This is a genomic window from Bradyrhizobium sp. 45 (genome assembly GCF_023073155.1).
GTDB lineage: Bacteria > Pseudomonadota > Alphaproteobacteria > Rhizobiales > Xanthobacteraceae > Bradyrhizobium > Bradyrhizobium canariense_D.
In genome coordinates this window covers 1,472,551-1,528,356 of the sequence record NZ_JADPIX010000122.1, presented here as the reverse complement: position 1 = coordinate 1,528,356, position 55,806 = coordinate 1,472,551, and the positions used below count along the sequence as shown (strand labels likewise).

Genomic DNA, 55,806 nt, shown 5'->3' with positions numbered 1-55,806 from the left:
AACGGTCGTTGCCGCAGCCCGTTGCGCGGACTGTATGGCCAAAGCGACGGCGCAGGCAAGGCTTGCGGCCGGCCGTTGCAAAGCGGCGTGTCGCGAGGATCAACGGCATCAGCGCGCGGCAAAACAGCCATGTTTTTGCGGGATTCTCGATCAGATCGGCATGGGGCCGATGCGCGAGAAGATGCTTTCGCGCAGCGTTGGGCATCGATCCAATTGGCGCATGGATCAATGCGCAATTCACATGGATGGCGCCAGAACGATGCCGCACCAGCTCTGGCAGACCTTCTGCCCCATTTTGCCGCAGCTCAACGTGATCCAGTGCACAGACAGACGCATGGCGGCCACCTAGAAAAGGTGACATCATCGCGCGCATTGCCGATGGAGGTGACACCATGCGCCGTCCAGTCTTTCGCAATTTGTTTCTTGCATCCGCTCTTCTCGCGCTCACGCAATTGACGATGCCGACGGGGGCCGCGGCCGAAGCGCGGCTCGCACTGGTGATCGGCCAATCGGCCTATCGCACCGTGCCGGAACTCCCCAACGCAGCCAACGACGCCAAGGGCATGACGGAGCTGCTCGGCAATGCCGGCTTCACCGTCACCACGGCATCCAATCTGGCGCAAAACGATATGCGTCAGGCGATCTCGGATTTCGCCGGCAAGGTCAGCGCCAGCGGCGCCGACACCGTCGCGCTGGTGTTCTATGCCGGCCACGGCCTCCAGATCGACGGCGAGAACTATCTCGTTCCCGTCGATCTCGACCCCAAGCGCGAAGCCGACATTCCGCTGCAGGGTGTGCGACTGAACGATTTGCTCAACACGCTCGGCGCACTGCCGACGCGGGCGCGCATCTTCATGCTCGATGCCTGCCGCAACAATCCCTTCCCTGCGCTCAGCGGCGCCGGACACGGGCTTGCGATCGTCGACACCAAGGCCGGCGCGCCGGGCTCCTTCATTTCCTATTCGACCTCGCCGGGCTCCGAAGCCGAGGATGGCTCCGGCATCGACAGCCCCTATACCACCGCGGCGCTGACCGTCGCCAAGCAGCCCAATCTGCCGATCGAGGAAGTGTTCAAGCGCATTCGCGTCGCCGTGGCGCAATCGACCGACGGACGCCAGATCCCCTGGGAAAGCTCGTCGCTGACGACTGACTTCAAGTTCTTCGGCGGCGACAGCAGCGGCAGTCAGACTGCGCTTCCTGGCGCATCCTCCATGGCACTTGCGAGCGGCACGCGCAGCCTCGAGGACTGGCGCAAGGATTTGCAGGGCAAGCCGGCCATGGTCGCCTATGAGATAGTGATCACCGACGACACCGTGCCGGCGTATCAGGCCTATATCGAGTTGTACGCTCAGGATACCCGTACGCCGCGGCTGCGCACGATTGTGGAGCGCCGGCGCCAGATGCTGGCGTGGGAGCGCGCCACCGCGATCAACACCCGCGCCTCGTTCGAGGCGTATCTGGCGAACTGGGACAACAGCGATCTGGCCGCGACCGCACGCCGGCTGCTGCTCCGCGTGCAGAACCGCAACTACGTCTTGCCTGCCGCGGTCGCGGCCGCTCCTGCCCCGGTCGCCGTCGCGATGGCCCCGACCTGCCCGTGCTCGACGCCCACACCACCGGCTTCGCCGATCAACCCGACGATCGCGCCTGTGATCAAGAAGCGCGTCGACGACACACCGCCGAAGCGCAAGGTGGTCGACACGCCGCCCAGGCCGCGCCGGCCGCCGCCTGATGAGGTGATCTACGAGCGCGCGCCGCCACCGGATCGCGGCCCGCCGCCAGAAGCCTTAGGTGTCGGAATAGGCATCGGAATTGGCATGGGCATGGGCGGTCGAGGCGGCAACTACGGCGGCCCGGGACACGGCGATGGCTACCGCAGCCGTTACTGAGACCGCTCGCGCGGCAGCCGGACGCGGACACGGGTGCCGCCACCGGGACGATCCTCAATGGCGACCGTGCCGCCGTTGCTTTCGACAACTTGCCTCACGATTGTGAGTCCCAATCCTGCGCCGCCGCTCTCGCGGCTGCGCGAGGTCTCCAGCCGGTAGAATGGATCGAATACGCGGGTGCGTTCGTCAACCGGGATTCCCGGCCCGCGGTCCTCGACCAGGAGTTCGATCACATCGGTCTCGGCGTACAACGAGATGTCCGCGGCGCCACCATAGAGGATCGCGTTGTTGACGAGATTGGCAACGACCCGAGCCATGCCCGCAGCCGAGCCGCGGATGAGGAGAGCCGGATCTTCGCAGGTGAGCGTCAGCGCTGCGCAGGCGCCCTTGCGCGCTTCGTACTCGGTCCGCGCGACGCGGGCAAGATCGACGGTTTCCGCCGACGGGCCTGCGAACGAGGCGCGGACAAAGGCGAGCGCATCATCCATCAGCGATTGCATGTCGTCGAGATCGACGGTTGCCTTGTCCCGCTGCACGCTTTCGGGCAGCAGCTCGAGACGTAGCCGCAGCCGCGTGACATAAGTGCGCAGATCATGGCTGATCGCGCCGAGCACGAGGGTGCGGCTGCGCAGCAGTTCGGCGATGTTCGCCTGCATGGCGTTGACGGCGCGGATCAGCGCCCGGACGTCGGGAGCACCCCGCTCGCTGACCGGCATGGTCTCCATGGCAGCGCCGAAGCGCTCGATGGCGACGGTCAACTCGGACAGCGGCCTGGTCTCGTGGCGGACCGCGAGCAAGGCCGCCAAAGCGACGACGAAGCCGAGAATTCCGGCCAGCAGGCCGACAGGAATGCCGAGCAGGCGAAGGCTGAGCTCACCTGCGGTCTCGATCACCAGATAGCCGCCGCCAGCAAGTTCAATGACAGCTTGCAGGCGCGAGGTGACGAGATCACGCAAGCGGGCCACCTGTTGGCCGTCCCTGACGTTGACGAAGGACAGTGCGACCAGCCGCTCCGCTGGCACACCGCTCAGCGCGCGCAACCGTTGCTCCGCGCTGCCCAGGAAACGGCCATGCAACGGGTTGGGCGGCACGTCCTGACGCACGACCGGCTTAAATCGCGCCGTCGTGGCCGCGCGCAGCACCAGGTCGCGATCGTCGCGCGGGACCCTGTCGATCGCCTCCGCCAAGGCGGCGACCTGCGCGAGCAAAGCGGCAAATCCGGACGGCTCGCCGCGGCCGCGCTGCTCCACCAAATAGATGGCGACCGACAGCAACTGCACGAGAATGATGGCGCCGACGACGATAAGGCCGAGGCGGGCGGCGATGTGAAGCCTGCTCATTCCGCACAGGCTCCGTGCTCAGAGCGGGCGAACGTCAGCACTGAAGAGATAGCCGCCATTGCGCACGGTCCTGATCGAGAACGCAGCCTTGGGATCCGCGGCGACGAGCTTGCGGCGCAGCCGGCTAACCGACACGTCAATGACGCGGTCGAACGGATCCGCGGTCCGGCCGCGTGTCCAGTCGAGCAACTGGTCGCGGGACAGCACCCGCTTGGGCCGTTCGAGGAAACATGCCAGCAGATCAAACTCCGCTGCCGTCAACTCGACGACACGGTTCTGGTCGTTGGTCAGGCTGCGCCCGTCGAGATCGGCCACCAGCCTGCCGAAAGCAATTCGCCGCGGCGGCGGCATCTGCAGCGGGCCGTCCACACGCCGCAAGACGGCCTTGATGCGCGCCAGCAATTCCCGAGGATTGAAAGGCTTCGGCAGATAATCGTCGGCGCCGAGCTCCAGGCCGATGATGCGGTCGACATCGTCGGCCTTGGCCGTCAGCATCAGGATCGGCGTGCGGCTCTTGCTGCGCAGGCGCTGGCAGATCGACAGTCCGTCCTCGCCCGGCAGCATGATGTCAAGCACGATGAGATCCGGGCATGCCTGCATCAGCGCCCGGTCCATCGCCGCGCCGTTCTCGACGCAAACCGGCGCATAGCCCTCCCGCGTCAGCAGGTCCGCCAAGAGCGCGCGGATCTCGCGGTCGTCCTCCACGATCATGATCGTCCGAGTGTCCATCGCGGCCTCTATCGAGCAGCCCGCTGGCAGGAATGTGGCGACCCCGTCACTCGTTACAAAACGTTACACTTCCGGCCTCGCCGGCAATATCACGGCAAAAGATCGAGGCGAGATTGGCCCCATGCGGCGACCGGTCTCGTTCCGGCGCGTCCTCACAAACAGGAGTATCCGATGAAACCCATTCTGGCTTCGCTATCACTCGCAACGGTGCTGGCCCTCACGGGAGCCTCCGGTGCAAACGCCTGGGTTCGCAGCGGCGGCGTCACGACTTGGCGAGGTACCTACTACGGCAGCGCCAGCGGCGGATGCGCCGGCGGAACCTGCTCGCGTTCGGCTTCGGTGACGGGACCTTATGGCGGCACGATCGCACGCAGCGGCAGCATCACGCGCGTCGCTCCGCATGCATTCGACTACACGCGCACCACGACGGGTCCGAACGGCAACAGCGTGACGCGCAGCGGCACGGTCGGGACTCATCCCTATTACGGATACCGGTACTGACCCTCGCGCCGCACGACCGTGAATTCCGGCCGGGGTCAGAACACTGGCCGCGGACTGCCTTCCTCCAACTTGCAAGCATGGATATCTCGAATGCGACGATTGACGATCTTGGCGTCGGCCGCGGCAGCCGCACTGGCCGCAGGTTCGACCGCGCTAGCCTTCACCCCCAGCCCTCACCCCGGCATGTCCGACGGCCTCACCGAAGTCAGCGGCGGCTGCGGACCCGGCTGGCACCTGACGGCCAACCGCCTGTGCCGGCGGACCATCGTGCCCTACGCCCATCCACCCTATGCCTATGCGGCGCCTCCCTATCCTGGGGCCTGTTGGTGGACCAGCACGCCATTCGGCGTGCGGAGGGTCTGCGCATGGTGAGACCTGTACAGCTACGGGAGCTGCGACGCGCGATCGCGGCCATCATCGCCGCGTTGGTCGCGATATCGTCCGCGGGCGCCGCGTCCGCCCAGCAACCGCGACAGGAGATACGCCAAGCGTGCACCGCGGACATGCGCGCGCTGTGCTCCGGCATCATGCCGGGAGGCGGCCGCGTCAAGCAGTGCATGATCGAGCATTTCAACCAGCTGTCGGATGGCTGCAAGAGCGCGCTGAAGCAGGCGCAGGCGTCGAAGCCATAGGGCGTGCCTCGCGGGAGTGCGCGTGGGGCTCGCAGACGCGATAAGTGCCGCGAGCCCTGCGGTGTCGCACGATATACAGGCGAGGCCGGCAACCCCATGTTTGCCGACGACCGGCAGCTGTGGTCTGGTCGACCAACGGAACACTTCGGGGATTCGCTGCTGATGGCGCAGGACGCTCACACCGCAACATCATGGCCGCTGTTTCGCTCACTCGCGTCCTATTCGCTGCCGGGCGATTTGATGGCCGGCCTGACGCTCGCGGCAATCGCGATCCCAGAGCAGATGGCCACGGCGCGGCTCGGCGGCTTCGCGCCGCAGATCGGCTTCTTCGCCTTCATGGCGGGATCGCTCGGCTTTGCGATGCTCGGCGGAAACCGCTTCCTGTCCTGCGGCGCCGATTCCACGATCACGCCGATCTTCGCCGGCGGGCTGGCGGCGCTGGCCGCCGCCGGCTCGCCTGAGTATCAGGGCCTCGCGATCGCGCTGGCACTGATGGTCGGCGCAATGATGCTGGCCGGCGGCGCCTTCCGCCTCGGCGGCATCGCCAATCTCTTGTCCGTGCCCGTCATGGTCGGTTTCCTCGCCGGCATCTCCGTCCACATCATCGTGTCGCAATTACCGGGCGTGCTGGGCCTGGACTCGCCGAACGGGCCGACGCTCGATCGCATCGGTGTGCTCGCAAGCGAGCTCGGCCGCACCAATCCCTTCACGCTATGCATCGGCTTCGGTGTGCTGGCCGTGGTCTTCGTCGCCGAGAAGATCAGCGCAAAAATTCCGGGCGCGCTGATCGGGCTCGTCGCCGCGACCCTGGCCACGATCGCGCTCGGCCTCGAGAGCAAGGGCGTCAATGTCGTAGGCCTCGTGCCGGGGACGCTGCCGCGGCCGACCTTCCCCGAGCTTGCACCGGAGCAATGGGTCCGCCTCGTGCCGCTCGCCTTTGTCATCACGGTCGTGGTGATGGTGCAGACCGCGGCGACGACGCGCTCATTCCCGTCCGATCCCGACAAGCCGGCCGATGTCGATCGCGATTTTCTCGGCGCGGGCGTAGGCTGCGTACTGTCGGGCCTGTTCGGCGCGTTTCCGGTCAACGCCAGCCCGCCGCGGACGGGCATTGTCGCCGAGACCGGCGGACAATCGCAGCTCGCGGGTCTCGCCGCCGCTGCGATCGTGCTGGCGCTGCTCGCGTTTGGAACGGGATTGCTGCAGCACGTTCCAGACGCAGCCCTCGGCGGCATCCTGCTGTTCGTCGCGCTGCGCATCATCCGCGTGAAGCAGATCGTCACGATCTATCGCCAATCCCCCAGCGAATTCCTGCTGATCGCCGCCACCGCCGCGCTGATCATCGTGCTGCCGATCCAGCAAGGCGCGTTCCTCGGCATCGTGCTGTCGCTGCTGCACGGCATCTGGAGCACGACGCGCGCGCGGCTGGTCGAGTTCGAGCGCGTGCCGGGCACCACGATCTGGTGGCCGGCACATCCGCACATCGCCGGCGAGCGCATCGCCGGCGTCGCCGTGCTCGGGCTGCAGGCGCCGCTGTCCTTCCTCAACGCGCCCGGCTTTCGCAGCGACGTGATCAAGGTGCTCGGCACGATGCCGCCACAGCTGCTGGTGCTGGAGGCGAGCGGCATGGTCGAGATCGACTTCACCGCCGCGCAGATCCTGCTGGACGTGTTCAGGGCGTGCAGCGAACAGGGCGTCACCGTCGCGCTGGCCCGGCTGGAATCAGTGCGCGCGCAGGACGCGTTCGAGCGGTTTAGATTGTTCGACGCCCTGCCGAGAGAGCGTGTCTTCCACAGCGTCGACGAGGCCGTGCGGAAGTTGGCGCGATAACTGGGCTCACTGCGCCAATGGCGGGTGATCGCGCTGGATCGTTTCGCGGATCCAGCTGGCATGGATCGCGCGAAACAGGATTTGCGCCGTCTTGAGGTCGTTCGCCTTCATGCAGAGATCGACGATGCGACGGACTGCGTCGTCGCGCATCAGTCCATCCGAGATCTTCATCGCGATTTCCATCGCGACTTTCGCCGCGCGCTCGTAGCGCTCGCTGTCGCGCTTGTCGCTGCGCGCGCTACCTGCCGCGCTCGCCGCAGCGGCGTCACAGATCGCACGGATGCGCTCGGCGGCCTCGATGTCGCCGAGCGGCCGTTCGATCGCTTCGTCCCAGACGTCCTGACGCGTCTTGCGCGCGAACCACTGCATTGCCTGCTCCGTGGTGAGGGAGCGAGCATAAACGGCGGCCACGCCGCGCGCTACGCCTCCGGTACGATCTTCCCGGGATTGAAGATGTTCTGCGGATCGAGCGCCTTTTTCAGCGCCCGCATCGCGTCGATCGCCTCGGGGCCGAGCTCCGCCTTGAGGTATTTCTGCTTGCCCTGACCGATGCCGTGCTCGCCGGTGCAGGTGCCGTCCATCGCCTGCGCGCGCTCGACCAGCCGATGCATGAACTCCTCGCCGCGCGCCATCTCGTCGGCATCGTTGGTGTCGCAGACCAGCGAGCAGTGGAAATTGCCGTCGCCGACATGGCCGACGATCGGCGACAACAGGTTGAGGCGCTTGAGATCTTCCTCGGTCTCGCCGACGCATTCGGCAAGCCGCGAGATCGGCACGCAGACGTCGGTCGCGACCACCCCGATGCTGTCGCCGGGCCGCAGCGCTTTCACCGACCAATAGGCGTCGTGCCGCGCCTGCCACAGCTTTGTGCGATCCTCCGGCTTGGTGGTCCAGGAGAAGTCGCCGCCGCCGCAATCCCTGGCGATCTCGCCGAAGGCCTTGGACTGTTCGGCGACCTCGATCTCGCTGCCGTGGAATTCCATCAGCAGCAGCGGCGTTTCGGGCAGGGTCAACTTCGAATAGGCGTTGCAGGCCCGCACCTGCGCGGCGTTGAGCAGCTCGATGCGCGCCACGGGAATGCCGGTCTGGATCGCCAGGATCACGGCCTGACACGCCCCGTGCACGGTCTCGAACGACACCGCTCCGGCCGCGATCGTATCGGGGATGCCGCGCAGGCGGATGGTCAGCTCCGAGATGATGCCGAGCGTGCCCTCGGCGCCGACGAACAGATGCGTCAGGTCGTAGCCGGCGGATGATTTCTTCGCACGCGTGCCGGTCGTGATGATCTCGCCGTCGCCGCGGACCACTTTCAGCGCCAGCACACTGTCGCGCATGGTGCCGTAGCGCACCGCATTGGTGCCGGAAGCGCGGGTCGAGGCCATGCCACCGAGGGAAGCGTCCGCGCCGGGGTCGATCGGGAAGAACAGGCCCTGGTCGCGCAGATGCTCGTTGAGCGCCTTGCGGGTCACCCCGGGCTGGATCACGCAGTCGAGGTCCTCGGCATGCACCGCGAGCACCTTGTTCATGTCGCGCAGGTCGATGCAAATTCCGCCGGCGGGTGCGTTGACCTGGCCCTCGAGCGAGGTGCCGGTGCCGAAGGCGATGACAGGCACGCCGTTTTTCGCGCAGATCCGCACCACGTCCTGGATGTCGGCAGTCTCCTGCGCCATCACCACGCCGTTCGGCGGCTGGTTCACGATCCATGTGGTGGTATGGCCGTGCTGCTCGCGGACGGCTTGCGAGGTGATGAGGCGGTTGCCGAACCGCGCGGCAAGTTGCTCCAGCGCGCTCGCGAGGGCTTTCGGCGCCGGCCGCGGCGGATTATTGGTGATGGTCGTACCCACGGACGTTCCTCCCGACGAGACGAACCGTGGCAAAGGACATCTCACCGGTCAAGTCAAGCGACCGGACGCATAGCTGGGGAAGGACACATGCCGGAGACTGCTGCCACAACGATCGAGGGCGTGCCGTTCCGCTCGTCAATCATGCAGATCGAGCCGCAATGGATCGACTACAACGGCCACCTCAACATGGCCTATTACAACGTGATGTTCGACCGCGCGATCGACCAGATGTGGCTGACGCTCGGGATCGGACCGGGCTACATGAAGGAGCGCGGCGGCTCGACCTTCACCGCCGAATGCCACGTGCGGTATTTGCGCGAAATCCACCTCGACGATCTCGTGCAGGTCTCGGTCTGGCTGCTGGAAGCCGACGACAAGCGGCTGCACACCTTCCAGGAGCTGCGGCACGCGACCGAAGGATGGCTGTCCGCCACATCGGAAAACATGTCGCTTCACATCGACATGGGCTCACGAAAGGTGGCGGCTTTTCCCCCAGACATCCGTGAGCGCATCGCAGCGGTGGTCAAGGCCCACAGCGCCGTCCCGCGGCCCGAGGGCATCGGCCGGAACGTGGCGATGCCCTCGAAGCGGTAAGCGCGCTAAACCCTGTTACGACCCCGTGCCAGTCCGACAACGGCCGAGACCAGGAACAACACGACTGCGATGAAGAAGATGATCTTGGCGATTTCGATCGACGCGCCGGCGAGGCCGCCAAAGCCCAGGATACCGGCGATCAGGGCGATAACCAGAAACGTAACTACCCAGCTAAGCATGATCCGAACCTCTGTTTCGATGTCTGTCTGCGATCGGCGCGGCTGACGCGCCTCACTTGCAGAACCAATCGCCAACTCGGAACAATGGTTCCGGGCCGCTGAAGCCGGAAATTCGCCTGACCGACAGGAACAAATTGGCTTTCGGCGCACGTGGAAAACCCCTGTCCGCGGCCCCATATAGGGACCAATCCCTGTTAAGAAGGCTCCCCTTTCACCACCCCGCGGTGCCAACGTGGGGCAAATGATTCGCATGACCGAGCCGAGCAAGATCACGTCCCAGAGCGTCCCCGACCACCAGCCCGCAGCCGGCGGCATCGCCGCGCGTGCGCGCGCCTCGGTAGGCCCGCAATACCTGTCCGGGCTCAATCCGGAGCAGCGCGAGGCTGTGGAGACGCTGGACGGGCCGGTTCTGGTGCTGGCCGGCGCCGGCACCGGCAAGACCCGCGTGCTGACCACGCGCATCGCCCACATCCTGAGCCAGGGCCGCGCCCGCCCATCCGAAATCCTGTCGGTGACCTTCACCAACAAGGCCGCGCGCGAAATGAAACATCGGCTCGGTCAGATGCTCGGCCATGCCGTCGAAGGCATGCCGTGGCTCGGCACCTTCCACTCCATCGGCGGGCGCATCCTGCGCACCCACGCCGAGCTGGCGCAGCTCAAGTCGAACTTCACCGTGCTCGACGTCGACGATCAGGTCCGACTGCTCAAGCAGCTTCTGCAAGCCGACAATATCGACGACAAGCGCTGGCCGGCGCGCATGCTGGCCGGGCTGATCGACGGCTGGAAGAACCGCGGCCTGACGCCGTCGCAGGTGCCGTCGGGCGAAGCCGCCGTGTTCGCCAACGGCAAGGGCGGCAAGCTCTATGCGAGCTACCAGGAGCGGCTGAAGATCCTGAACGCCGCCGATTTCGGCGATCTGCTGCTCGAGGACATCCGCATCTTCCGCGAGCACCCGGATATCCTGCGGCAGTACCAGCAGCGCTTCAAATTCATCCTGGTCGATGAGTATCAAGACACCAACGTCGCTCAATATCTGTGGCTGCGGCTGCTGTCCCAAGCGCCGACTTCTTTTGCCTCTCCCCGCGTGCGGGGAGAGGTCGGATCGCCCGGCAGCGCAATTGCGCGCCCGAGCGATCCGGGTGAGGGGGACTCTCAGCAAGCTGAGCTCGTGGAGGCAGCCCCTCATCCTGACCTTCTCAGCGTGAGCGAAGCTCGTCGCGACCCCGCAAGCGGGGAGAAGGAGCAGACGCGCCACGTCAAAAACATCTGCTGCGTCGGCGACGACGACCAGTCGATCTATGGCTGGCGCGGCGCGGAGGTCGACAACATCCTGCGCTTCGACCATGATTTCCCCGGCGCCAAGGTCATCCGCCTCGAGCGCAACTACCGCTCGACGGGCCACATCCTCGCCGCCGCCTCGCACCTGATCGCCCACAACGAGGGCCGGCTCGGCAAGACGCTGCGCACCGAGGACCAGGACGGCGAGAAGGTCACGGTAACAGGCTCTTGGGATTCGGAAGAGGAAGCCCGCGGCATCGGCGAGGAGATCGAGCAGATCCAGCGCCAGGGCGACAAGCTCAACGAGATCGCGATTCTGGTGCGCGCCTCCTACCAGATGCGCGAGTTCGAGGACCGCTTCGTCACGCTCGGCCTGCCCTATCGCGTCATCGGCGGCCCGCGCTTCTACGAGCGCGCCGAGATCCGCGATGCGCTGGCTTATCTCCGCGTCATCAATTCACCGGCCGACGATCTCGCCTTCGAGCGCATCGTCAACACGCCCAAGCGCGGCCTGGGCGATGCCACCGTGCAGATGCTGCACGATCACGCCCGCAAGCGCCGCATCCCGCTGTTCGAGGCGGCGCGCGCGGTGGTCGAGACCGATGAGCTGAAGCCGAAGGCGCGCGGCTCCTTGCGCGACGTCGTCGCCCAGTTCGACCGCTGGCGCGCCCAGCGCGAGGTCACCTCGCACACCGAGCTCGCCGAGATCGTGCTCGACGAGAGCGGCTACACCGAGATGTGGCAGAAGGACCGTTCGGCGGACGCCGCGGGTCGGCTCGAAAACCTCAAGGAGCTGGTGCGCTCGATGGAGGAGTTCGAGAACCTGCAAGGGTTTTTGGAGCACATCTCACTGGTGATGGACCGCGACAGCGGCGCCGACGAGGACGCGGTGTCGCTGATGACGCTGCATTCGGCCAAGGGGCTGGAATTCGACAACGTGTTCCTGCCCGGCTGGGAGGAAGGCCTGTTTCCGAGCCAGCGCACGTTGGACGAACAGGGCCGCGCCGGCCTCGAGGAAGAGCGCCGGCTCGGTCATGTCGGCCTGACCCGGGCCCGCCGCCGCGCCAAAATCTATTTTGCCACCAACCGCCGGATCCACGGCACCTGGTCGACCACGATCCCCTCGCGCTTTCTCGACGAACTGCCCGCGGCCAATGTCGAGATCACGGAATCCAAGGGCGGCTCGGCCTGGGGCGGCACCGGCGGCTACGGCGCCTCCCGCTTCGACGACATGGAAGCGTTCGGCTCCACCTATTCGACCCCGGGCTGGCAGCGCGCCCAGGCCAATCGCAATCGCGGCGGCGGTGGCGGCGGCAATGGCGGCCGCGGCAGTTTCGAGGAACAGGCCTCGTCGTTTTCGTCCCAGTCGTCCTCGCCCGATTTCGGCAGCTTCTCCTCGCGCCGCCGCGGGCCGCTGACGATCGAGGGCGAGCTGGTGGCCAAATCCACCGGCACGACCTCGGAATTCTCCCTCTCCGACCGCGTCTTCCACCAGAAATTCGGCTATGGCCGCGTCACCAAGATCGACGGCAACAAGCTCACCATCGCCTTCGACAAGGCGGGGGAGAAGAAGGTCGTGGACAGTTTTGTGCAGCGGGCGTGAGGCCTGCATGCCGCACTACATCGCCATCATCGAGGACGCCGGCCCGGACGAAGCCGTCGGCGTGTGGTTTCCGGACCTGCCCGGCTGCATTTCCGGCGGCGACGACGTCGATGAGGCCCTGGAGAATGCGCCCGAGGCACTCGCGTTCTATGCACAGGAACTGACCGCGGACGGCCGCCAGCTTCCCCCGCCGCGGACATTGGACGAGCTCAAGGCCGACCCTGATGTCGCCGACGAGCTCGGGAAGCACACGGTCGCCCTGATCGAATGGCCACCCCTCACTGAGGCCACGGAGTGAGGACTGTTCGCCGCACTGGTCGGACTCTCGACAGTTCAGGTCCGAACAGCCCTTGACCACCGTGAACTTCCCCGTATCAGATGCGGCCATGGTCCGGGGCTCCATCACACTGATCTTGCTGGCATTGGGTATGCCGTCGCTTGCGGCGGCGGAGACCATGAGCTTTGGCGATGCGATCGGGCTGCTGGCGAAAAGTTGCGGCGCGGAAATCGTCGCCAATTGCCGCGGCGTCAACCCGGATTCGACCCGCCTGAAGGAGTGCCTCTCGCGCAACCGCGACGTGCTCTCGCAGCAGTGCCAGAGCGATTATCTCGGTGCCTTCGACGCCATCCAGAAGCGCGTCGCAGCCCGTGTCACCGTGGCGAACGTCTGCCAGCGCGAGATCGTCAAGGTCTGCGGCGGCTCGACCAAGGAGACCAGCAAGGCGGTCCCCTGCCTGGTCTCGACGCCCAAGGGCATCAGCAACAATTGCCTGAAGGCCGTTGACGACGCGGGGTATCGGTGATGCCAGCGACGAGGCTTTCCACCGCCGGAATATGCATCGCGCTCGGCCTCGCTTTGCTCGCGGGCACAGCGGAAGCGCAGACGGCGCCGCCAACCCGCGACGACATCGTCGGCAAGCTCAACCATTTCGAACAAGCCGCCGAGATCGATCTCCCCGCGCTGAAGCTGCAGGTGATGGAGCGGGCCAAGGCCAGGATCAAGAACGATCCCGGTCCGGTGAACCGGCCGCTGATCGCGCCTGATCTGGTCAATCTGCCGACCTTCACTGCGCAGATCCAGTTCGACGCCGACACGCCGATCATCCAGCCGGCGTCCTACCAGACCGTCGGCCGCCTCGCCGATGCGCTGGTCCATGCCTCGCTGCTGCCCTACACGTTCCTGATCGTCGGCCATGTCGAATCCAACGCGAAGACGCGCGAGGCCAACGCGATCCTGAGCCAGCGCCGGGCGGACGCGATACGCGACGTGCTGGTGAACACGTTCAAGATCTCGACCAAGCGGCTGCATCCGATCGGCCTCGGCGAGGAGCAGTTTCTCGACCGGGCCAGGCCGACCTCAGCCGCCAACGCCCAGTTGCAAATCCTGACCTACGCCAAGGTACCGGAGGAAGCGCCTGCGCATCCGGCTGCGACACCTGCGCCTGCAGCGAAAAAGCCCGCCAAGAAGCGCTGAGCGGACGCGCCACGGCGTCTGACGCAACCCTTTGAAGTCACGTTTCTTTTGTGACCTGTCTCACAGCGCAACAGCGCGGTTTCGCGCGACAATTACGCCGGTTTGTGCACCGCCCTATCAGGTGCTATAGGCTTTTTTCGCCCTGCCCGACCCCATGCTGCACGAGACCGAGATGGCCAGTTATTTTCAACGTCAGCTGGCCGACTACGTCGAATATCATCGCGATCCCTGGAACTGCGCGATGCACGTGGTCGGCATCCTCCTGCTCTTCACCGGCGCCGTGCTGCCGCTGACGCTGGTCCATTTCCCGGTGTTCGGGATCGAGGTCAGCCTGGCCATGGTTCTTGCCCTGCCGGTGCTGGCCTACTGGCTGATGCTGGACGCCGGGATCGGGCTCGGCATCCTCGCCTCGATGATCGTGCTGCTTTCGGTCGCAACCGCGATTGGCAATCAGGTCTCGATCGTCATGATGTGGTCGATTTTTGTGGTGCTGATCGGGCTCGGCGTCGCGTCGCAAATCGTCGGTCACAAGGTTTTCGAGGAGCGGCAGCCGTCGATGGTCGACCACCCCACGCATTTTCTGCTTGGACCGATGTTTGTCATGGCAAAATTATTCATTGCATTGGGCTTCCGTCGCGACCTTGCCGCGATTCTGGCGCCTGCTCCGACCAATTCCCTTTCAACCCGATAGTTCTAGACGCGAAACAGCAAACCTACTGCATGGCTCTCGTACTGGTTACCGGTGGCAGCGGCTTCATCGGACATCATCTTGTAGAAGCGCTCCGCGCCCGTGGGCAGCGGGTGCGTGTTCTCGACGTCCGTGCGCCTGCCGCGCCGTATGCCGACGTTGAATATGCCCAAGGCTCGGTGCTCGACGGTGCCGCGGTCGATGCCGCGATTGCTGGGGTCGATCAGGTCTATCACCTCGCGGGCCTGCCCGGCATGTGGGTCGCCGACAAGCAGGCCTTTCACGACGTCAATTGCCGCGGCACCGAGATCGTGCTCGCGGCCGCGATGAAGCGCGGGGTCTCGCGCTTTCTGCACTGCTCGACGGAATCGATCCTATTCCCCTATTCCGACCTCAACGGTGTTCCCGCCGAAGAGGCGCTGCAGCCGGCCGATGCGATGCCGGGCGCCTACACGCGGTCGAAATCGCTGGCCGAGCATTGCGCCGCGAAGGCCGCAGCTGAAGGTTTTCCGCTGGTGATCGGCACCCCGACCATGCCGATCGGTGCTGCCGACCACAATCTGACGCCGCCGACTGCGATGCTGTGGTACTTCCTGCAGAAGAAAGTGCAGCCGCATCTCGACTTCCCGGTCAATCTCGTCGACGTTCGCGACGTTGCCATGGGCCTCGTGCTGACCATGGAACGCGGGCGTAACGGCCAGCGCTACATCCTCGGCGGCGACTGCGTCAGGCTCGGCCAGATTCTGCGGATGATGTCCGCGATGAGCGGCCGCCGGCAATTCCCGGTCGTCGTTCCCGGCAAGATGGCCGAGCTGTCCGGCATCATGCTTGAATATCTCTCTGACCGCATCACGCGCAGGCCGCCCAACGGCACCGCCGAGGGCGTGCGCATTGCGCTCGCCGCGAGCGACCTCTCGATCAGCAAGGCGCGCACCGAACTCGGCTACGCGCCGCGCCCGATCGAGCCGGTCCTGCGCGAAACCATCACCCATCTTCTCGCCCGCGGCGGCGCGCTTGCCTCCGGCGCCATCGAGCATCACGCGCTCTCCTCGCGCGCCAGCTGAGCTGCCGCCCAACCCAAAGAACCTTTCCGCATGTCCTTCGATTTCAGCAAGCTTCTCTCTGTCGCCTGGGGTGGTTGGACCACGACTTGGCCGACGCAACTGCTCGCCCTGATCTGGCTCGCCTGGCTCGCAAGCTGGGTCGGCGCCTCGTTCTGGCAGGGCCGCACCCAGAAGCAGGTAATGACGCTGGAGTCCGGCCGCTATCGCATCCCGATCCTGGTCGGCGGCATCCTGTTCACGCCATGGACCGCGGAAGTGCTCGGCGAGAAGCCGCTCTGGGTGTTCAGCAATACAGCTGTCTACGTGGTGGCGCTGATCGTGCTGGCCGGGATCTCCTTCACCTGGTGGGGACGGCTGCATCTCGGACAATTCTGGTCCAACACCATCACCCACAAGCAAGACCACCGCGTCATCGACACCGGCCCGTACGGCATCGTACGCCATCCGATCTACACCGGCCTGATCCTCGGCATGCTGGTGACGGGCATCGCGGTCGGCACGGTGACCGCGATGCTCGGCGCGATCCTGATCTCGCTCGGCATGTGGCAGAAGGGCCGGATGGAAGAAGTGTTCCTGTCCAAGGAGCTCGGCGAAGACGCCTACGGCGCCTATTGCCGCCGCGTGCCGATGATCATCCCGTTCCTGTCGCCGCGCTGAGAGCGGCGGACGCGCCCCACATTCGCTGTCGTCCCGGCCTTCGCCGGACGACAGCGAGAGGAACTGCCTTCCCTCCAGCCCGTTAGCCTCTCGATACCTGCCACTGACCGCAGAGCATCGAGCCATGTCCGACGCCTACGATTATTTTCGCGAGCACGCGATCGCCGCCGTCCGCAAGGCGCGGGCGCTGCCGCCGGGGCGGCCGAAGCAGAAGCAGCGCACCGTGGCGCGTGTCTATCATCTCCTGTCCAGGGAGGCCGCGCTCGCGCCGAACATCCATCATCTGGATGATTTTCGCGCGGCGCGCCGGGCAGAGCGGCAGATCGGCCACTGATCTCCGGGCCCCGCTTGCCGGCATTCGTCCCATGCAAATTCGAACGGCTGCCATTCCACGGGAATAGAGCCCCGCGGCCCATCGCACAGGTTGACGTCTGCCCCGCCAGCCCGTTGGATGCGCCCGCAAACAGGGGCTTCTCATGACGTTTTCCAGCATCTTTGCGCAGTTCGTTGCGCTTCTCGGCGGCATCGCGCTGCAATGGCGGAAGCTGTCAGGCACCGTGCCTGCGCCGGCCTGGGGCCAGTCGCCCGCGATTCCCGAAGCAAAACCGCAAGGCGCCATTCCGACACTGAAGATGCCGACGGCGCGGGGCTGGAGCGAAGGACAGAAGCCGACGGTCGCACCCGGGCTCAAGGTCAATGCGTTCGCGACCGGCCTCGACCATCCGCGCTGGATCGAGGTGCTGCCCAATGGCGACGTGCTGATCGCGGAGGCGACGCAGATCGCGGGGGCGCCGCGGTCCGTGTTTCACTACGCAATGCAAGCGACGATGCGGCGCGCCGCCGCGCTCGGCGTCAGCGCCAACCGCATCACGCTGCTGCGCGACAAGGATGGCGACGGCGTCGCGGAGTATCGCGGCGCGTTCATGGAAAACCTCAGCCAGCCGTTCGGCATGGCGCTGGTCGGCGACACCTTCTATGTCGGCAACACCGACGGCGTGATGGCCTTCCCGTACGTGGCGAATGCCGATCGCATCACCGCGCCGGGCAAGCGCCTCACCACTTTCAAGCCGAGCGGCCACTGGACCCGCAGCCTGCTCGCAAGCCCCGACGGCAAGAAACTCTATGCCGGCGTCGGCTCGCTCAGCAACATCGGCGAGATGGGCATGGAGGTCGAGGAAGGCCGCGCCGCGGTCTACGAGCTCGACCTCGTCGCCGGTACGCACCGCATCTTCGCCGCCGGCCTGCGCAACCCGGTTGGTCTCGCCTGGGAGCCGACGACCGGTGTGCTCTGGACCGTCGTCAACGAGCGCGACGGCCTCGGCGACGAAACGCCGCCGGACTATCTGACCTCGGTGCGCGACGGCGGTTTCTACGGCTGGCCCTATTGCTACTGGGGCAAGACGGTGGATGACCGCGTGCCGCAGGATCCGGCGATGGTCGCCAAGGCACTCACGCCTGACTACGCGCTCGGCGGCCACACCGCCTCGCTCGGCCTGTGCTGGATGCCCGCGGGCACGCTGCCGGGCTTCCCCGACGGCATGGCGATCGGCCAGCACGGCTCGTGGAATCGCAGCACGCTGTCCGGCTACAAGCTGGTGTTCATCCCGTTCGAGAACGGAAAGCCTTCGGGTCCAGCACGCGACATCCTGTCCGGCTTCCTCGCGCCGGACGAGAAAGAATCCTACGGCCGTCCGGTCGGCGTCGTGATCGGTCCCGACAAGAAATCGCTGCTGATGGCCGACGACGTCGGCAACGTGATCTGGCGCGTGACGGGCGCTTGAAGGTTATGTGCCAACGCTAAGCGTGGTGCGCTGCTTGCGGAGCAGCGCGATCACCGACAGTGCCGTGATCAACCCGGTCTTGGGATTCTCGGAGGGGACGTTCTCGATTGACATCGAGAAGCGCGCGGAATCCGACTCGACCTCGATGCGATGAACATTGCGCGTCACGGTCGGGTCGGCCCAGATTTGCACCTGGGTGCGATCCGGCCCGACGCCCGCGAGCGACAGCGCGACCGCGACGTTGAGATTGGCCGGAAAGCCTTTCGCTGCCTCTCGCGCGGTCCCCTCGAACAGCTTGAGCGGCTCGCGCAGATTGTCGATATCGATGTTGTTCTGGACGATGAACGGCGCGCCCTTCAAGCCGTCGATCGGCTTGCGCGTCACCATCTTCACCGAGTGAATTGTGCCGATCGCGGCGGCGTTGACGGCGTCGAGCCCGATCAGCGCGCCGGTCGGCACGAGGATGCGGCCGCCATTGGCCCGGGCGAGATCGACGAGATCAAAATTGTCGAGCAGCCCACCGACGCTGACAACGACCGCGGCCCTGCCGCGTTTCACCGCGGGCTCGACGATCGCGCGGAGTTGGCTGCTCGGCGCGCACTCCACCACGATATCGGCGGCGTCGCCGAGCTGGTCGAGCGGCAGTAGGGATGGCGGACGACGCAGGCTGCCGAGCAATTTCTGATGCTTTGCAGGATCGCGCACCGCCACGGCGGAGAGCGTCAATCCCTCGATGCCCTGATCGAGCGCGGCGGCGATCTTGGTGCCGATCGAGCCGAGCCCCGCGACGGCAACCCGCAATTCGTTCGAAGCTGTCCGTTCAGCCATCGCATCACCCCTCTCGCCAAGTCGATGTCATAGCGCCTCAGGCGTCGCGCGCATAGCTGCGCAGGCGCGTCTCGAGCACGGAGAGCATTGCGTCGCGGGCGGGGTCGCGCGAGCCGCGCAGCCATGCGGCAGCGAGCGGCAGCCGGCCGACGGGCCCGATCTGCTTTGGCCGCAGCGGCACGAAGCGCACGCCTGACACCGCCATCCGCATGGTCCAGCGCGGCACGATCGCGACCCCGAGCCTGGTTGCGACGAGATTGATGATGGTCTGCTTCTCGTCGGCGACCTGCACGACGCGCGGCGTGAGGCCTGCCTGCTCGAATAGTCTTATCGTGAGGTCGTGGCTGTGCGGCCGCGAGCGACGATCCGGCACCAGCATCGCCTCCTCGGCGATCTCCGCCGGCGTGATCGACTTGCGTTTGGCCAGCGCGTGGCGCTGCGGGAAGGCCACGATGGCTGTTTCCTGCAGCAGATCGCGGAATTCGAGCCGCTTGTCCCGCTGAGCCGGTGGACGCACGAAGGCAAGATCGAGCGCGCCGGTCAGGATCTTTGGCAGCAGCCGGACGGTCTTCTCTTCCAGGAGCTGCACTGCGATATCGGGATGCTTTGCGCGAAAATCGCGCAGCAGCGCCGGTAACAGCCCCGCCGCGGCACTGTCGATGGCGCCGACCCGGAGTTTTCGAGCAGCCCCCGCGCGCGCGCGATTGCGCAGGTTGGTCTCGACCGCCTCGACGCGGGCGAGGATGGCACGGGCATCACGCAGCAGCGTCACGCCATCTTCCGTCAGCGACACCGCACGCGTCGTCCGCGCGAACAGCCGCGTGCCCAGATCCTGCTCCAGCAGCCTGATCTGGCGGCCGAGTGCGGAGGGCAGCATCTGGAGATGCTGCGCTGCGCGGCCGAAATGCAGCTGCTCGGCCGCCGCCACGAAGCATCGCAACTGATGCAATTCCATCTCGCTGTCCTCTGATCCCGTGACGGGATTATATCATTTTTTTGTATAAACCAGCGCCGATTGAGTCCCTGCCCCTCCCCGCCTAGGTTCGCTCGTGTCACGCAACCCCACCGACATCTGGACGGAGCCCTTCATGCGCACCCATTCGATTGCAGCGATCCCCGCGGACGGCATCGGCCCCGAGGTCATCTCCGCCGGCGTCCGCGTGCTGGAGGCGCTGGCCAACCGCAGCGGTGACCTCGCCTTCAACATCAAGACCTTCGACTGGGGTTCGGACTATTACAAGAAGCACGGCGTGATGATGCCGGCCGACGGTCTCGCGGAGCTCAAGAAATTCGACGCGATCTATTTCGGCGCGGTCGGTGCGCCCGACGTGCCCGATCACATCACGCTGTGGGGCCTGCGGCTGCCGATCTGCCAGGGCTTTGACCAATACGCCAATGTGCGGCCGACCAAGATCTTGCCGGGCGTCGCCTCGCCGCTGCGCAATGTCGGCGTCGGCGACCTCGACTGGGTGATCGTGCGCGAGAATTCCGAGGGCGAATATGCCGGCATGGGCGGCCGCGCCCACAGGGGTCTCCCCGAAGAGGTCGGCACCGAGGTCGCGGTGTTCACCCGCGTCGGCGTGACGCGGATCATGCGCTATGCATTCGAGCTGGCGCGGTCGCGCCCGCGCAAGTTCCTGACCGTGGTGACCAAGTCGAACGCGCAGCGCCATGGCATGGTGATGTGGGACGAGATCGCAGCCGAAGTCGCGGCCGAATTCCCCGATGTGACCTGGGACAAGATGCTGGTCGACGCCATGACGGTGCGCATGACGCTGCATCCGAAGAGCCTCGACACCATTGTCGCGACCAATTTGCACGCCGACGTCCTCTCCGACCTCGCCGGGGCGCTGGCGGGCAGCCTCGGCGTCGCGCCAACCGCCAATATCGACCCGCAGCGCCGCTTCCCCTCGATGTTCGAGCCGATCCACGGCTCGGCCTTCGACATCACCGGCAAGGGCATCGCCAATCCGGTCGCGACGTTCTGGACCGGCGCACAGATGCTGGAGCATCTGGGCGAGAAGGACGCGGCGGTGCGGTTGATGGCCGCGGTGGAGCGCGTCTGCGCGGCCGGCGTGCTGACGCCCGATGTCGGCGGCAAGGCGAGGACGAAGGACGTGACCGATGCCGTGATCGAAGCGATCCACGGATCGAACGTGTAATCCGAGCTACGTCAGCGGGAGGCGCCAGGGTTTCCGAAAAATTTTGAGCCCCCCTCTTGAAACCAAAACGGGCTTTTTTTATTTTTCCGCTGCCGCCGAGAGGTGGCGTTCCCGACGCCTGGTGGGTCGGGAAGCTGAGACGGGCACCGGTCGTGTCCGGTGTCGTTCGTATCCATTTTGCTCCTTGGAGGATCTGGCTATGCGCGCTTACGACTTCTCTCCCTTGTGGCGTTCGACCGTTGGTTTCGACCGCCTTTTCGACCTCGTTGAAACGGCACAGCGTGCCGGCGAGGACAACTATCCTCCCTACAACATCGAACGTCTCGGCGAGGATCGCTACCAGATTTCGCTTGCGATTGCGGGCTTCTCACCCAACGAGGTCGCGGTGACGGCCGAGCAGAACGCGGTGACCGTCGAGGGAAACAAGCCGGACAGAACTGAACGCGAGTATCTCTACCGGGGCATTTCCGCGCGGCCGTTCAAGCGGCAGTTTAACCTGGCCGAATATGTTCAGGTGCACAGCGCCTCGTTCGAAAACGGCCTGCTCAAGATCGAACTGGTCCGGGAAATCCCTGAAGCCATGAAGCCGCGGCGGATTGCGATCAATGCCGCGCCGTCCGGCAACGTGCATCAACTCGAGGGCAAAGCCGCCTGAATTCGGTCTGTCGGAGGCCCGGTGATCCCGCCCGATCGTCGGGCGGGATGGGCCATGGCCTTCGATCGCGTACCCGAATGCAAGTCAGAGGTTTTAGAGAAAGGAGGAGGACCTCTCATGCTCGATCATGCCGACAACATCATCGATCTGAACGCGATATTGCACCCTGGCTCCGTCTATGATCATCCCCGCGACGTCATAGCCGATCCAACTTTGTCGATCGGCGAGAAGCGCGCGATCCTAGCGTCCTGGGCTTCGGACGCAGCCAGTGTCGCCTCGAGCCCGACATTGCGGGAGCTGCCCGGCTCGGACAAAGCCGTCACCATCGACGAAATTCTGGAAGCGCTCGCGAGCCTCGACCACCATCCGAAGGGCCCTCCGGGCGGCAAGCCGGTCCGCACGCGATCCGTCGAACGAACCGGCCTCGCAGCCTAGGCAACGACAGCTCAACGGGGATTGCGATGATGCTTGATGAAGAGCTGGCCTTGTTGCGCGGCCACCGCAGCAACATCAGCCGCTATCAGCGGTTGCTCAAGACCGAGCTGACCGAGTTCGAACGGCGGTTCATCGAGAGACGTGTGTCCGAGGAGCGCTCGGCGATCGAGAAGCTCGCCGTCTCCGCCTTTCCGCTCACCTTTCAGGCTCCGAGCCGGGCGATGGGGAACGCCACCACGCGCCTGACGGCAAGCCGGCACGGGTGATCGACATGCCCGAACACCTCCCGACATTCGAAGTGTTCCTGAAGAAGTGCGGTCGAAGGACATGGCGATGGCGTGTCTGCACGACGGAAGGACGCCTGGTCATGCACGGCTTCGAAAATGGCCGACCCGCTGCCAAATATGCGGCTGACAGGGCCTTGTTTATGATGCTTCTCGCCGCGCCCTATCGCCCGGCGGGCCGGGCTTCCGCCACGGCTCGCTCCTCCTTGGCGACACCCGCATCAAGATGGCTGCCGCGGCACAAGATGCGTGAATGACAGGTGCCGCGAGGGATGGTGCCTGCATCAGCCCATCCCGACCATCTCCGTTGCTGACTGCTTACCGCCGTCCCGGCGGCGGGTTCGCCATAGCGGCTGTCGGCTCCGGCGGCGTCAGGTGGCGTGGAACGATGATGGACTGGCCGGGGGTGAGCGTCGCGTTCTCCGGCAGCGAGTTGCTCTGCGCCAGCGACCACAGCGGCACGCGATTGGCTGCCGCGATGCTCTCCATGGTGTCGCCGCGGCGCACCGGTAGCCGCACGCCACTGTCCCACAATTCGACGAGCGTATTCGCCGGCACGAGATAACGCAGCGGCACGGCATCCACCTGCGTCTGGGGCGGAATGCGCGGCAACTGCGTGACCATGTCGACGATCTGACGGTGGATGTCGTCGGACTTCTCGATGTTGATGTGGCTGACCCGCGCGTTCTCCTTCAGGTCATAGCTCGCATAGTGACCGCGATAGCCCGGCACCGCGACCACGTTGCCGCCGCCAAGCACGCTGTCGGAGAGATAGATGTTGATGAAGCGCTCGACATTGAGCGGCACGTCGCCGGTCGCATGCGCGGGATCGATGGTGATGACGAGGCTGATCGGGATGTTCTCCTTGGCCGCCATCTCGGAGATGACGATCGAGCAAAGCCCGCCCATCGAATGCCCCATCAGCACGATCGGCGCCGGCGCTTCCTTGTAGCTGGAGATCGCACGATCGCCGATCCATCGGCAGATGGTGAATTCATAGACGTTGGCCGAAAAGCCGGCCTGCGTCAGCTTCTCTTCGAGCCGGTCCATGCCGGTGGAGAAGAACGGCCCCATGGCGCCACGGAACAGGTAGATCTTCGGCGGCGGCAATGGCTCGAACGGTGGGGGCGGCGGCGCGGCGGGTGCGGCCGCGGCGGGCTTCGTCTTGGCAGGTGAGGCAGCGGTCGTCCCGGTGCTCAAGGCGAGCAGCGCAACGGCTGCCAGCGCGAGAAGTCGCCTCAAATCGATCATCAGTCCAGCAGTCCCACTCCGGGAGGCTGCAGCCTCCCCCAAAGGCGCTTAGTGACGGTCGATTGGGCGGAATTTGGGGCACGGAACCGGGGCTCGATCCGCGCTCATTCCAGCATCTCGCCCCCCAATCACTGCATGCTCTTGAGCCTGCTGCGGTGTGCGGCCTGTTTCGCGCGGTTGCCGCAGACCGCCATGATGCACCATCGTCGCGCGCGTCTGCGCGTGTGGTCAGCGAACAGCATGGTGCAGTTGTGCCCCTCGCACGCCTTGACGTTCGAAAAATCCTCGTCGCAAACGAACTTCGCCATGGCCTCGCCAACCGGCAGCAATAGCGCCTCCGGCGATCGCCAGCGCCGCCTCATTCGCAATGCCAGAGCGCCGCCATCGGCATGGCCCGGCTCGATCCGGCTGAACGCTTCGTCGCGCTCCAGCAGGCTGTTCAACGGATCGAGTTCGCGCAATGCATCCGTCGTGAGCGGTCGGCCTGCATGCTTGCGCACGAAGCCCCTGAACCATTCGCGCAAGGCGCGCGCCTGATCCGCAACCTTGTCCAGCTCGTCCGGCGTGGCGCGCGCCGTCAGCGCGTGCAGATCATCCGCGGGCACCAGCTTCGCCTGCGCCAGCCAGTCGATCAGGCCATGACCATCATCGATCCAGTCGACCGGCGTATCGAGCGGCGTCGCCACCGAGTTGAGGAAGTCGAGGCCGAGAGAGTCGGCGATGAACATGGCGGGCGGGCGGTCCATGAGCGGTCCTTGGCCGGTCGGGAGCATGGACTCAGATAACCTGATAGAACGGCGTTGACAAGTTACGGTAAGGAGACGTAACCTCTTAGTAGGCAATTTAGTGGTTACTAAGATGGAGAATGTCATGGCCGCAATCGCGTACCGCACCGCGGATGTCGAGGGCTTCAAGGTGTTCTATCGCGAGGCCGGTCGTGTCGGAGCGCCAAAACTCCTGCTGCTGCACGGCTTCCCCAGCGCAGGCCACATGTTTCGTGACCTCATTCCGCTGCTGGCGGACAGGTTTCATATCGTGGCGCCCGACCTTCCCGGCTTCGGCCAATCCGACATGCCTTCGCGCGAAAGCTTCCGTTACACGTTCGACAATTTCGCGCGCGTGATCGAACGCTTCACCGAAATGATCGGCTTCGACCGTTTCGCGGTCTACGTTTTCGATTACGGCGCGCCGACTGGTTTCCGGCTTGCGCTCAGTCACCCCGAGCGGATCACGGCAATCATCTCACAGAACGGCAACGCCTACGAGGAAGGGCTCAGCGACGACTGGACTCCGCTCAAGACCTATTGGCAGGATCCGTCGCCGGCCAATCGCGACGCGCTACGCGCGCTCCTCACGCCGGAAGCGACGCGCTGGCAGTACACGCATGGCGTCCCCGATCCGATGACCGTGTCACCGGACGGCCAGAACCTCGACAATTTCTACCTTGCGCGCCCGGGCTCGGACGACGTGCAGCTCGACCTGTTCGGCGACTACAAGAGCAACGTCGCGCTCTATCCGGCCTTCCAGGACTATTTCTGCAAGCACACGCCGCCGTTCCTCGCGGTCTGGGGCAAGAACGACCCATTCTTTATTCCGCCCGGCGCCGAAGCGTTCAAGCGCGATAATCCGAACGCCGTGGTGCAGTTCTTTGACACCGGTCATTTCGCGCTGGAGACGCACGCGAAGGAAATCGCGGACAGCATTCGTACCTTCCTGACGTAACGGGGGCTGTCCTCCGCGAAAGTTACGCCGCCAGGCTCTGCTGAGCGCGGAATGCGCTGATCGCCATATGGACGAGATGCAGCTTGCCTTTGACCGCCGGCGATATGTCGAAGGGATATGCATCGCTCATCCCGAGCGAGCGGTTGAGTTCGTTGATGCTGCGAGCAAGCGGCATCCACAGTGCCAGGAGTGCCTCGAAGTCGCTCTCGAGATAGGGATCCGTCAGGGTCTGCCGGGCGCGCTCGTCCAGCGCCAACGGCAAACCTGCGAGCGAGTCGAGCGTCGACACGATATGCAGGAAATGCGCGAACGTTTCCGCCCAATCCTCCCAGGGGTGGGACGTGGCGTACTCGCTGATGAAGCCGCTTCGGTCGTATGAACGATCGGCGCGGCTGTAATAGGAGTTGATCGCGGCCTGATAGTCCTGCGCCTGGTCACCGAAGATCAGCTTGAACGGGGCCTGGAATGTCGTGCCGTCGACGAGCAGGTCCCAATAGAAGTGACCGATCTCGTGCCGGAAATGCCCGAGCAGCGTGCGGTACGGCTCCCGGAACGCCACGCGGCGAGATTCTCGTTCGACATCGTCGGCCTCCGCAAGGTTGAGCGTGATCAGGCCCGAGAGATGCCCCGTCACGATCGGACCGACCTCGTCCGAAAGAATGTCGAAAGCCAATTCTGCGCCGTTGCGCGATGCGAGCGGAAGCTTGAGGCGACTGAGATCATAGAGAAGACGGCGCTTGGCTTCCTCCATAAGGCGCCAGAGCATGATGTTTCTGGTGCTGCCGAGGTTTGGAATTGTGCGCGTGAGGCGGCACGAGCCGCAATACCAGTCCGCGCCCTCGACACACCAGTTGCAGCCGATGATCTCGCGGTTACGGCAAGATTGATGGGATGCAAGCCTAGTCATCTCGATGCGCGAGGAGTCGAACGCCAGCTCAGTGCTGCAATTCGCGCACGCGATGTGCTCGAACGAGACAGGATGGCGGCATGACGGGCACTGAAAGATCTTCACGTGGACTGGCCCCAGACAGACGGCACACCGGAAGGCCGGCCTGTCAATTCGAGGAACTCTTGCACTTCGAGGAACTCTTGCGACCGTCGCTGTTGCCGGCGAGCAACGCACGCTGCGTCCGCAGCGCGTGCTGTCTTAACAAGCCGGCTCGCGTCGCGCTCAACTGGCTCGATTGAGGCTGCGGCTTTTTCTCAAGGACATTTTCGGAAACAGGCCGACCGGCCCACGTCCGCTCGGGCTGAACCGCCATGGGGCCGACGTTTCGTCCGCTTGTCATGCTGTAACAACACCAGATCGTACGCCGAGTTCCCTTCCTCGACCGGCGGGTGATCGAGCTTGGCTTGTGCAGATACGACAATGCCGCCGTCGGCGTGACGGCGGCATTGTCAATTCACCTGCTTGCGGCGAACGGCTTAATTCCGGGGAGCCGTTGCCGCCGCCGAGCGCGCCGACCTGGGCGCGCCGGGTTCGGCAACCGGAGCCGGTGCGCGCGATCGCATGATTGCGGCGTCGATCTCGGCAATCACGCGGCGCTGGATCGCTTCGTTCTTGTCGATCGAGATGTGGCCGACGCCGGAGCCGCGGACGTCGACATTGTCGAGCTTGCCGCGAAAACCGTCCGCGCGCTTCACCGGCTCGCCGGGGCCGTCGCCGATATAGATGTTGATGTAGCGCTCCGCGCCGGTCGACAGCTTGGTCTTGAACACGGAGTCGAGCCCGATCGCGAGTTTCACGGGCACGCCGAGACGGTTGAGCTTGGCGATCATGTCTGGCAGCGCAGTCGCGCCGGAGGAGTGCCCGACCAGTACGATGGTCTTGAGCCGGCCGGCCTTGTAGGCGGTCGCGGCCTCATCCGCGAGCGAGGACCAGGACACGAAATTCGCCACGGTCACCGGGATGCCCTGCGCCTGGAGCCGGGCGCCGATCGTGTCGAGCCCGAGCGAGAAGATGTTGAGCACGCCGCGGAGCAGGTAGACATGCGTGGTCGCGACGGCAGCCTGGCTTGGCGCCGCCGTGGCGGTGGTCGGGCTGATGGCAACAGCTGACAGCAGGAGCAGGCCCATCGCCCAGGCACGGAGGGCGGACAACTGGCTGACGCCAGCGGTGTGACGGCCGTTCGGTCTCATCGATCTTTTCCCTGGGAATATGCTTCGGCCGGAATCGTAGCCATGGCCTGCTCGCAGACGCAACAAAGAGCCGCGTGAACGACGATCTTAGCATCAAGCCGTGACCATCGCGCAACACTTGCCCGAAACCTGCCACGGAAGGAGCTGTTTCGAGGCCATTTTTCTCCCGCTAATTGCAGCCGCGCAAGGGCCTTCCTATGTCAGGGCTCCGCTGACCCGCCCCTCCCGGTAGGTTCCAGCCTCCCCTCCCCAGCCTTAGCCCCTCAGACTTGCGGCCATCATGTCCTCCATCATTTCCGTCGCCAATTTGTCGAAGACCTATGGGTCCGGCTTCAAGGCGCTCAAGAACGTCAATCTTGACATCACGCGCGGCGAAATCTTCGCCTTGCTCGGCCCCAACGGCGCCGGCAAGACCACGCTGATCTCGATCATCTGCGGCATTGCCAATCCGAGCGAAGGCAAGGTCCTCGTCGGCGGCGAGAACATCCAGACCTCCTATCGCAAGGCGCGCTCGCTGATCGGGCTGGTGCCGCAGGAATTGCACACCGATGCCTTCGAGAGCGTGTGGGCGACCGTGAGCTTCTCCCGCGGGCTGTTCGGCAAGCCGAAGAACCCCGATCATATCGAGAAGGTGCTGAAAGACCTCTCGCTGTGGGACAAGAAGGACAGCAAGATCATCACGCTCTCCGGCGGCATGAAGCGTCGCGTGATGATCGCCAAAGCGCTGTCGCACGAGCCGCAGATCCTGTTCCTGGACGAGCCGACCGCCGGGGTCGACGTCGAACTGCGCAAGGGCATGTGGGAGGTGGTGCGCACGCTCCAGCAATCCGGCGTCACCATCATCCTGACCACGCATTACATCGAGGAAGCCGAGGAGATGGCCGACCGCATCGGCGTCATCAACAAGGGCGAGATCGTGCTGATCGAGGACAAGGCCACCTTGATGCAGAAGCTCGGCAAGAAGCGGCTGACGCTGCATCTGCAAGGCAAGCTCGATGCGCTGCCGGAGAGCCTCAGGCATTACGAGCTCGACCTCTGCGACGGCGGCGCGACGCTGGTCTACGACTACGACACCAAGGGCGAGCGCACCGGCATCACCAGCCTGCTCGGCGATCTCCGTACAGCCGGCATCCGCTTCAACGATCTCGACACGACGCAATCGTCGCTCGAGGACATCTTCGTCGATCTCGTGAGGGCGTCATGAACTACCGCGCTGTCCGCGCCATCTACCTGTTCGAAATGGCGCGCACCTGGCGCACGCTGCTGCAAAGCATCGTCTCGCCGGTGGTCTCGACCTCGCTGTATTTCGTGGTGTTCGGCGCCGCGATCGGCTCGCGCATCAGCCAGGTCGAGGGCGTCAGCTACGGCACCTTCATCGTGCCGGGCCTGATCATGCTCTCGGTGCTGACGCAGAGCATCGCCAACGCCTCGTTCGGCATCTACTTCCCGAAATTCACCGGCACGATCTACGAGATCCTGTCGGCGCCGATCTCCTATTTCGAGATCGTGCTCGGCTATGTCGGCGCGGCCGCGACCAAATCGATCATCCTCGGCCTGATCATCCTCGCCACGGCTGGCCTGTTCGTGCCGCTGCACATCCATCATCCGGTCTGGATGCTGGCCTTCCTTGTGCTGACGGCGGTGACGTTCAGCCTGTTCGGCTTCATCATCGGCATCTGGGCCGACGGATTCGAAAAGCTGCAGATGATCCCGATGCTGGTGGTGACGCCGTTGACCTTCCTCGGCGGCAGCTTCTATTCCATCGACATGCTGCCGCCCGCCTGGCGCACGGTGGCGCTGCTCAATCCGGTCGTCTATCTGATCTCCGGCTTCCGCTGGAGCTTCTACGAGATCGCGGACGTCAGCATGGCCGTCAGCATCGGCATGACAACGGCGTTCCTGGTGATCTGCCTGGTCGTGATCTGGTGGATTTTCCGCACGGGATATCGGTTGAAGAACTGATCCGGCCGTCATTCCGGGGGGCACGCGCGCGCCCCGGAATCGCAAGCTCTACCGATAGCAGTGGAAGCGGTTGTATCCGTCGTAATAGCCGCGACACCGACGGTGGCCGCGATGGGGAATGCCGAACACCCCCTCGACCGCGCCGACGGCACTGCCGACACCGGCGCCGACCGCGCCCCCAACCACGCCGCCGACGGGGCCGGCGATCCGGTTGCCTTCGTAAGAACCTTCCTGGGCGCCCCGAACGATGCCTTGGGCATGGCCAGGCTGGGGGACGCAGGACAGCGCGGCCAGAACGGCGGCGCCAGCGAAGAGCACACGGAAAGGCAGACCAGCCGGCCGAGAAGCGGCGGCGACGCAGACTTTGTTCATCTTCATTCCCAAAGGTAAAACCGGCCGCGGAAGCGGCCGGTCGAGGCAGCGATCGTCAACGCCGATGCGGCCAAATGGTTGCGCCCCGGATGGTTGCACCATTGTGATGAATTGTCGGCGTTGTGAACGCATCTCCCGCTCGCGAAAATGTCAGCGCTGCCGCTCGCTTTGCGGCACAAAGCGGCCTTGCTTACGCCGGGCGTCCCGTTAACGATGGCAATAAGGTTTGCTTTGCAGGCCGCTGGAACGAAAGCGCGATTGCAGGCATAATGCACGCCGGGGGACGGAGAGCCGCGGCGCCTAGTATGAACAGGCCGGAGGCCACGAGTCAGATGCGTTCGTTTTTTATTGCTTTCACCTCCCTGATGCTTTTGAGCGCGGGCGCCGCGCAGGCCAAGGTCGACATCACCGTCGACAAGGACAATCAGCAGATGACCGTCGCCGTCGACGGCGTCGCGCGCTACCACTGGCCGGTGTCGACAGGCATCCCCTCGCGGGAGACGCCGAACGGCGCGTTCCGCGCCTTCCGCATGGAAGAGGATCACTATTCCAAGGAATTCGACGACGCGCCGATGCCGCACGCGATCTTCTTCACCAAGGTCGGGCACGCCATCCACGGCACCGACTCGGTCGGCCGGCTCGGCACGCCCGCCTCGCATGGCTGCGTGCGGCTGTCGCGCCAGAATGCCACCACGCTCTACGCGCTGGTGCAGCAGCAGGGCGTGCTCAACACCACGGTAACGCTGACCGGCTCGGCGCAGGTGGCGCTCGCCCGCAATCCGCGTGGCCGCAATCCCACGGCAGTGGCCCGCGCGCCGCAGCCCGCCGAAGAGCAGTACGCCACATCAGGCGATCCCGTGAACCTGACGCCTCAGGCCGCACCTGCCCGCCGCTACATGCCGCAAGACGACAACTACATCTATCCGGCCGACGGCAGCGACACCGGCGCGCGCTACCCCGCGCCGCGCGGCAGCCGCCCGCTCTATGACGCACAGGTCTATCAGCCGCAGCCGCAGCAATACTACAATCAGGGCTACGGCCAGCAGGGCACCTACTATCAGCCGCAGCCCCGGCAGGTTTACCAACCGCGTGGCTATTACTACCAGAACTGACCTATCTGGACGCGGCGTTGCCGCGCCAGCGAATCAGAAAGCCGCTGCCGCGACGGGCGCTTGCCGCAATCGACCGCAGGAAATAACGCCAGCCTTGTGCACGGATTGGGCACCGGCCGACGCAAGGAAGCAACAGTCCACAACCTTCAACGCAGCGGCGTTCCGACCAAATTGACAACCAGGGGGTCGCCCCTATTGTCGTTCCCATTGTTTCTGGGACATGACATGACACGCGAGCAGATTTCGGATTTCTGCGTTACCGCCCTGGCAAATATCCTGCGAATTTCGAGCGACCGCGTCGATATCGGCACGAAATTCAGCCGCCTCGGCCTCGATTCGGCGATGCTGGTCTACCTGATGATGGAACTCGAGGAGAAGCTCGACCTCGAGCTGTCGACGGACGACTTCTACGACCATCCGACCGTTGAGGCGTTGTCGCGGTTTCTCGCCGACAAGCGCGCAATCCGCCCCGCCGCCTGAGGGCGGTTGAAGTCGGCGCAACCCATGGAAACCTTCCGCTCGCTCGTGGCATTGCTGGCCCGGCGTGCGGCGGAGCAGGCCGACGACCGCGCCTATGTCTTCGTCTCCGATCGCGGGACGGAGGACGCTGTCCTCAGCTTTCGACAGCTGCACGATGCCGCGGGCGCGCTCGCGTCGCGACTGACCGTGGCCGCGCGTCCCGGCGATCGCGCCATCCTGGTGTTTCCGCCCGGCATCGAATTCATGGTGGCGTTCTTCGGCTGTCTGATGGCCGGCATCATCGCCGTGCCGATGATGATGCCGCGGCGAAACGGAGCGCGCGATGCCAGCGCCGCGATCCTCGCCAATTGCACGCCGGCGGTGGCGCTGACCAATTCGGCCGTCGCGCTCCGCGGTGATTTGCGGGCACGCTTCGCGCATGAGCACATTCGCTGGATCGAGGTCGATCTCGCCGCGGCCGAAGGTGAGACAATCGAACTACCCGAGCCGGCGCCGGACGACATCGCCTTCCTGCAATACACCTCCGGCTCGACGTCCGCGCCCAAAGGCGTAATGGTGAGCCACGCCAATCTGCTCGCCAATCTCGAGATGATCCGGCTCGCGCTCGGCAACAGCCGGCAATCGACTTACGTCAATTGGGTGCCGCTCTATCACGACATGGGGCTGATCCTGAACGCGCTGCAAGCGCTCTATGTCGGCGCGACCTGCGTACTGATGGCGCCGAACGCGTTCATGCAGCGGCCGCTCGGCTGGCTGCGCGCGATCGCGCGTTATCGCGCGGAAGTGGCATGCAGCCCGAACTTCGGCTTCGATTTCTGCGTCAGCCGCTATCGCGCCGACCAGATGGAAGGCATCGAGCTGTCCTCGCTCAGGATCGCACTGAACGGCGCAGAACCGGTGCATGCGGAAACCATCGAGCGGTTCATCCAGACATTTGCGCCCCACGGCTTCGATCCGCGCGCAATGTATCCCGCCTACGGAATGGCGGAAGCGACGCTCCTGATTTCCGGCGGACGCCGTGGCGGCGGTCATGTCACACGCAGCGTGAGCCGCACGGCGCTGCAGGCGCATGCGGCGCAGGCGCCTTCCGACGCCGAAGATACACAGGTCGCCGTCGGCTGCGGGCGCCCGCTCACCGGCGAACGGATCGCCATCGTGGACGCGGACAACCGCACGCGGCTGCCCGCGGACCGCGTCGGTGAGATATGGGTGAGTGGGGCCAATATTGCCCGCGCCTATTGGCGCAACGACGAGGCGACGCGCGAGGGGCTCAATGCGCAGATTGCCGGCGAAGACGGAGCGTGGCTGCGCACCGGCGACCTCGGCTTCATCGACGTCACAGGCGAATTGTTCGTCACGGGACGGATCAAGGACCTCATCATCATCCGTGGCATCAACCATTATCCGCAGGACGTGGAGCGCACGGTGCAATCGCTCAATGGAGCTTTGCGCGAAAACTGCGGCGCGGCGTTCTCGGTGCCGGACGAGACCGGCGAAGAAATGCTCGTCATCGTCCAGGAAATCGAGCGCACCGCGCGCCACTCGATCGACACCGAAGCGATCAAGGGCCGAATTCGCGAGGCCGTCGCCGACAACCACGAACTCTCCGCGCGTCACATCGCGCTGATCCGGCCCGGCACGCTGCCGAAGACCACCAGCGGCAAGATCCAGCGCAAGCTGGCACGCAAGCTCTGGCTCGATGGCGGGTTCGAACAGCTCGGCTGAGACGATTCAGAAATCGATCTTCGCGCTCTCCCCATCGCGCAGGCTCGCATCGATCCCCTGCTCGATCTTGCGCGCGAGAATTGGGCGATAATGGATGAAGTCGGCAAAATTGGCGCGGTCGCGCGTGAGATCGTTGTCGACGCGATAGCTGATGAAATTGCTGCGCGGTCGGCCCGCGACCACTTTCTTCAGCGCGGCATCGCAGGCGCTGCGCTCCAAGGCGGCTTCCGTACCGGGCTTCGGCACGGTGGTCGCCAAGGTCGGCGGCACGATGATGACGACGGGCACATCGGCCGGCAATGCCCTGACGATATCTGCCAGCGCAGCGATCTCGGGAAATGTCGCCCGCATCTCGGCAGACGAGGCCGGCGCCGGATCCCTGGGCCAGCCGACTTCTTTGAATTGGCCCGGCGGCCAGATGTCCTCGTAGCTGACAAAGCCGTCGGGGTTCATCCTTGGTCGCCGGCCAAGGCCGATGCTGATGCGTTGAAAGGCGTGCTCGATGGCCTGCCAGGAGATCAGGCGTGCAGCGTAAGTGACGACGGTTCTGTCATAGAGCCAGTCGGGGAATGGGACGCCGCCCTCCTCCTTCGCCCGTGCATGCGTGCACCAGCCAGGGTCAGTCACGATCACCAGTGCGCCGACCTCCCGGTGATTCCGCAGGAAGAAGTCCAGCACCGCGAGTTCCTGGCGGGGGAACGCACCGGTCATGTAGAGCTGCACGAATCGCAGGCCGGTTGCGCGCGACAATTCCGCCGGCTCGATCATCTGCGCCGTCGAATTACCCAGGATCGCGGCATTGAAATCCGGATCCCGCGCGCGGCTCGCGGCCGTGATTTTGGTCAGACGATTATCGACGCCGTCGATGCCAAGCAGGCCGAGCTTGCCGCTGTCATAGGGATCGACCGCCACCATCAGTGCGAGCACCAGCAGCGCAGCCCCGATCAGCGTGCCCAGACACGCCAGCAAGCTCCGGCCCCAGCCGGGATCGGTCTCAGAACTTGAAGTAGACGAACTCATGGAGATCCCGACCACCCATGTGAAGCAGCAATGCGAATAGCCCAAGACCGAGCAGACCCGCGAGCCACGGATTGGGACGGCGCGTGAGCACCGCCACGATGTCCTGGCTCGCCGGCAGCAGGAAGGCGAACAGCGGCGCTGCGATTAGCGGCCACAAATGCTTTCCGCGCTCGAGCGGGAGCCGCGAAGCCAGTCCGGCGAAGACATGCCAGGCCGCCTCCACCGATCCTGCACGAAAGATCACGCCGGTCGCGAGCACGAACAGCACGGTAAGCGCCCAGCCGAGCCATGACGGGAACTCCGGGCCATAGCGACGCCACAGCGTGCAGGCGACCAGCGCAAGCCCGTGCAGCACGCCCCACAGCACGAAGGTCCAGCTCGCGCCGTGCCAGAGGCCACACAGCGCCATCGTGATCATCATCGCGCCGAAAAACTGCACCGGCAGCCAGCGCCGCGGCAGCAGGCGCAGATTGACCAGCGGATAAAACACGTAATCGCGCAGGAACAGCATCAGGGTGATGTGCCAGCGCTGCCAGAAATCCTGGATGTTGGTCGAGCGCAGCGGCGCATCGAAATTGTACGGCAGCTGCACGCCGAACAGCAGGCCGAGGCCGATCGCGACGTCGGAATAGCCGGAGAAATCGAACAGGATCTGGAAGGAGAAGCAGAAGGCGAGCCAGGCGTCACCGCCCGCGAGCGGCCCGTTCGCGGCCTGCGCGTAGATGGGATCGAGCAGATGCGCGAGGCCGTCGGCGATCACGATTTTCTCGAACAGGCCGATCGCGATGAAGCAGGTGGCGATGCAGAACTGACGCTGCCAGCCCGGAACGTAGACCTGCCTGCCGAACTGATGCATCACCTCCGACCAGCGCGCCAGGGGGCCGGCGATCGCCTGCGGGAAGAAGGCGATGTAGAGCGCATAGCGGTCGAACGCATAGAGCGGCGCCCTGCCGCGCTTCAGGTCGACCAGATACATGATGTGATGGAAGGTGAAGAAGGAGATGCCGAGCGGCAGCCCGACGTCGAGCACCGGCAGCGTCGTACCGAGCACGAGACCCAGATTAGCGAGAACGAAGTTGGCGTATTTGAACAGGGCCAGCACCGCGAGATCGAGCCCGATCACCAGCGTCAGCAGCGCCGGCCATTTCACGCGCCCATAGGCAACCGAGGCGAGCCAGTTGATCGCGATCGAGCCGATCAGGAGCAGGATGAAGGACGGGCTGCCCCAGGCATAGAAGGCGAGCGACAGCGCGACCTGCACGCCGATACGCAAGCCCGGATAGGGATCGGCCAAGCGATAGATCAGCAGCGCCGCGGGCAGGAAGACCAGGAGAAAGGGATAGTCGTTGAACAGCATCGGTTCACAGCCGCGCCATCGCCGGCGTGAGCCGGCGGATGATGCTCAGCCCGTTTCGAGGTCGGGCGCAGCGTCACCCGGCTGCCGCAGCATGCGTCGCGCAATCTTCTCCTCGCTCGGCACCTTGACGTCCCAGGCCAGTCCCAGCGCTTCCAGCGCCCGGATGAAGACAAAGCCCGGATCGAACTCGAACCAGCGCAAGCCGAAGGCCGCGGAATAGGGAAAGGCGTGGTGGTTGTTGTGCCAGCCCTCGCCCCAGGCAAGCCAGGCCACCACGCCGAGATTGCGGCTGTTGTCGTCGCGGGTGACGAACGGCTGCGCGCCAAAGCTGTGCATGACGGAGTTGATGGCCGACATGGTCTGCTCGACCACGAACATGCGCACCACGCCGCCCCAGAGCAAGCCGGTCAGTGCGCCCCACGGGCTCATGGTGGCGAGGCCGCCGATCGCGGCCGGCAGCACCAGGCCGAGACCGACCCAACTGTAATAGTAGCTGTTGACGGCAACCAGCCTGCGATCCGCCATCAGGTCCGGGACATAGTGCGCAACATTGGGATAATCGTGCGCGATCATCCAGGTCAAATGCGCGTGCAGGAAGCCGCGCAGGCGGCCGAATGCGCCCTCGCCGTGCAGCCGCGGCGAATGCAGATCGCCGTCGTGATCGGACAATTCGTGGTGCCGGCGGTGCATTGCCGCCCAGGACAGCATGGGGCCGCGGCCGGCCATCGATCCCATCACGACCAGGATCGCACTCATCGCCGTGGAGGTCGCGAAGGCGCGGTGGGTGAAGAGCCGGTGATAGCCGACGGTAAGGCCGAGGCCGGTGACCAGCCAGAAGCCGACGGACAGGCCAAGCTCCATCGCGCCGATCGGGCGGTAGAACAGAAGGACCAGCGCCAGCAGCGTGCCGACGAAGGGCAAAACGTCGAAGATCATGAAATGCCGGCGCTGCATCCGGCGAAAATGCCGGCTGCGGATAATTCGATGATCGCGTTGCTGCTGCACGGGCGGGATTCCAGGGCACCGACTATGAGTACATACCCCCGCGGCGGGCGCAACCCAAGCCACCGCCCAAGGTTTCAACAGCCAGGAAAGCCTATACAATAGGACGGACGCGCCAAACGCGTTGAAATATCGCCCCTTTCCCCTTGCCCCATGAGCCACCATGCCGTCACGTGCTGCGACGATCTTGACCGTACTGTCACTTCTCATTGCGGGACCGGCCATGGGATTCGATTCGGCATTTGATTCGGCTTTCGACCTCGAGGCCCATCGCGGCGGGCGGGCACTGCTGCCGGAAAACACGCTTCCGGCCTTCGCCAACGCGCTGTCGATCGGCGTGGACACGCTGGAGCTCGATGTCGGCATCACCGCCGACGGCGAAGTCGTCGTCTCGCATGAGCGCGGGCTCAATCCTGATATCACGCGGGATGCGAGCGGCGCCTACGTCACGCCTCCCGGCACGCCCTTCGTGAAACTGCGGCTCGCCGACGTCAGGACCTATGACGTCGGCCAGATCCGGCCAGACAGCCCTTACGCGAAGCAATTCCCCGACCAGCGCGCCATGCCCGGGACCCGTATTCCGACCTTGAGCGAGCTGTTCGCGCTGGTGCGCAAATCCGGCAATACGCGCGTGCGCTTCAACATCGAGACCAAGATCGATCCGAACCATCCGGACGAGACGCTCGATCCGCAATCTTTCGTCACCAAACTGCTCGGCGTGATCGAAGCCGAGAAATTCTCCGACCGCGTCATGATCCAGTCGTTCGACTGGCGGACCCTGCTGCTCGTCCAGCAGCGGGCACCAAAGATGCCGACGGTGTACCTGACGCTCCAGCGCGGCTCGGGCCAGACGGTGGCGCTGGACAAGGCGACCAATTGGACGGCGGGCTTCAGCCCGGCCGATCACGGCGGGTCGCTGCCGCGGACCATCAAGGCGGCGGGCGGCGCGGTCTGGTCACCCTATTTCGGCGATGTGACCGCGGCACTGATCGCCGAGGCCCATGCGCTCGGGCTGCATGTCGTGGTCTGGACGGTCAACAAACCCGAAGACATGGCGCGCATGATCGAGATCGGCGTCGACGGGATCATCTCCGACAGGCCCGATTTGTTGCGGCAGGTCGCTGGCGAGAAGGCAATCGCGTTGCCCGCGGGGACGCCGGTGGAGCCGTAGAAGCGGGCCCTACTCCCCGTCCCGCAAGCGCCGGTACAGCGCGCCCAAAATGTTGGAGTAATCGTCGGTCCAGACCCGCACCCGGTCGTCGGCTTCGGTCTGCTCCCATGTTTTCGACGATGCGAGCCTGCCGACGTCGGCATCCTCGCGGGCGGAGATGACGACGTCGGTCGAGAAGATGTAGTCACCATCGCGCCCGGAATCCTCGTTGTAGACCCAGCTCTTGAGATCGTTGGCATCGGCGATACCGACCACGACCGTCTCGAGATCGAGGTGGCGGTTGGAGACGTGCATCACCACGGCGCCGTGCGGAGCGAGCTTGTCCTTGTAGATCTTCATCGCCTCTTCGGTCGCAAGATGGATCGGGATCGCATCCGACGAATAGGCATCGACGATGATGAGATCATAGGCACCGTCCGGCTCCTTCGCGAAGGTGAGGCGGGCATCGCCGATCACCGGCTTCAGGCCCGGCATGCAGCTCGAGATGTAGCGGAAATTCTTCGGATCGCTTGCCGCGTCGACCATGGACTGATCGATCTCGAAGAATGTCCAGCTCTCGCCGGGCTCGGCGGCGCAGGCGAGCGTGCCCGATCCGACGCCGATCGCCGCGACCTTCAGCGGCGCGCCCTTGCGCTCGCGCATCGCGGTCACGGCCTGACCGATGCCGCCGTCCTTGTGATAGTAGGTGATCGGCTCCGGCCGGCCGGTGACCGGCGTGCCGTCATTGTTGAGGAAGCGCTCGGCGCCGTGAATCGTGGTGCCGTGCATCAGCACGTGGAAATAGCCGCCGGGCGTCACCACGATCTTGTGCACGCCGAAGAAGCTGCGCACCGTGGTGACGCGGCCTTCGTCCGCCGGATAAACCCGGATCAACGCCAGCGCGAGCGCGACGGTGGCGAATATCTTCCAGCGGCCGGCGTTGACCGCCAGCGCCAGCAGCGCGGCGAGCACGCCGACGCCGCCGGCCATCCAGACCCGGTGATCCTCGAACCAGGTCGATAGCCCGCCCGTCGTGGTGGACGGCACAACGAGCACGACGGCGAGCGCGGCAAGCGCCAGCCAGTACCATTTGACGATGCCCGCCAGCCGCTCGTTCGCGGGCGGCCGGCACAGCGCGGCAAGCGCAACCAGGATCGGATATTCGGCGATCCAGGAGAATGTGAACGGCGCAAGGAGCCCTGCGAACAGGCCGCCGACCATGCCGCCGAACGATAGCGCGACATAGAATCCGGTGAGATATTTGGCGGCCGGCCGGGTTCGCGCCAATTCGCCGTGGCAGGCCATCGCGATGACGAAGAAGCACAATTGATGACCGCCGAGCGTCAGCAGCAGGTTCTGTTCGCCGCCGAACGCCAGCAGGAAAACGACGCCCGCGATCGCGACCGGCTGGAGCATCAGCATCCATTTGTGCGGCAGTAACGGCCGCGACTGGAACACCACCACCCAGGTCAGGAGATACAGCGACAGCGGCAGCACCCACAGCAGCGGCGCTGCCGCAACATCGGTCGAGATGTGCGCGGTGACGGCGATGAGCAGGCCGGACGGCACTCCGGCGAGGAATATCCAGCGCAGCCGCGTCATGAGACCGGGCGCCGGCGCATTCAAATCCTCGGTTCGCGCATCGACCATGGCCAGTTTCGGCGAGCGCAACAGCAGCACGCCGCAGGCGGCGATCAGGACGATCAGAATGCCGTAACCGCCGGTCCAGAGCCGGTTCTGCGTGTGCAGCGTGAACATCGGCTCCAGCAGGAACGGATAGGACAGCAGGGCGAGGAAGCTGCCGATGTTGGAGGACGCATAGAGGAAATAGGGATCGTGTCCGGCAGGATGCCCGGTGCGGACGAACCAGGCCTGCAGCAACGGATTGTTGGCGGCAAGCGCGAAGAACGGCAGCCCGATCGAGATCACGAACAGACCGAGCAGCCAGATCGCGTAGCCCGAAGCGGGCGGATCGCCATAGGCCGAGGCGATGCCGAGCGGCAACGTGACGAACGCCGTGATCAGCAGCAGGAGATGCACCACCACCGGAACGATGCGGTTCCTCACCTGCATCAACAAATGCGCATAGGCGTAGCCCGCCAGCAGCAGCGACTGGAAGAACACCATCGCCACCGACCACACCGCCGGCGAGCCGCCGAGCCGCGGCAGGACCATTTTCGTGAACAGCGGCTGCACCGAGAACAGCAACAGCGCGCTGACGAAGATCGCGGCGGTGTAGACCGTCAGCAGCAGCCGGTTGCGTGACGAGGACGGCTGCTCCGTGGCGGCGGGTTGCACGATCGAATCCATGGAAGCTCCAGCCCCGGCGGGCGCCGGGCGCGCGCAATGGAGCACAAGGCGCCTGAACGGGCAATAAAGGGTCTCGTGATGTTGCAGCGGGGAATGCTTGATATACAGATGTCCCGAGCCCGGTCGTTCAGACCATCCCGGAATGGGCGTGGAACAGCTGACCCCTTCATGATCGAAACCGACGTCATCATCATCGGCGCTGGCCATAACGGCCTCACCTGCGCGGCCTATCTCGCGATGGCCGGCTTGCGCGTGCGCGTGGTCGAGCGCCGCAAGGTGGTCGGCGGGGCCGCGGTCACGGAGGAATTTCATCCCGGCTTCCGCAATTCGGTCGCGGCCTACACCGTGAGCCTGCTCAATCCGCTGGTGATCCGTGACTTGAAGCTGGCCGAACAGGGCCTGCGCATCGTCGAACGGCGCGCGCAGAATTTTCTGCCCGCCCCCGACGGCAGCTATCTTCTCACCGGCGAGGGGCGGACGCAGGCGTCCGTCGCCCGGCTGAGCCCGCATGACGCAAATGCACTCGACGGGTTTTCGCGCGAACTGGAAGATATCGCCGACGTGCTTCGGCAATTCGTGCTGCGCGCGCCGCCAAACCTGCTCGATGGTTTCGGCACGGCCTCGATCCGCGAAGCCGTGAACGCATTCCAGAGCGCCAACATCCTGCGCGGGCTGTCGCTGGAGCAGAGCCGCAGCCTGCTCGATCTCTTCACCCGCTCGGCCGGCGAGATGCTGGACGAACGTTTCGAGCATGATCTGGTCAAGGCGCTGTTCGGCTTCGATGCCATCGTCGGCAATTATGCCAGCCCCTACGCCGCGGGCTCGGCCTATGTGATGCTGCATCACGCCTTCGGCGAGGTGAACGGCAAGAAGGGCGTCTGGGGTCACGCCATCGGCGGCATGGGTGCGATCACGCAGGCCATGGCGCGCGCCGCACGCGACCGCGGCGTTGTGATCGACACCGATGCAGGCGTGCGCGAGGTCATCGTCGAGCGCGATCGCGCGGTCGGCGTGGCGCTGGAGAACGGTACGACCATCCGCGCGAAATATGTCGCAGCCAACGTCAATCCGAAACTGCTCTACACGCGGCTGGTCGCCGCCGATGCGCTTCCCCAAGACTTCCTCGCCCGCATCCGGCACTGGAAGAACGGCTCCGGCACCTTCCGCATGAACGTGGCGCTGGACCGCCTGCCCTCCTTCACGGCGCTGCCGGGCGACGGCGATCATCTCACCTCCGGCATTATCCTGGCCCCTGATCTCGGCTACATGGACCGCGCCTTTTTCGATGCCCGCGCGCACGGCTGGAGCCGGGAGCCGGTCGTGGAAATGCTGATCCCCTCGACGCTCGACGACACGCTCGCGCCCGCAGGACACCACGTCGCAAGCCTGTTCTGCCAGCACGTCGCGCCGGAGCTTCCCGATGGGAAGTCGTGGGACGACCATCGCGACGAGGTTGCCGACCTCATGATCGCGACGGTGGACAAATACGCGCCGGGTTTTGCGACAAGCGTGCTCGGCCGCCAGATCCTGTCACCGCTCGACCTCGAACGGCAGTTCGGCCTGCTCGGCGGCGACATCTTCCACGGCGCGCTGACGCTGAACCAGCTGTTTTCGGCGCGGCCGATGCTGGGCCACGCCGATTATCGCGGGCCCGTGAAGGGCCTCTATCATTGCGGCTCCGGCGCCCACCCCGGCGGCGGCGTCACCGGCGCGCCTGGCCACAACGCCGCCCAGGCAATCCTGAGGGATCACCGGTCGTTGTTCGGAAGCCGTGGATAAGCCTGTGGATGGGCTGTGGACAGACTGTTGGCAAAGCTGTGAAAGGGCGGTGGGTTATGCCCCTTCAAAGCCTGCTACAAATCGGTGGAAAATCCGGGAATGAGCGGCGGGATAATCCGTGGACAAAGTCCGGACAAACCAGCGGGTAGCCTGTGGGCATTCTGTGAAAACCTCTCCCCAAAACGACTTCGCCCGCCAGGGGGCAATTCCCCCGGCGGGCGCGGCTCGAAAGCAGTCGTATGGAGAATTGCCCCGCCGGGAATGGGAGGCGGAAATTACTTTAAGGAGCTGCTAATCGAAGTGAACTTGTCGTTCATGGTGGTGCCCAGTCCGTTCACGACGGTGATGATCGCCAGCGCGATGCCGGCTGCGATCAGGCCGTACTCGATTGCGGTTGCACCTGAATCGTCGGTCCAGAATTTCAAAATCATGCGCTTCAAGTCTCGCCTCCTTTTCCATTTCAAGCTGTGTGGGTTGCCCAACACCCGCAAATCTACGTGGCACAACCTGCGGTCGGGTTAACCTCATAAATGCAAGTTATTAGAAAAATCGGGAACAAAAGTTCCAAAAATTGAACCGGACGGAACCCTGAGATGCAGCCTGCCCCCACCCATCGCGCCAATTTTTCGATCGGCAGCGAGATCGCCGCAAGGCGCATTGTCGACGTCCTCACCGAAATGTTCTTCGAGGATGATGCGGCGGTCGCCGCCTTCGAGCAGCCGAACGGACAGTGGGACGTCGCGCTGCATTTCGCCCACGCGCCGGACCGGGCGTGGCTGCGCGAACTCGTTGCAACATCAGCAGGAAATGAGATCGCGGACACGCTGGCCTTCGACACCGTCGAAGCCAGGGACTGGGTCAAGTCGAGCCTGGAAGATCTCGTCCCGGTGCCGGCCGGGCGCTTCGTCGTCCACGGCAGCCATGACCGCGACCGCGTGGCCCCGAACAAGCTCGCCATCGAGATCGAGGCGGCTCTCGCCTTCGGCACTGGCCATCACGGCACCACACGCGGCTGTTTACTCCTGCTTGACCATGTCCTGAAACGCACCCGGCCGGACCGCGTGCTCGACCTCGGTACCGGGACCGGCGTGCTCGGGATAGCGGCGGCGAAAGCGCTGCATCGCGCGGTGCTGGCCTCCGACATCGACCCGGCCTCGGTCAAGGTGGCAGCCGAGAACGCCGTGTTGAACGAGGTCGGTCACCATGTGCGAGTGATCCGCGCCATCGGCTTCGCGGCGGCTGATTTCGGCAGACGCGGCCCGTTCGACCTGGTGCTGGCCAACATCCTTGCCAATCCGTTACGGCAATTGGCGGGCCCGATGACGCGCCACCTCGCCCCTGGCGGGCGCGTCATCCTCTCCGGCCTTTTGACGCCCCAGGTCCCCGCCGTGATCGCCGCCTACCGCGCGCGCGGCCTCGTGCCTCTGAAGCACATGCGAATCCAGGGATGGAGCAGCCTGTTGCTGCGGAAGATGGGGTGAGTACGGCTGCTGCCGTAGATGCCGCTACTTTGCCGTCTCTTCGTCCCGGCGCATCGCGCGCTCGGCCTGCGAGGCGCGCCTCGCGCGGCGTTCGGCGAAACGGTCGATCATCTGGCTGATCAGGCCGCGCGGTTTCTTCGGTGTTGCCGCAGCCGGGGCGCGGCGCACCGGCGGCGTAATCTTTTCAAACGTGAACGCTGGCATCGAGTGTCCCCTCGTCGTTGAGATGAACAACTTGCTCGAATTTCCCTGTCATCTGGACGAAGCGCAACTGCCGCATCCTGTACTCCACTCAATTCGAATGGAACTTGTTCAAGCACAGTCCATGCCAGATGCGACCTCAAATGCGTCTACATTGCGGACTGATCCGCATGATCCTAAAGTGATCCACCATGTTCGAAGCGCATTTCCAGACATTCGAGGAGCCCGAGGCCGGCGTCGCATTGACAGCCCGGCTGGCCGCGCTCCGTGAAGAACTCGCCCGCCGCAAGCTGACCGGTTTCGTGATTCCACGCGCCGATCAGCAGCAGAATGAGTACGTGCCGCCGTCCGAAGAACGTCTCGCCTGGCTGACCGGTTTTACGGGCTCGGCGGGACTGGCGGTGGTGCTGACGCACGAGGCCGCGGTCTTCGTCGACGGCCGCTACACGATCCAGGCGGCCAAGCAGGTCGATTCAAGGGCCTGGGCCGTGGAATCTCTGATCGATCCCCCGCCGGAAAGCTGGATGTCGGCACACCTGAAGGCCGGCGACCGCCTAGGATTTGATCCGTGGCTGCACACTTTTGCAGCAGCCGAGCGTTTGGCCGCCGCCTGCACCAAGGCCGGTGCCGAACTGGTCGCCGTCGACAGCAATCCGGTCGATGCGATCTGGCAAGACCGGCCACAGCCGCCGATTGCGCCGGTCACGGTGCACGGAATGCAACATGCCGGCGTGACTGAAGCCGAGAAGCTGACGCAGATCAGGAGCGAGATCGGCAAGCTCGGCGTCGATGCGTTGGTGCTGTCCGACAGCCATGCCGTGGCCTGGACCTTCAACATCCGCGGCGCCGACGTCGCGCATACGCCGCTGCCGCTGTCCTATGCGCTGGTGCCGAAGGACGGCCGTCCCACCATCTTCATCGATCACCGCAAGCTCTCAAATCTGACCCGCGACCATCTCGAGCAGTCCGCCGACGTGCGCGAGCCCGATGCGATGGCGCCGACGCTGATGGCGCTCGCCAAGAGCGGCGGATCGATCGCGCTCGACAATGCGACCGCGGCCGACGCCCTCAGCCGGCTGATCACGGGCGCCGGCGGCAAGCCGGTGCGCGGCAGCGATCCGATCGCGCTGCTCAAGGCGGTCAAGAACACGACCGAGATCAAGGGCACGCAATCGGCGCACCGGCGCGACGCCGTGGCGCTGGCACGCTTCCTCGCCTTTATCGACCGCGAGGCGGCAAGCGGCAAGCTCACCGAGATCGACGCGGTCGAGGCGCTGGAGACATTCCGCCGCGACACCGGCGCGCTCAAAGATGTGTCGTTCCCGACCATATCGGGCACCGGCCCGAATGGCGCGATCGTGCACTACCGCGTCACCCGCAAGAGCAACCGGCGGATCGTCCCCGGCGATCTGCTGCTGATCGATTCAGGTGCACAATACGAAGACGGCACCACCGACGTCACCCGCACCATGGCCGTGGGCGAGCCGACCGACGAGATGCGCGACCGCTTCACGCGTGTGCTGCGCGGCCACATCGCGATTGCGCGGGCGATCTTTCCCGACGGCGCCACCGGCGCGCAGCTCGACACACTCGCACGGCAATATCTCTGGGCCGCCGGCGTCGATTTCGAGCATGGCACCGGCCACGGCGTCGGCAGCTATCTGAGCGTGCATGAGGGGCCGGCGCGAATCTCGAAGCTCGGCACTACGCCGCTGAAGCGCGGCATGATCCTGTCCAACGAGCCCGGCTACTACAAGACAGACGGTTTCGGCATCCGCATCGAGAACCTCGAACTGGTGGTCGAAGCCGATATCAAGGGCGCGGAAAAATCGATGAACGCGTTCGAGACGCTGACCCTGGCGCCGATCGACCGCCGGCTGATCGATGTCGGCATGCTCAGCAAGGACGAGCTCGACTGGCTCAACGCCTACCACGCGCGCGTCAGGGCCGAGGTGCGGCCGGCGCTGGACGAGACGACCAAGGCCTGGCTGGACCAGGCCACGGCGGAGTTGAAGGCGTAAGCGCGTCGTCGCAAAGCCGCATGGCTCCACGCGCTTTGCGCAAGGCTGCTTCTCCACCACAGCTGTCATGCCCCGCGACCCGGCTACGCCAAGGCTTCGCCGGGGTGAGGTCTAGGGGCGCCGAAGCTTTAGCGAAGGCGGCAGGCGGGGAATCCAGCATTCCAGAGACAGGAAACGCATGCGAAGAAGCCGCGGCGTACTGGATCGCCCGGTCAAGCCGGCGATGACACCGACTTTTTGACGCGAGCAACGCGCCCAAGCGGCGCTATGGCGCCCTCATCATAACCGTCCCGGAATCCGTATAGCCGCATTCCGAAACGCCGATATGCGTCTTGCGCGAGCGCGCTACAGTCCGATTCGAATTTCTACGAGACGGACACGCATGCACGGCATGATCAGCAAGCCGCCGGACACGGCGAAGAACCTCGCGACCTCGCGCGTGGTGTTGCTGCTGCTCGTCGTCATGACCGGCATCGCGCCGATCTCGCTTTACATGCTGGTTCCGGCGCTGCCGGTGCTGGCGACGACCTTTGGCAGCGACATCTCGGTCGCGCAGATGACGGTGTCGCTGTACATGGTCGGCATCGCGCTGTCGCAACTCATCATGGGCCCGCTGTCGGACCGTTTCGGGCGGCGACCGGTGCTGCTCGGAGGACTGGCGCTGATGGTGGTCGCCAGCGCCGCCTGCATCTTCGCGGAAACCCTGCCGCAGCTGATCGCCGCGCGCTTTTTCCAGGCGTTGGGCGGCGCCGCGGGCATGGTGGTGAGCCGCGCCATCATCCGCGACATCTACGAGCGCGACCGCGTCGCCTCGATGATCAGCCTCGTGGTCGCGGCGCTGATGATCGGGCAGATGGTCTCTCCGCTCAGCGGCGGCCTGATCGAGACAGCGTTCGGCTGGCGCGCGATCTTCTACGCCATCACCGTCGCCGCGATCATTGTCGCCGTCGGCATCGCATTCGCGCTGCCCGAGACGCGCCGAGATCGCGCCGCCGGCAGCGGCTTTCGCGGCGATGTCGGCATCCTGATCCGCAACCGCGCCTTCGTCGGCTACGTGATGTGCCAGGTGCTGGCCTCGCAGATCATCTTCACCTTCGCCGGCGGCGGCCCCTATATCGTGGTGACGCAGATGGGCAGGACCAGCGCCGAATACGGCGCGTGGTTCGCGACGACGGGTTTTGCCTATCTCGTCGGCAATCTGCTCTGCGTGCGCTTCGCGCCCAGGCACTCGCTGGAGAAGTTGATCTGGTTCGGCCTCGCGCTTCAGCTTTGCGGCAGCCTGTTGAACCTGCTCTGGAGCTTCACCGGCTGGAACGAGGCGCCCGCCTGGCTGTTCGGCACGCAGATGATCGTGATGGTCGGCAATGCCTTCGTGATGGCGAACTCGGCCGCCGGCGCGATCAGCATCCGTCCCGAGGCCGCCGGCACCGCATCAGGTGCGATGGGCTTTCTCCAGCAAGGCATCGGCGCGCTGATGTCGCAATTCGGCGCCTATCTCGGCGGCCATTCCGCGACCACGCTGCCGCTCACCGCCGCGGTACTGGCGATCTCCCTGCTCTGCGCCTGCACGATGATCTTCGTCGTCCCCCGCCGCGAGGTCATGATGAGCGAGACGCTGATCGAGCAGGCGGAAGAGGAAGAGAGCGGGATGATGTGATCGGGCGCGGTGAGGCCTTCTTCCTTCTCCCCTTGTGGGAGAAGGTGGCGCGCGTAGCGCGCCGGATGAGGGGTCTCTCTCCGCGCGGGTCCCCTCTCAAAGCTTGAACTCGAGAATAGAACCCCTCATCCGGCGCTACGCGCCACCTTCTCCCACAAGGGGAGAAGGGAAGAGTCACTCCCCGATCAGCTGCAGCCACTCGTCCTCGGTCAGCACCTTGACGCCATGCTTGTTGGCCTCCGCGAGCTTCGAACCTGCGCCGGGGCCTGCGACGACGAGATCGGTTTTCTTGGACACCGAGCCGGACACTTTTGCGCCTAACCGCTCAGCGGTGGCCTTGGCCTCGTCGCGCGTCATCTTCTCCAGCGAGCCCGTGAACACCACGGTCTTGCCGGCGACGGCGGAGTTGCTCTTCGGCTTCTCCGCGTCGATGATCTCGACCTCCCTGGTGAGCCGCTCGACGATGCCGCGATTGTGGCTCTCGCCGAAATAATCGGCGATGCTCTTGATCACGGTCTCGCCGATCTGGTCGAGCGCGTCCATCTCGGCCATCGCCTCCTCGTCGCCCTTGGCGACCTTCAGGCTGGCATCGTGGAAGGCGTCCCAGGAGCCGTAGCCGCGGGCCAGCGCCAGCGCCGTGGTCTCGCCGATATGGCGCATGCCGAGCGCGTAGATAAAACGCTCCAGCGCGATCTTGCGACGGCTCTCGATCGCGCCGAACAGATTGCGCACCGAGGTTGCGCCGTAACCCTCGATGTCCTCCAGCTTGAGCTTTGCGTTGCGCTTTTCCAGCGTGAAGATGTCGGCTGGCTCCTTCACAAAACCTTCGTCGAAGAAGTACTGGAGCTGCTTCTCGCCAAGACCGTCGATGTCGAAGGCGCGCCGCGACACGAACAGCTTCAGATGCTCGATCTTCTGATAGGGGCAGGCGAACTCGCCGGTGCAGCGAGCGCGTGAGCCCTCTTCGCCCGCCGCCGTCTCCTCGCGCGTGACATCGGTGTGCAACGGGCACGGGCACTTCTTCGGAAACTGGAATTCCCTGGCAGCCTTCGGCCGCTTGTCGAGGACGACGTCGACCACCTGCGGGATGACGTCGCCGGCGCGCTGGATCACGACGGTGTCGCCGATCCTGATGTCGCGGCCCTCGCGCAGCACTTCGCCCTTGTTGCCGATGCCCTTGATGTAGTCCTCGTTGTGCAGCGTGACGTTCTGCACGATCACGCCGCCGACGCCGACCGGTTCGAGCTTGCCCACCGGCGTGAACGAGCCGGTGCGGCCGACCTGGATCTCGATGTCGCGCAGCACCGTCGTGGCGCGCTCGGCCGGGAATTTGTGCGCGATGCCCCAGCGCGGCGTGCGCGAGACGAAGCCGAGCCGTTCCTGCCAATCGATGCGGTCAACCTTGTAGACGACGCCGTCGATGTCGTAGTCGAGTTTTGCGCGCTGTTCCTCGATCGCACGATGAAACGCCAGCAGTTCCTCGACGGAGTGACAGAGCTTGGTCAGCGGGTTAGTCCTGAAGCCGCAGCGCTCGAACCAGCCGATCATGCCGCTCTGCGTGCCCTCTGGCATCGCGCTCATCTCGCCCCAGGCATAGGCGAAGAAGCCGAGGGGGCGCGAGGCGGTGATGGTCGGATCCTTCTGCCGGAGCGAGCCCGCGGCCGAGTTGCGTGGATTGGCGAAGATGGTGCTGCCTTCCGCCTTCTGCCGCTCGTTGAGCGCCAGAAACGCCTTCTTGGTCATGTAGACCTCGCCGCGCACCTCGCAGATGTCGGGGACGTTGCGGCCCTTCAGCCTCTTCGGCACGTCTTCGAGCGTGCGGATGTTGGCGGTGACGTCCTCGCCGACCGCGCCGTCGCCGCGAGTCGCCGCGGTGACGAGTTCACCGCCCTCGTAGCGCAGCGACATCGAGAGGCCGTCGATCTTCGGCTCGGCGGAAAAATCGATCTTGTCGTCGTCGAGCTTCAGGAAGCGCACGATGCGGCCGACGAAGTCGCGCAGATCCTCTTCCGCAAAGGCGTTGTCGAGCGACAACATGGGGACGGCATGCCGCACCTTCTTGAAGCGGCCTGATGGTGCAGCACCGACTTTCTGCGACGGAGAGTCCGCGCTGACGAATTCCGGAAAGCGCTTTTCGATCGCGTTGAAGCGCTGGCGTAGCGCGTCATACTCGGCGTCGGTGACGGTGGGCGCGTCGTCCTGGTAGTAGCGTTCGTTATGCCCCTCGATCTCGAGCGCGAGCCGCATGTGCTCGACCTTGGCCTGCGCCTTGGTGAGGTCGGCGACTTCGCGAAGCGGTGTTGGTTTCGATTTTGCTGCTCTGGCCATGGTGCTTGGATACGATGGAGCGGGCAGGAGGGTAAAGGCGGTTACAGTTTCGTACCCCGGACTCAACGTTTAGGGCCCTGCGGTTGCGCGCGTCCGGGACACGAAATCAAGCCGTCGCCGCCTTGAGCAGACGGTCCGCGGCAGCCCTCGCCTCGGCGGTGATCTCGGCACCGGCGAGCATCCGCGCGATCTCCTCGCGGCGGTGGTCGGCGGCAAGCGCATTGACGCGGGTCGCAACGCGCTTGCCCTTGTCCAGTGCGTCCTTTGAGATCAGCAAATGCTGGTCGGCACGGGCGGCGACCTGCGGGGCGTGGGTGACGGCCATCACCTGGACCTTGCCGGCGAGCCGCGCCAGCCGTCCGCCGATGGCGTCCGCGACCGCGCCGCCGACACCGGTGTCGATCTCGTCGAAGACCAAGGTCGGCGCCGAACCGCGGTCGGACAGCACGACCTTCAGCGCCAGCAGGAAACGCGACAGCTCGCCGCCGGAGGCGACCTTCATCAGCGGCCCCGGCTTGGTGCCCGGGTTGGTCTGCACCCAGAACTCGACGCGGTCGAACCCTTGCGGGCCCGGAGCTGCCTCGTCGGTCTCGACCTGGGTCATGAACTTTGCGCGCTCGAGCTTGAGCGGCGCGAGCTCGGCATTGACGGCCTTGTTGAGCTTCTCCGCCGATTTCTGCCGCGCCATCGACAGCTTCTTCGCAGCCGCCGCATAGCGCGCATCGGCCTCGATCGCGGCCTGCTCCAGCTTCTTCAGCCGTGAGGCGCCGGCATCGATCAGAACGACATCGGCGGCGTATCTTGCGGCCAGCGCGGCGAGCCCGTCGACCGGCGTCGAATATTTGCGCGAGGCGGCGCGCAACGCGAACAGGCGCTCCTCGATGCGTTCGAGCTCCGAGGGATCAAAATCGGTTGCGGCAAGCGCCGCCTGAAGATGCTGGTCGGCTTCCTCCAGCGCGTTGATGGCGATGTCGATCGCCCTCACCGCGGGTTCGACCAGCGCCGGCGAGTTGACGCCGCGACGCTCCAGCCGCCGCACGGCGGCCGACAGCGAGGCGACCGGCGAATGGTGGCCGCCGACCGCCTCCTGCGCCTCGCGCAGGTCGGAGGCGATCTTCTCGCCCTGCATCATCGTGGTCCGACGGGAGGCCAGCGAGGTCTCCTCGCCGTCCTTGGGCGCGAGCTGCTTCAATTCGTCGGAGGCGTGGCGGAGGTAATCGGCTTCGCGCGCGGCGCGCTCCATGCCGGCGCGATGCTCCTCCAGCGCGGTGTTGGCGGTGCGGCGTGCGTCCCAGAGCGCCTCGACCGCCGAGACGTCCTTTTCGAGACCGGCGAAGGCGTCGAGCAGGCGGCGGTGGGTGGCGGCATCGACCAGCGCGCGCTCGTCGTGCTGGCCGTGGATCTCGACCAGGGCAGCCCCGACCGCCTTCAGCGTCTGCACGCTGATCGCCTGGTCGTTGATGAAGGCGCGGGTGCGGCCGTCGGCGAGCTGGACCCGGCGGAGAATCATCTCGCCGGTATCGTCCAGCCCGTTCTCCGCGAGGATTTTGGCCGCGGGATGGTTTTTTGGGATATCGAATACGGCAGTGACCTGCCCCTGCTCCGCCCCATGCCGCACGAGGCCGGCATCGCCGCGGCCGCCGAGCGCCAACGCAAAGGCATCGAGCAGGATGGATTTGCCCGCACCGGTCTCGCCGGTCAAAACCGCGAGGCCCGGTGCGAATTCGATATCGAGCCGTTCGATCAGGACGATGTCACGGATCGACAGACGCGCCAGCATGGAATTCTATTTCCTAGCCGAGACCCATTTTCTTGAAGGTCTTGCTAATCCAGGACCCCTGATTCTCGCTCGGTTCGAGACCGCCTGATTTTACAAGATTATAGGCGTCCTTGTACCAGCGACTATCAGGAAAATTGTGCCCGAGCACGGCGGCGGCCGTCTGGGCCTCGCCAACGATGCCGATCGCCATATAGGCCTCGGTCAGGCGGTACAGCGCCTCCTCGACATGGCGGGTGGTCTGGTACTGCGTCACCACGGCCTTGTACCGGTTGATCGCCGCCGTGTAGTCGCGCTTCTGCGCGTAATAGCGGCCGACGTTCATTTCCTTGCCGGCGAGCTGGTCGCGCGCACCTTCGATCTTGGCCTTGGCCGAGGTCGCATATTCGGAGGTCGGATATTTGCGCACCACCTCTTCCAGCGAGGCGATCGCCTTCTCGGTGCGGGTCTGGTCGCGGCTGATGTCCGGAATCTGGTCGTAATGCGAGGCGGCGATCAGATATTGCGCGTAGGCCGCATCCGGGCTGCCGGGATGCAGCGTGACGTAGCGGGTGGCCGCGCCGATACAATTGTCATAATCCCCGCCCTGGTAGGACGCGTAGGCCGACATCAGCAATGATTTGCGGGCCCAGTCGGAATAAGGATGCTGGCGGTCGACCTCTTCGAACTTCTTGTTCGCCGCCTTCATGTCCTTCTTCTCGTTCATGAGGTACAGGCCCTCATTGTAGATCTTGTCGGCGGGCTCCTCGACGAAGGTGTCGTCCTTGGCGGTGAACTTGTCCCAAAGCGCGCCGGTGCCGCAGCCGGCCAGCGGCAGCGCGAGCACGAAGAGGGCGACAACCTGAAGCAGCCCACGGGCTCGAGACGAGACTTCTCGAGACGGGACTTGAAGATATCCGCGCGTCATACGCTGTGCCGACATGAGTATTGCCCTGACGCCCTGTGGTGCGGTGTCCGCCAGCCCATGAACCCCGTCCTGGGCGCGAAATATAGCCGTGGTGCCTGCCGTGCGACCACGCCGGTGTAACCGAAAAACGATCTTCAACCAACCGGATAGGCAGGCATTCCGCCCGGATTAAGGCGAGGCGCCGCAATCCTAGCCGATCATCGTTACCAGGAGTTTCCCGGGGAAAGCCGCCGCCAAACGCCCGCGGCGACGGGTCTCTTCAGGACGCGTCTCTCGTCTAGGAAACGTCCGCTGCAGGAAACGTCTCTCTTCAGGAAACGTCCGGCCCGTAGACCGCGGCGATCCGGCCACCGACGATGCCGCGACCGGTTTCGGCCACCGGACGCGTGGTGCGGCGGGCTGCCTCGCCCTCGACCACCCGCCAAGCGGTGCGGTCGGCGAGCAGCGCGGTCAGAACGGCGTGGTTGAGCTTGTGGCCGCCACGTACCGAGCGGTAGGCGCCGAGCAGCGGCAGACCCGCCAGCGCGAGGTCGCCGATCACGTCCAGCACCTTGTGGCGGGCGCATTCGTCGGCGTAGCGCAGGCCCTCGGTGTTGAGCAGCCGCTCCTCGTCGAACACGACGGTGTTGTCGAATGAGGCACCGAGCGCGTAGCCGGCGCTCCAGAGCCGCGCGACGTCGCACATCAGACCGAAAGTCCGGGCCCGGCCGACTTCGCGGCGGAAACGCTCCGGGTTGAGGTCGAAGGCATAGCTCTGCTGGCCGATGACAGGATTGGTGAAGTCGATCTCGACCTCGGCGCGGAACCCGTCGGCATAGGGCCTGATCTCACCGAAGGAGTCGCCGATCTTGACCGAGATCGGCTTCAAAACCTGGATGAAGCGGCGCTGCGCCGGCTGGGTCACGATGCCGGCCTGGTCGATCGCCGCAACGAAGGCTGCCGCGCTGCCGTCCATGATCGGCACTTCCGGCCCATCGATCTCGATGATGGCGTTGTCGACGCCCATTCCCCGCAGCGCAGCAAGGACATGCTCGGCGGTGGAAACCAGCGGACCGTTGCGATCACCGAGGACGGTGGCGAAATCCGTCGCGATCACCTGCTCGGCGGTGGCCTGAACTTCGCGGTCGCTTCCCTCGAGCCCGGTGCGGATAAAAACAAATCCCGCGTCGACAGGCGCGGGTCCAAGCGCGAGCGTGACAGGAAGACCGGAATGAACGCCGACGCCTGCCACACTGGCTTGCGCACGAAGCGTTGTTTGCCGGCTAAATTTCATCAGGAACCGCCCCACTACGACCATCGCGACTTATACTGAACCCGACTGCGGCCTAGACCGCTGTTCCGAATCCGTATCCCCAAGTCACGGCAAACCATAGTCACTGCCCCAAACAGCGCCAACTCACGCTTTTTTACCGATTGTTACCCCAAACCCGCCGTATTCGCGCCAAGGCTTAACCAAATTGGACCGGAGTTCGGGACCGTTTTCGGTAGTTTTACTGAACCATCGAATACGTAATTAATGATTTAAAATCAGTTGCTTGGCCACGCAATCCGGATATGCACGGGGCAAAAGAAAAGGTCCCGGCAAGCTTCCCCCCGGGACCTTTTTTCGTCTGCCTTATTGTAACAATCCTCAGGTCGCCTGCCGCCGCAGGAAGGCCGGGATATCAAGATGGTCATCTCCCTGTGGCGCCGGGGCAACAGGCGCGGGACGGCCGTGCATGTCCAGGCCCTGCGGCGCGGGACGACGGGCATACTCAGACACCGGCTCGGTAGAAGCGATTTGCTGCGCCACGGTCTTCTGGGGGCGGCGATCGGGCAGTGGCGGCATCGCGGGACCGGCGGTGCGGGCCGCGATCGGCGCCTCGGTCTCCTCGTCACGACGGCCGAGGCCGACATTGGCGAGGCGCTGCAGCAGCGACAGCCGGGTCTTTTGCGGGGTCTCCTCCTCGACCTCGCCGCGGGCCTGGCGAAGCTCGGCCTGGGCGGGCATCGGAAGTTCCTCGATCCGCGGCATCCGCGGTGTGCGGACCGGTGCACGCTCGGCCTGCGGAGGGATGAAGGTTTCCGGCGTCATCGGCTCTTGCATGGCCATCGGCGCCTGCTCGGGCTCGGGGAACAGCGTGGGCTTCTGCGCGATCGGGCGCACGGTAACGTCGCCATAGGTCTGCATCGGCGCGGGAGCCTGCGGAACGTCCGCAACGGCGGCGGCGATGGCGGCAAGCGCAGCGCGCTCGACGTTCGGACGCGGAGCCGTGGGAGCGGCGGCAAATTGGCCCGTTCCTGTGGCCGGGGTCTGTCCTTCGAACTTCTGGGCGCGCTCGGCCATGCGCTGATTGTCAGCGCGCAGCCGCGCGGTCAGATCGGCAAGACGGCTCTCGGCAGCCGCGGCGGGAGCGGCGGGAGCCTGCTGCGCCTGCGGAGCAGGATTCGCCACGGGAGCGCTGGTGGCCTGGCTGTTGCGCGCGATCGCGGCCTGTTCGATGCCGGTGGCGACGACCGAGACGCGGATCAGGCCATCGAGGGCCTCGTCGAAGGTGGCGCCGACGATGATGTTGGCGTCCTGGTCGACTTCCTCGCGGATGCGGGTCGCAGCTTCGTCGACCTCGAACAGGGTGAGATCCTTGCCGCCGGTGATGGAGATCAGGAGGCCCTTGGCGCCCTTCATCGAGCTATCGTCGATCAGCGGGTTGGCGATCGCGGCTTCGGCGGCGGTCAGCGCGCGCTTGTCGCCGGAGGCTTCGCCCGTGCCCATCATCGCCTTGCCCATCTCGCGCATGACGGCGCGGACGTCGGCGAAGTCGAGATTGATCAGGCCTTCCTTGACCATCAGGTCGGTGATGCAGGCAACGCCCGAATAGAGCACCTGGTCGGCCATCGCGAAGGCGTCGGCGAAGGTGGTCTTCTCGTTCGCGACCCGGAACAGGTTCTGGTTCGGGATGATCAGCAGCGTATCAACGACCTTGTGCAGCTCATTGATGCCCGCTTCCGCGGTGCGCATGCGGCGGCCGCCCTCGAAGTGGAAGGGCTTGGTCACGACGCCGACGGTGAGGATGCCCATCTCGCGCGCGATCTTGGCGATCACGGGAGCTGCGCCGGTGCCGGTGCCGCCGCCCATGCCGGCGGTGACGAACACCATGTTGGCGCCCGAGAGATGGTCACGGAGTTCGTCCATGACTTCTTCGGCCGCGGCCGCGCCGACCACCGGCTGCGAACCTGCGCCCAACCCTTGCGTGGCCGCCGTGCCCATCTGCACGATGCGCTGCGCCTTCGACATCGTCAGCGCCTGCGCGTCGGTGTTGGCGACCACGAAGTCGACGCCCTGGAGGCCCGCCGTGATCATGTTGTTGACGGCGTTACCACCGGCGCCGCCGACGCCGAACACGGTGATGCGGGGCTTCAGTTCGTGAATATCAGGAACATTGATGCTGATGGTCATGTTTGCCTCTCGATCACGCGCGCGTGGGTTCGCCCCGGCCGGCGGCCGCGGGAGTTGGTGAAAATCGAATATTGCGGGAAGGAGTCATCAGAAGCCCTCGCGTAGCCATCGTCCGACCTTTCCGAAATACCCGCCGGTCCCCGTCCTGACCTGCTGCCGCGTATGCCGCG

55 protein-coding genes (1 of these 55 only partly in view) are annotated in these 55,806 nt (G+C 65.1%); 31 read left to right on the top strand and 24 right to left on the bottom strand.

Annotated features, from left to right (window positions below; all coding sequences use genetic code 11):
* The first annotated feature begins 34 nt into the window (after positions 1-34).
* Together IVB42_RS27735 and IVB42_RS27730 are read left to right on the top strand one after the other, a co-directional pair.
* Positions 35-349: a hypothetical protein gene (locus IVB42_RS27735; protein WP_026232707.1), complete on the top strand. Its 315-nt coding sequence runs from the start codon at positions 35-37 to the stop codon at positions 347-349.
* A gap of 43 nt (positions 350-392) precedes the next feature.
* Positions 393-1,889: a caspase family protein gene (locus IVB42_RS27730; RefSeq protein ID WP_018454295.1), complete on the top strand. Its 1,497-nt coding sequence runs from the start codon at positions 393-395 to the stop codon at positions 1,887-1,889.
* Here IVB42_RS27730 and IVB42_RS27725 read toward each other — a convergent pair.
* The gene (locus tag IVB42_RS27725) at positions 1,883-3,229 is read right to left on the bottom strand and encodes an ATP-binding protein (protein WP_018454294.1); all 1,347 of its coding nucleotides are present in this window, start codon (positions 3,227-3,229) and stop codon (positions 1,883-1,885) included. The genes IVB42_RS27730 and IVB42_RS27725 overlap by 7 nt on opposite strands.
* A gap of 18 nt (positions 3,230-3,247) precedes the next feature.
* Positions 3,248-3,958: a response regulator gene (locus IVB42_RS27720; RefSeq protein ID WP_018454293.1), complete on the bottom strand. Its 711-nt coding sequence runs from the start codon at positions 3,956-3,958 to the stop codon at positions 3,248-3,250.
* Between the two features lie 171 nt (positions 3,959-4,129).
* On the opposite strand from IVB42_RS27720, the gene IVB42_RS27715 reads away from it, so the two are divergent.
* From IVB42_RS27715 to IVB42_RS27700, 4 genes are all read left to right on the top strand, one after another.
* Positions 4,130-4,459, top strand: coding sequence for a hypothetical protein (locus tag IVB42_RS27715; protein ID WP_018454292.1), 330 nt, complete (start codon positions 4,130-4,132; stop codon positions 4,457-4,459).
* 90 nt (positions 4,460-4,549) lie between these two features.
* Positions 4,550-4,831 carry a hypothetical protein gene (locus tag IVB42_RS27710; protein WP_247394825.1) on the top strand — a complete coding sequence of 94 codons (282 nt, stop codon included), beginning with the start codon at positions 4,550-4,552 and terminating at the stop codon, positions 4,829-4,831.
* Positions 4,825-5,091, top strand: a complete 267-nt coding sequence (locus IVB42_RS27705) for a hypothetical protein (RefSeq protein ID WP_018454291.1) — start codon at positions 4,825-4,827, stop codon at positions 5,089-5,091. The genes IVB42_RS27710 and IVB42_RS27705 overlap by 7 nt, the downstream gene beginning before the upstream one ends.
* A 162-nt stretch (positions 5,092-5,253) precedes the next feature.
* Positions 5,254-6,921: a SulP family inorganic anion transporter gene (locus IVB42_RS27700; protein WP_018454290.1), complete on the top strand. Its 1,668-nt coding sequence runs from the start codon at positions 5,254-5,256 to the stop codon at positions 6,919-6,921.
* Positions 6,922-6,927: 6 nt separating this feature from the next.
* Here IVB42_RS27700 and IVB42_RS27695 read toward each other — a convergent pair whose 3' ends face one another.
* Positions 6,928-7,290: a hypothetical protein gene (locus IVB42_RS27695; protein WP_026232706.1), complete on the bottom strand. Its 363-nt coding sequence runs from the start codon at positions 7,288-7,290 to the stop codon at positions 6,928-6,930.
* Positions 7,291-7,340: 50 nt separating this feature from the next.
* Positions 7,341-8,765, bottom strand: a complete 1,425-nt coding sequence (locus IVB42_RS27690) for an FAD-linked oxidase C-terminal domain-containing protein (RefSeq protein WP_247471378.1) — start codon at positions 8,763-8,765, stop codon at positions 7,341-7,343.
* An 87-nt stretch (positions 8,766-8,852) separates the two neighbouring features.
* On the opposite strand from IVB42_RS27690, the gene IVB42_RS27685 reads away from it, so the two are divergent.
* Complete coding sequence (locus IVB42_RS27685; protein ID WP_085385101.1) at positions 8,853-9,359, top strand: thioesterase family protein; 507 nt, start codon at positions 8,853-8,855, stop codon at positions 9,357-9,359.
* Between the two features lie 5 nt (positions 9,360-9,364).
* Here IVB42_RS27685 and IVB42_RS27680 read toward each other — a convergent pair whose 3' ends face one another.
* Positions 9,365-9,538 (bottom strand): DUF1328 domain-containing protein, encoded by a 174-nt coding sequence (locus IVB42_RS27680; protein ID WP_007600914.1) that lies wholly within the window; start codon positions 9,536-9,538, stop codon positions 9,365-9,367.
* Between the two features lie 241 nt (positions 9,539-9,779).
* Here IVB42_RS27680 and IVB42_RS27675 point away from each other — a divergent pair, with 241 nt between their 5' ends.
* From IVB42_RS27675 to IVB42_RS27635, 9 genes are all read left to right on the top strand, one after another.
* Positions 9,780-12,419 (top strand): UvrD-helicase domain-containing protein, encoded by a 2,640-nt coding sequence (locus tag IVB42_RS27675; protein ID WP_085385100.1) that lies wholly within the window; start codon positions 9,780-9,782, stop codon positions 12,417-12,419.
* Between the two features lie 7 nt (positions 12,420-12,426).
* A complete protein-coding gene (locus tag IVB42_RS27670) occupies positions 12,427-12,717 on the top strand; it encodes a type II toxin-antitoxin system HicB family antitoxin (RefSeq protein ID WP_018454285.1) in 291 nt (96 codons plus the stop codon).
* Between the two features lie 88 nt (positions 12,718-12,805).
* Positions 12,806-13,222: a hypothetical protein gene (locus IVB42_RS27665; protein ID WP_018454284.1), complete on the top strand. Its 417-nt coding sequence runs from the start codon at positions 12,806-12,808 to the stop codon at positions 13,220-13,222.
* Complete coding sequence (locus tag IVB42_RS27660; RefSeq protein WP_018454283.1) at positions 13,222-13,893, top strand: OmpA family protein; 672 nt, start codon at positions 13,222-13,224, stop codon at positions 13,891-13,893. The genes IVB42_RS27665 and IVB42_RS27660 overlap by 1 nt, the downstream gene beginning before the upstream one ends.
* Before the next feature lie 154 nt (positions 13,894-14,047).
* Complete coding sequence (locus tag IVB42_RS27655) at positions 14,048-14,584, top strand: Mpo1-like protein (protein WP_018454282.1); 537 nt, start codon at positions 14,048-14,050, stop codon at positions 14,582-14,584.
* Between the two features lie 29 nt (positions 14,585-14,613).
* A complete protein-coding gene (locus IVB42_RS27650) occupies positions 14,614-15,645 on the top strand; it encodes an NAD-dependent epimerase/dehydratase family protein (RefSeq protein WP_018454281.1) in 1,032 nt (343 codons plus the stop codon).
* A gap of 30 nt (positions 15,646-15,675) precedes the next feature.
* Entirely contained in the window at positions 15,676-16,302 is a 627-nt protein-coding gene (locus IVB42_RS27645) for an isoprenylcysteine carboxylmethyltransferase family protein (RefSeq protein WP_007600907.1), read from the top strand.
* A gap of 124 nt (positions 16,303-16,426) precedes the next feature.
* The gene (locus IVB42_RS27640; protein WP_018454280.1) at positions 16,427-16,636 is read left to right on the top strand and encodes a hypothetical protein; all 210 of its coding nucleotides are present in this window, start codon (positions 16,427-16,429) and stop codon (positions 16,634-16,636) included.
* Positions 16,637-16,778: 142 nt separating this feature from the next.
* Complete coding sequence (locus IVB42_RS27635) at positions 16,779-18,083, top strand: sorbosone dehydrogenase family protein (protein WP_018454279.1); 1,305 nt, start codon at positions 16,779-16,781, stop codon at positions 18,081-18,083.
* Between the two features lie 3 nt (positions 18,084-18,086).
* Here the strand turns inward: IVB42_RS27635 and IVB42_RS27630 are convergent, their stop codons facing one another.
* Both IVB42_RS27630 and IVB42_RS27625 read right to left on the bottom strand, forming a co-directional pair.
* A complete protein-coding gene (locus IVB42_RS27630) occupies positions 18,087-18,911 on the bottom strand; it encodes an aspartate dehydrogenase (protein WP_247294827.1) in 825 nt (274 codons plus the stop codon).
* A 37-nt stretch (positions 18,912-18,948) separates the two neighbouring features.
* On the bottom strand, positions 18,949-19,866 hold the full coding sequence (locus IVB42_RS27625; RefSeq protein WP_018454277.1) for a LysR family transcriptional regulator: 918 nt from the start codon (positions 19,864-19,866) through the stop codon (positions 18,949-18,951).
* A 133-nt stretch (positions 19,867-19,999) separates the two neighbouring features.
* On the opposite strand from IVB42_RS27625, the gene IVB42_RS27620 reads away from it, so the two are divergent.
* The 4 genes from IVB42_RS27620 (at position 20,000) to IVB42_RS27605 (ending at position 22,429) form a co-directional block, all read left to right on the top strand.
* Positions 20,000-21,073, top strand: a complete 1,074-nt coding sequence (locus IVB42_RS27620) for a tartrate dehydrogenase (RefSeq protein ID WP_247294829.1) — start codon at positions 20,000-20,002, stop codon at positions 21,071-21,073.
* Positions 21,074-21,272: 199 nt separating this feature from the next.
* Entirely contained in the window at positions 21,273-21,728 is a 456-nt protein-coding gene (locus IVB42_RS27615; protein WP_247295145.1) for an Hsp20 family protein, read from the top strand.
* 117 nt (positions 21,729-21,845) lie between these two features.
* Positions 21,846-22,163: a hypothetical protein gene (locus IVB42_RS27610; protein ID WP_018454274.1), complete on the top strand. Its 318-nt coding sequence runs from the start codon at positions 21,846-21,848 to the stop codon at positions 22,161-22,163.
* Positions 22,164-22,189: 26 nt separating this feature from the next.
* Positions 22,190-22,429 (top strand): hypothetical protein, encoded by a 240-nt coding sequence (locus IVB42_RS27605; protein ID WP_018454273.1) that lies wholly within the window; start codon positions 22,190-22,192, stop codon positions 22,427-22,429.
* Positions 22,430-22,765: 336 nt separating this feature from the next.
* Here IVB42_RS27605 and IVB42_RS27600 read toward each other — a convergent pair whose 3' ends face one another.
* Together IVB42_RS27600 and IVB42_RS27595 are read right to left on the bottom strand one after the other, a co-directional pair.
* On the bottom strand, positions 22,766-23,698 hold the full coding sequence (locus tag IVB42_RS27600; protein ID WP_247294832.1) for a LysM peptidoglycan-binding domain-containing protein: 933 nt from the start codon (positions 23,696-23,698) through the stop codon (positions 22,766-22,768).
* A gap of 128 nt (positions 23,699-23,826) precedes the next feature.
* Positions 23,827-24,444, bottom strand: coding sequence for an ABATE domain-containing protein (locus IVB42_RS27595; RefSeq protein ID WP_247295147.1), 618 nt, complete (start codon positions 24,442-24,444; stop codon positions 23,827-23,829).
* Positions 24,445-24,568: 124 nt separating this feature from the next.
* Between IVB42_RS27595 and IVB42_RS27590 the strand changes: the two genes are divergently transcribed.
* Complete coding sequence (locus IVB42_RS27590; protein WP_247294835.1) at positions 24,569-25,420, top strand: alpha/beta hydrolase; 852 nt, start codon at positions 24,569-24,571, stop codon at positions 25,418-25,420.
* Between the two features lie 22 nt (positions 25,421-25,442).
* Here IVB42_RS27590 and IVB42_RS27585 read toward each other — a convergent pair whose 3' ends face one another.
* Entirely contained in the window at positions 25,443-26,432 is a 990-nt protein-coding gene (locus IVB42_RS27585; RefSeq protein WP_204512061.1) for a putative zinc-binding metallopeptidase, read from the bottom strand.
* Positions 26,433-26,845: 413 nt separating this feature from the next.
* Positions 26,846-27,559 carry a hypothetical protein gene (locus IVB42_RS27580; RefSeq protein ID WP_247361207.1) on the bottom strand — a complete coding sequence of 238 codons (714 nt, stop codon included), beginning with the start codon at positions 27,557-27,559 and terminating at the stop codon, positions 26,846-26,848.
* Positions 27,560-27,839: 280 nt separating this feature from the next.
* Here IVB42_RS27580 and IVB42_RS27575 point away from each other — a divergent pair, with 280 nt between their 5' ends.
* Both IVB42_RS27575 and IVB42_RS27570 read left to right on the top strand, forming a co-directional pair.
* The gene (locus tag IVB42_RS27575) at positions 27,840-28,763 is read left to right on the top strand and encodes an ABC transporter ATP-binding protein (protein ID WP_018454267.1); all 924 of its coding nucleotides are present in this window, start codon (positions 27,840-27,842) and stop codon (positions 28,761-28,763) included.
* Positions 28,760-29,521: an ABC transporter permease gene (locus IVB42_RS27570; protein WP_018454266.1), complete on the top strand. Its 762-nt coding sequence runs from the start codon at positions 28,760-28,762 to the stop codon at positions 29,519-29,521. Before IVB42_RS27575 ends, IVB42_RS27570 begins: the two co-directional genes overlap by 4 nt.
* 48 nt (positions 29,522-29,569) lie before the next feature.
* Here IVB42_RS27570 and IVB42_RS27565 read toward each other — a convergent pair whose 3' ends face one another.
* Positions 29,570-29,893, bottom strand: a complete 324-nt coding sequence (locus tag IVB42_RS27565; RefSeq protein ID WP_247397495.1) for a hypothetical protein — start codon at positions 29,891-29,893, stop codon at positions 29,570-29,572.
* A 305-nt stretch (positions 29,894-30,198) separates the two neighbouring features.
* Here IVB42_RS27565 and IVB42_RS27560 point away from each other — a divergent pair, with 305 nt between their 5' ends.
* From IVB42_RS27560 to IVB42_RS27550, 3 genes are read left to right on the top strand one after another with little or no spacing between them, the layout of a single operon-like run.
* Positions 30,199-31,005 (top strand): L,D-transpeptidase, encoded by an 807-nt coding sequence (locus IVB42_RS27560; protein ID WP_085349071.1) that lies wholly within the window; start codon positions 30,199-30,201, stop codon positions 31,003-31,005.
* 60 nt (positions 31,006-31,065) lie between these two features.
* The gene (locus tag IVB42_RS27555) at positions 31,066-31,485 is read left to right on the top strand and encodes an acyl carrier protein (RefSeq protein WP_231190427.1); all 420 of its coding nucleotides are present in this window, start codon (positions 31,066-31,068) and stop codon (positions 31,483-31,485) included.
* A gap of 24 nt (positions 31,486-31,509) precedes the next feature.
* On the top strand, positions 31,510-33,210 hold the full coding sequence (locus tag IVB42_RS27550) for a fatty acyl-AMP ligase (protein WP_247337760.1): 1,701 nt from the start codon (positions 31,510-31,512) through the stop codon (positions 33,208-33,210).
* Positions 33,211-33,216: 6 nt separating this feature from the next.
* Here IVB42_RS27550 and IVB42_RS27545 read toward each other — a convergent pair whose 3' ends face one another.
* From IVB42_RS27545 to IVB42_RS27535, 3 genes are read right to left on the bottom strand one after another with little or no spacing between them, the layout of a single operon-like run.
* Positions 33,217-34,179, bottom strand: coding sequence for a hypothetical protein (locus IVB42_RS27545; protein WP_018454260.1), 963 nt, complete (start codon positions 34,177-34,179; stop codon positions 33,217-33,219).
* A gap of 25 nt (positions 34,180-34,204) precedes the next feature.
* Complete coding sequence (locus IVB42_RS27540; RefSeq protein ID WP_247294845.1) at positions 34,205-35,587, bottom strand: MBOAT family O-acyltransferase; 1,383 nt, start codon at positions 35,585-35,587, stop codon at positions 34,205-34,207.
* Positions 35,588-35,632: 45 nt separating this feature from the next.
* Positions 35,633-36,592: a fatty acid desaturase gene (locus tag IVB42_RS27535; RefSeq protein WP_247294847.1), complete on the bottom strand. Its 960-nt coding sequence runs from the start codon at positions 36,590-36,592 to the stop codon at positions 35,633-35,635.
* A 220-nt stretch (positions 36,593-36,812) separates the two neighbouring features.
* Between IVB42_RS27535 and IVB42_RS27530 the strand changes: the two genes are divergently transcribed.
* Positions 36,813-37,760 carry a glycerophosphodiester phosphodiesterase gene (locus tag IVB42_RS27530; RefSeq protein ID WP_247294849.1) on the top strand — a complete coding sequence of 316 codons (948 nt, stop codon included), beginning with the start codon at positions 36,813-36,815 and terminating at the stop codon, positions 37,758-37,760.
* Between the two features lie 9 nt (positions 37,761-37,769).
* Here the strand turns inward: IVB42_RS27530 and IVB42_RS27525 are convergent, their stop codons facing one another.
* Positions 37,770-40,049 (bottom strand): fused MFS/spermidine synthase, encoded by a 2,280-nt coding sequence (locus tag IVB42_RS27525; protein WP_018454256.1) that lies wholly within the window; start codon positions 40,047-40,049, stop codon positions 37,770-37,772.
* A gap of 168 nt (positions 40,050-40,217) precedes the next feature.
* On the opposite strand from IVB42_RS27525, the gene IVB42_RS27520 reads away from it, so the two are divergent.
* Positions 40,218-41,828 carry an NAD(P)/FAD-dependent oxidoreductase gene (locus IVB42_RS27520; RefSeq protein WP_085385411.1) on the top strand — a complete coding sequence of 537 codons (1,611 nt, stop codon included), beginning with the start codon at positions 40,218-40,220 and terminating at the stop codon, positions 41,826-41,828.
* A gap of 275 nt (positions 41,829-42,103) precedes the next feature.
* On the opposite strand, the gene IVB42_RS27515 is transcribed toward IVB42_RS27520, so the two are convergent.
* Positions 42,104-42,268, bottom strand: coding sequence for a Flp family type IVb pilin (locus IVB42_RS27515; protein ID WP_018454254.1), 165 nt, complete (start codon positions 42,266-42,268; stop codon positions 42,104-42,106).
* 153 nt (positions 42,269-42,421) lie between these two features.
* Between IVB42_RS27515 and IVB42_RS27510 the strand changes: the two genes are divergently transcribed.
* Positions 42,422-43,309, top strand: coding sequence for a 50S ribosomal protein L11 methyltransferase (locus tag IVB42_RS27510; protein WP_018454253.1), 888 nt, complete (start codon positions 42,422-42,424; stop codon positions 43,307-43,309).
* Positions 43,310-43,333: 24 nt separating this feature from the next.
* Here IVB42_RS27510 and IVB42_RS27505 read toward each other — a convergent pair whose 3' ends face one another.
* Positions 43,334-43,513: a hypothetical protein gene (locus IVB42_RS27505; protein WP_018454252.1), complete on the bottom strand. Its 180-nt coding sequence runs from the start codon at positions 43,511-43,513 to the stop codon at positions 43,334-43,336.
* Between the two features lie 188 nt (positions 43,514-43,701).
* Between IVB42_RS27505 and IVB42_RS27500 the strand changes: the two genes are divergently transcribed.
* Together IVB42_RS27500 and IVB42_RS27495 are read left to right on the top strand one after the other, a co-directional pair.
* Positions 43,702-45,531 carry an aminopeptidase P family protein gene (locus IVB42_RS27500; RefSeq protein ID WP_018454251.1) on the top strand — a complete coding sequence of 610 codons (1,830 nt, stop codon included), beginning with the start codon at positions 43,702-43,704 and terminating at the stop codon, positions 45,529-45,531.
* Between the two features lie 382 nt (positions 45,532-45,913).
* Positions 45,914-47,188, top strand: coding sequence for a multidrug effflux MFS transporter (locus IVB42_RS27495; RefSeq protein WP_085349080.1), 1,275 nt, complete (start codon positions 45,914-45,916; stop codon positions 47,186-47,188).
* Between the two features lie 174 nt (positions 47,189-47,362).
* Here the strand turns inward: IVB42_RS27495 and ligA are convergent, their stop codons facing one another.
* From ligA to ftsA, 6 genes are all read right to left on the bottom strand, one after another.
* Positions 47,363-49,516, bottom strand: coding sequence for an NAD-dependent DNA ligase LigA (gene ligA, locus IVB42_RS27490; protein ID WP_247361177.1), 2,154 nt, complete (start codon positions 49,514-49,516; stop codon positions 47,363-47,365).
* Positions 49,517-49,622: 106 nt separating this feature from the next.
* Positions 49,623-51,296 (bottom strand): DNA repair protein RecN, encoded by a 1,674-nt coding sequence (gene recN / locus IVB42_RS27485; protein ID WP_247294859.1) that lies wholly within the window; start codon positions 51,294-51,296, stop codon positions 49,623-49,625.
* A 13-nt stretch (positions 51,297-51,309) separates the two neighbouring features.
* Complete coding sequence (locus IVB42_RS27480; protein WP_026232697.1) at positions 51,310-52,215, bottom strand: outer membrane protein assembly factor BamD; 906 nt, start codon at positions 52,213-52,215, stop codon at positions 51,310-51,312.
* Positions 52,216-52,510: 295 nt separating this feature from the next.
* Positions 52,511-53,473 carry a UDP-3-O-acyl-N-acetylglucosamine deacetylase gene (lpxC, locus tag IVB42_RS27475; RefSeq protein ID WP_247294861.1) on the bottom strand — a complete coding sequence of 321 codons (963 nt, stop codon included), beginning with the start codon at positions 53,471-53,473 and terminating at the stop codon, positions 52,511-52,513.
* 357 nt (positions 53,474-53,830) lie between these two features.
* The gene (gene ftsZ / locus IVB42_RS27470; protein ID WP_018454245.1) at positions 53,831-55,636 is read right to left on the bottom strand and encodes a cell division protein FtsZ; all 1,806 of its coding nucleotides are present in this window, start codon (positions 55,634-55,636) and stop codon (positions 53,831-53,833) included.
* 87 nt (positions 55,637-55,723) lie between these two features.
* Positions 55,724-55,806, bottom strand: the 3' portion of a protein-coding gene (gene ftsA, locus IVB42_RS27465; protein ID WP_018454244.1) for a cell division protein FtsA. The gene runs 1,240 nt beyond the window's last position; 83 of the gene's 1,323 nt are visible here — the last part of the coding sequence; the start codon falls outside the window, past its right edge; the stop codon is at positions 55,724-55,726.

What these genes read in the sequence shown, in the direction of transcription:
- IVB42_RS27575 (WP_018454267.1), top strand. Translation starts at nt 27,840, where the DNA reads ATGTCCTCCATCATTTCCGTCGCCAATTTGTCGAAGACCTATGGGTCC.
- ftsZ (WP_018454245.1), bottom strand. Translation starts at nt 55,636, where the DNA reads ATGACCATCAGCATCAATGTTCCTGATATTCACGAACTGAAGCCCCGC.
- IVB42_RS27505 (WP_018454252.1), bottom strand. Translation starts at nt 43,513, where the DNA reads ATGCCAGCGTTCACGTTTGAAAAGATTACGCCGCCGGTGCGCCGCGCC.
- IVB42_RS27675 (WP_085385100.1), top strand. Translation starts at nt 9,780, where the DNA reads ATGATTCGCATGACCGAGCCGAGCAAGATCACGTCCCAGAGCGTCCCC.
- IVB42_RS27530 (WP_247294849.1), top strand. Translation starts at nt 36,813, where the DNA reads ATGGGATTCGATTCGGCATTTGATTCGGCTTTCGACCTCGAGGCCCAT.
- IVB42_RS27640 (WP_018454280.1), top strand. Translation starts at nt 16,427, where the DNA reads ATGTCCGACGCCTACGATTATTTTCGCGAGCACGCGATCGCCGCCGTC.
- IVB42_RS27735 (WP_026232707.1), top strand. Translation starts at nt 35, where the DNA reads ATGGCCAAAGCGACGGCGCAGGCAAGGCTTGCGGCCGGCCGTTGCAAA.
- IVB42_RS27670 (WP_018454285.1), top strand. Translation starts at nt 12,427, where the DNA reads ATGCCGCACTACATCGCCATCATCGAGGACGCCGGCCCGGACGAAGCC.
- IVB42_RS27650 (WP_018454281.1), top strand. Translation starts at nt 14,614, where the DNA reads ATGGCTCTCGTACTGGTTACCGGTGGCAGCGGCTTCATCGGACATCAT.
- IVB42_RS27660 (WP_018454283.1), top strand. Translation starts at nt 13,222, where the DNA reads ATGCCAGCGACGAGGCTTTCCACCGCCGGAATATGCATCGCGCTCGGC.
- IVB42_RS27540 (WP_247294845.1), bottom strand. Translation starts at nt 35,587, where the DNA reads ATGCTGTTCAACGACTATCCCTTTCTCCTGGTCTTCCTGCCCGCGGCG.
- IVB42_RS27645 (WP_007600907.1), top strand. Translation starts at nt 15,676, where the DNA reads ATGTCCTTCGATTTCAGCAAGCTTCTCTCTGTCGCCTGGGGTGGTTGG.
- IVB42_RS27730 (WP_018454295.1), top strand. Translation starts at nt 393, where the DNA reads ATGCGCCGTCCAGTCTTTCGCAATTTGTTTCTTGCATCCGCTCTTCTC.
- IVB42_RS27680 (WP_007600914.1), bottom strand. Translation starts at nt 9,538, where the DNA reads ATGCTTAGCTGGGTAGTTACGTTTCTGGTTATCGCCCTGATCGCCGGT.
- IVB42_RS27615 (WP_247295145.1), top strand. Translation starts at nt 21,273, where the DNA reads ATGCGCGCTTACGACTTCTCTCCCTTGTGGCGTTCGACCGTTGGTTTC.
- ligA (WP_247361177.1), bottom strand. Translation starts at nt 49,516, where the DNA reads ATGGCCAGAGCAGCAAAATCGAAACCAACACCGCTTCGCGAAGTCGCC.
- IVB42_RS27620 (WP_247294829.1), top strand. Translation starts at nt 20,000, where the DNA reads ATGCGCACCCATTCGATTGCAGCGATCCCCGCGGACGGCATCGGCCCC.
- IVB42_RS27630 (WP_247294827.1), bottom strand. Translation starts at nt 18,911, where the DNA reads ATGGCTGAACGGACAGCTTCGAACGAATTGCGGGTTGCCGTCGCGGGG.
- IVB42_RS27595 (WP_247295147.1), bottom strand. Translation starts at nt 24,444, where the DNA reads ATGGACCGCCCGCCCGCCATGTTCATCGCCGACTCTCTCGGCCTCGAC.
- IVB42_RS27480 (WP_026232697.1), bottom strand. Translation starts at nt 52,215, where the DNA reads ATGTCGGCACAGCGTATGACGCGCGGATATCTTCAAGTCCCGTCTCGA.
- IVB42_RS27580 (WP_247361207.1), bottom strand. Translation starts at nt 27,559, where the DNA reads ATGAGACCGAACGGCCGTCACACCGCTGGCGTCAGCCAGTTGTCCGCC.
- IVB42_RS27600 (WP_247294832.1), bottom strand. Translation starts at nt 23,698, where the DNA reads ATGATCGATTTGAGGCGACTTCTCGCGCTGGCAGCCGTTGCGCTGCTC.
- IVB42_RS27495 (WP_085349080.1), top strand. Translation starts at nt 45,914, where the DNA reads ATGCACGGCATGATCAGCAAGCCGCCGGACACGGCGAAGAACCTCGCG.
- IVB42_RS27565 (WP_247397495.1), bottom strand. Translation starts at nt 29,893, where the DNA reads ATGAACAAAGTCTGCGTCGCCGCCGCTTCTCGGCCGGCTGGTCTGCCT.
- IVB42_RS27710 (WP_247394825.1), top strand. Translation starts at nt 4,550, where the DNA reads ATGCGACGATTGACGATCTTGGCGTCGGCCGCGGCAGCCGCACTGGCC.
- IVB42_RS27500 (WP_018454251.1), top strand. Translation starts at nt 43,702, where the DNA reads ATGTTCGAAGCGCATTTCCAGACATTCGAGGAGCCCGAGGCCGGCGTC.
- IVB42_RS27665 (WP_018454284.1), top strand. Translation starts at nt 12,806, where the DNA reads ATGGTCCGGGGCTCCATCACACTGATCTTGCTGGCATTGGGTATGCCG.
- IVB42_RS27560 (WP_085349071.1), top strand. Translation starts at nt 30,199, where the DNA reads ATGAACAGGCCGGAGGCCACGAGTCAGATGCGTTCGTTTTTTATTGCT.
- IVB42_RS27655 (WP_018454282.1), top strand. Translation starts at nt 14,048, where the DNA reads ATGCTGCACGAGACCGAGATGGCCAGTTATTTTCAACGTCAGCTGGCC.
- IVB42_RS27520 (WP_085385411.1), top strand. Translation starts at nt 40,218, where the DNA reads ATGATCGAAACCGACGTCATCATCATCGGCGCTGGCCATAACGGCCTC.
- IVB42_RS27605 (WP_018454273.1), top strand. Translation starts at nt 22,190, where the DNA reads ATGATGCTTGATGAAGAGCTGGCCTTGTTGCGCGGCCACCGCAGCAAC.
- IVB42_RS27715 (WP_018454292.1), top strand. Translation starts at nt 4,130, where the DNA reads ATGAAACCCATTCTGGCTTCGCTATCACTCGCAACGGTGCTGGCCCTC.
- lpxC (WP_247294861.1), bottom strand. Translation starts at nt 53,473, where the DNA reads ATGAAATTTAGCCGGCAAACAACGCTTCGTGCGCAAGCCAGTGTGGCA.
- IVB42_RS27590 (WP_247294835.1), top strand. Translation starts at nt 24,569, where the DNA reads ATGGCCGCAATCGCGTACCGCACCGCGGATGTCGAGGGCTTCAAGGTG.
- IVB42_RS27570 (WP_018454266.1), top strand. Translation starts at nt 28,760, where the DNA reads ATGAACTACCGCGCTGTCCGCGCCATCTACCTGTTCGAAATGGCGCGC.
- IVB42_RS27550 (WP_247337760.1), top strand. Translation starts at nt 31,510, where the DNA reads ATGGAAACCTTCCGCTCGCTCGTGGCATTGCTGGCCCGGCGTGCGGCG.
- IVB42_RS27625 (WP_018454277.1), bottom strand. Translation starts at nt 19,866, where the DNA reads ATGGAATTGCATCAGTTGCGATGCTTCGTGGCGGCGGCCGAGCAGCTG.
- IVB42_RS27685 (WP_085385101.1), top strand. Translation starts at nt 8,853, where the DNA reads ATGCCGGAGACTGCTGCCACAACGATCGAGGGCGTGCCGTTCCGCTCG.
- recN (WP_247294859.1), bottom strand. Translation starts at nt 51,296, where the DNA reads ATGCTGGCGCGTCTGTCGATCCGTGACATCGTCCTGATCGAACGGCTC.
- IVB42_RS27725 (WP_018454294.1), bottom strand. Translation starts at nt 3,229, where the DNA reads ATGAGCAGGCTTCACATCGCCGCCCGCCTCGGCCTTATCGTCGTCGGC.
- IVB42_RS27510 (WP_018454253.1), top strand. Translation starts at nt 42,422, where the DNA reads ATGCAGCCTGCCCCCACCCATCGCGCCAATTTTTCGATCGGCAGCGAG.
- IVB42_RS27525 (WP_018454256.1), bottom strand. Translation starts at nt 40,049, where the DNA reads ATGGATTCGATCGTGCAACCCGCCGCCACGGAGCAGCCGTCCTCGTCA.
- IVB42_RS27720 (WP_018454293.1), bottom strand. Translation starts at nt 3,958, where the DNA reads ATGGACACTCGGACGATCATGATCGTGGAGGACGACCGCGAGATCCGC.
- IVB42_RS27610 (WP_018454274.1), top strand. Translation starts at nt 21,846, where the DNA reads ATGCTCGATCATGCCGACAACATCATCGATCTGAACGCGATATTGCAC.
- IVB42_RS27700 (WP_018454290.1), top strand. Translation starts at nt 5,254, where the DNA reads ATGGCGCAGGACGCTCACACCGCAACATCATGGCCGCTGTTTCGCTCA.
- IVB42_RS27695 (WP_026232706.1), bottom strand. Translation starts at nt 7,290, where the DNA reads ATGCAGTGGTTCGCGCGCAAGACGCGTCAGGACGTCTGGGACGAAGCG.
- IVB42_RS27635 (WP_018454279.1), top strand. Translation starts at nt 16,779, where the DNA reads ATGACGTTTTCCAGCATCTTTGCGCAGTTCGTTGCGCTTCTCGGCGGC.
- IVB42_RS27705 (WP_018454291.1), top strand. Translation starts at nt 4,825, where the DNA reads ATGGTGAGACCTGTACAGCTACGGGAGCTGCGACGCGCGATCGCGGCC.